A 57,671-nucleotide genomic window follows, 5' to 3' on the forward strand; every position below is an offset into this window, starting at 1 on the left:
GCCCGGAGAGGCGCGGGCGGCGTCCCGTTCGCGCCTCTCCGCATCGCCGACGAGCAGCAGGACGTCGTGGACGACGCACCGCAGCAGCAGCTCCCCGACCTGGTTCGTCCACTTCGTCGCGCGCAGGGCCGAGCCCATCAGCCGCTTGTCGCGCGAGAAGCCGCTCTCCACCTGCCAGCGTTGGTTGTAGATCCGCCGCGGCTTGCGGCGGCGGCCGTCGCGGCCCGGCCCCGGCCGGCGGAACCACCGCTTCATCTCGCGGCGGTAGCGCGCCTTCGGCCACTTGCGGCCGGCGTTGCGGCGGTTGATCGGGATCCGCGTGGTGCGGGCCCCGGCCCGCTCGCGGGCGTAGGCGTGGTTCGCCTCGCTGTCGTAGCCGGCGTCGCCGAGCACCGCCCCCAGCGGGGCGTTCCGCGCCGCCTCGCGGACCGCCGGCTTCCAGCCCGGCGCGTCCTGGGCCGGCCCGCGCGTCGCCCGCGCCGCCAGGAACAGGTGCGTCCGGGCGTCGATCGCCACGGTGAGCTTCGGCCACCGCCGCTGGGTCGAGCGGCGGCCCGCCACCCTCACGTAGTAGGCGCTGACGCGGCGGGCCTCGTAGCCGGTCGAGTCGACCGCGACGAGGGCGCGTCCCGTCGCCAGGCCGCGATCGCGCGCGAGGCGCGCGGCGGCCGCCAGGAGGTCACGCCCCCCTTTTTGGTCAGCAGCCTTCCGGCCGCCTTCTGGAACGTCGAGTGGTCCGGGACGCGGGCCAGGCCGAGGGCCTCGCGGAGCTGGGGCCATTCGCGGAGCATCTGCTCCAGCCCGCGATAGTCCAGGCCGAGGAACTCGCGCACGGCCAGGGCGCCGAAGAGCGAGTGCTGCGTGTAGATCTTCGGCGAGTGTTCGTTCGACCGGGCCGGCATGGCCTCGCGGGCGATCCCGACGGCCTCCCGCGCCAGCCGCAGCACCGACTTGGTCATGGGCCGGGTCGTCTGGCTCTTGGTCTTCATGCCCCTTCTACGAACACCGGCCCGGGATTGTTTTCGACAGAGCACCCTCGTGGGAGAAGGGGCCCCGGGGGGGACGGATGAGGGGGGCGCGACCGGATGCCGCCGGCTTGAAATCCCTCGCCGACCGGGGGACGCGGCACCATTCGCCCCCTCATCCGGCCGTCGGCCACCTTCTCCCACGAGGGGAGAAGGGGGGATGGGCTTCTCCATTCGCGGTGTTTCGGAGCACCCTGATGGGAGAAGCTATCCCGGCAGGGCGGACGAGAGGCGCGCGACCGAAGGCCGGCGGGTCGCCCCCATCCGGCCTTCGGCCGCCTCCTCCCACGAGTGGAGAAGTGAAGTTTGTGGTCGGCGTCCGGATCACCCGAACGTCCTGCTCGTCGAGGCGGGGCCGATCAGAGGGTCCGCATGAAGGCGACGAGGTCGGCCTTCTCCTGGGCGGTGAGCTTCAGCTCCTGGACGAGGTTGAAGAACTCGACGGTGTCTTCCAGGGTGAGGCAGCGGCCGTCGTGGAGGTACGGCGGGGTGTCCTTGATGCCGCGGAGGGTGAAGGTCTTGATCGGGCCGTCGCCCGGCTCGTCCTTCATGAACCGCTCCAGCCGCAGGTCGTGCATCTTGTCGTCCAGGTAGAACGGCGCGGGGTGGCACTGGGCGCACTGGGCCTTGCCGTTGAACAGGGCCTCGCCGCGGAGTTCGGACTCGGTCGCCTTGGCCGGGTCGAGCGTGCCGAGGATCGTCAGCTTGGGCGCCGGCGGGAAGTCCAGCATGTTCTGGAACTGGGCCATGTGCGGGACGATCGTGCGCGGGAGTTCGAAGAACCCCTTCTTCATCGCCCGGATCGGGTCGCCGTTGAAGTAGGCGGTGCGCTGCTCGAACTCGGTGAAGTCCTCGATCGACCGCAGGCTGCGCTTGGAGCCGTGGATCTGCTGGTTGAACACGCCGCGGAGGCTGGGGGTGTCCAGGCGGAACCGGCGCTCCTGGGGCCGGATGTCCGGGCTGAGGTGGAACTGGCCCGTGGTGTGGCCGTTGACGTGGCAGTCGAAGCAGGCGACGCCGAGCTGCGGGTGGACCGTCTTGCGGTCGTCCGTCAGGTTGAATTCCTCCTGGGGCAGGGGAGTCAGCAGCATCCGGAGGCCGTCGAGCTGGACGGGGGTGATGATGTCCTTGAACAGCTCGTGGAAGTTGTGCAGCGAGACCACCTGGCCGCGGGAGACGTCGCCCAGCTCCGGCCGGTTGGAGAGGAAGATGGCCGGCGGGAACTCGGGGAGGAACTCGTTGGGGATGTCGAACTCGACGTCGAACCGCTCCAGCCGCGGGAACATGGCGAGCTGGACCGGCGGGAAGACCTGGCCGCCGTTGGCGTGCAGCGGGTGGATCAGGGAAGCGTAGGGGAAGAGGCCGCGCTCCTTGATCTCATCCGGGGAGAGCTTGCCGAGGGCCTCGAAGTCCATGCCTTCCGGGAGCCTGGCGGTGGGCCCGACGGGCAGGGGCTTGCCGCGCGACATGGTGGCTTCCGGGTCGAGCTTGGGCTGGAGCTTGAAGCGGCCTTCCAGGTACTTGCGCTGGGCGGCCATGACCTCCGGGCGGGCGGCGGATTCCTTCTCCTTGATCTCGGCGAAGGTGGTGAACGGCTTGGGGGCGTTCAGGGGGTCGCGCGCGAAGTCGAAGCCCAGGATGCGGCCCTCGTTGGGCTGGGGCTTGACGTCGGGGTTGAAGTACGCCGGCTTGGTGCGATCGAAGGCCGGCGAGCGGTCGTGGTCGGTGATCTTCTGCTCGGGCCGCTCGATCGGGACCTCGCGGGGCGAGACGGCCTCGGCGGCGGGGTCGGGGAGGGGCTGCCGCTCTGGGGGCGTCTGCTGGGCGACGGCGAGGGTCGCGACGAACAGGGCGGCGGTCAGGGCCGGCAGGGACGCGCGCGCGGGGCGTCGGGCCGATGGGGGTCGGTGTGGCATGGCTCCCTCTCGACGGGCCGATGGCAAGGATTCGCGGCGGGGCCCACGGCGGCCCCGCGACGGAGAGAGAGGCAAGCCATGCGCCGGGGGGGGTCGCGAGGTTCGAAAAAAGGACGGGCGCGGGCGGCCCGCGAGGGGTCGCCGCGCCCGCTCGGGATCTCGTGGCTGTTGGATCAGCGGCCGGGGCCGCGACCGCCGCCGGGGCCGCGACCTTCGAACCGCAGCTCGAACGGGGCACCAATGATCTTCTTGTACTCGGCCTTCTGCTCGTCGGTGAGCTTGGCCTCGACCTGGGCGACGGCCTTCTCGCGGATCTCGCGGAAGCGCTCCATGGCGGCCTGGCGGTCGCCGTCGCGGGGGGCGTCGCGCATGGCGTCCCTGGAGTCGGCGATGGCCTGCTCGACGGCCGACTTCTGCTCGTCGGTCAGCTTGAGGGCCTTCGCCAGGTGCTCGTCCTGGAACGCGGCGGCGCCGAGGGTCTGGTAGCGGATGCCGTGCAGGCGGGTGACCTGCTCGGGCTTCAGGACGTCGGCCAGCGACTTCATGGTCTCGGCGTCGACCTCGCGGGTCAGCTCGCGCATCCTGGCGAAGCGCTCCTGCCCTTCGACGTTCTGGGCGGACTCGCGGGCGGACTCGAACTTCTCGCGGGCCTTGCGGGCGGCCTCGTCGACCTTCTCCTTCTGCGGGGCGTCGAGCTTCAGCTCGTCCTGGACGCCCCGGTTGGAGAGCAGCATGGAGACGCTCCCGCCGGCGCCCATCATGCCGCCGCCGGGGCCGCGGCGCTCCTGGGCCGAGGCCGGGGCGATCATCAGAGCGGCCAGGCCCATCGTCATCAGGGACTTGCTCAGGATGCTCATCTCAAATCTCCATTCTGTCGTGGCGTCGCAAGGATCCCGGCCGGCGGCCCCGCGATCGAGGCCGCGCCGGCCGGGCGTCACTAGAGATAAGGCGACGTTCCTCCCCCGGCCGACCCATCCTTCCCCGCCGGGGCGAGGGATTCCGGGCCCCGGGCGTCCGGGGGCCTCACTCCTCGGGCTTCTCGACGACCTCTTCCTCGATCAGCTTGAGGAAGTCGTCCTCGTCGTCCTTCCTGGGGCGAGGGGGGGCCTTGGGCTTGAAGTGCTTCGGGACGGTGTCGTCGAATTCGGCCTCGTCGACCGAGAGCCGCTCGATGGCCGCCGGGGCGGTCTTGGGGCGGCTGGGGGGGACGGCCTTGTCGTCCGTGTCGAGCCCGGCCAGCTCCATCAGCGAGTGCCGCCGGCGGTCCTCCTGGACCTCCTGGTCCAGCGCCTGGTGGCTGGCGAGGAGGGTCTCCGGGCCGCTGGGGACGTAGTCGATGGTGTAGAGGTGGCCGGCGAAGCCCAGCTCGTCCTCGGGCATGATCGAGTGGGGGCTGCTGAGGCGCGCCCCGTTGAGGGTCGTGCCGTTGGTGCTCCCCATGTCGCGGACGTGCCACAGGCCGTTGACGAGCGACAGGACGGCGTGCTTGCCCGAGACGTTCTCGAACTCCAGCCGCACGTCGCAGACCGGCCGCCGGCCCACCGTCAGCTCCGTCTTGAGCAGGGGGATCGGGTCGCCGCCGCCGACGGGGAGCAGCGTCCCGTGGATCTCGCGCGAGGGTGCCATGTCGCCTCCATCTCGCCCGGAGGGCGGTTCGAATCCAGGCCGAAGCCGCCCGGATCATAACCCGGCGCACGGAGGCTCCACAAGCGGCGCGGCGGAATCGCGGCGGCGGCCGGCTCGCTTGAATCGGGGCCGCGCCGGGGCCTACAATGACGACCTATCACCGGACGCCGCGGGCGGGCGGACGGGCCGAGCGGAGCCGCCCGATCACCCCCCTGGGGACGGACCACCGGATGTCTACCGCGAGCGACCGGATCACGCAGCTCCTCGACGACTTTCGGCACTCTCGGGACGTGATGACCGCCGAGCTGAGCAAGGTCATCATCGGCCAGCACGACGTCGTCGAGCTGATCCTGGCCGCCATCTTCACCCGGGGCCACGTCCTGCTGGTGGGCGTGCCGGGGCTGGCCAAGACCCTGATGGTCAGCTCCATCGCCAGGATCCTCGACGTCGGCTTCAAGCGAATCCAGTTCACCCCAGACCTGATGCCCAGCGACATCACCGGGACCAACGTGCTGGAGGAGCCGGAGTCCGGCCGCCGCGAGTTCCGCTTCGTCGCCGGGCCGCTGTTCTCCAACATCATCCTCGCCGACGAGATCAACCGGACCCCGCCGAAGACCCAGGCGGCGCTCCTGCAGGCGATGCAGGAGCGCGAGGTGACGGTCGGCCAGGAGACGATGAAGCTCCCCGACCCGTTCTTCGTCATTGCCACCCAGAACCCGATCGAGCAGGAGGGGACCTACCCGCTGCCGGAGGCCCAGCTCGACCGCTTCATGTTCGACGTCCGCGTCGGCTACCCGTCGCTCGACGAGGAGAAGAAGATCCTCTCCGGGACGACCAAGGGGGAGAACCCGGAGCTGAAGAAGATCCTCTCCGGCAAGGCGATCGTGAACCTGCAGCGGCTGGTGACGTCGGTGCCGGCGTCGGAGTACACGGTCGACTACGTCGCGCGGCTGGTCCGCGCCACCCGCCCGGCCGACGAGCGCGCGCCGCAGTTCATCAAGGAGCTGGTCGACTACGGCGCCGGCCCCCGCGCCGGGCAGAACCTGATCCTGGCCGGCAAGGCGATGGCGGCGATGGACGGCCGCTACAGCGTCTCGCTGGACGACGTCCGCAAGGTCGCCATCCCGGTCCTCCGCCACCGCATCAGCGTGAACTTCCAGGCCCAGGCCGAGGGCCAGACCGCCGAGTCGATCATCCAGCGCCTCGTGGCCGAGGTGCGCGAGCCCGAGACCCCCAAGTACGAGCGAAAAGGGGCGTAATCCCGCCCCCGGGGCGAGCCTTCCGGAGGCCGTCGGCGTAGGATGAAGGGGCGGGCGCGCCGCGGGCCGGGCCGCCCGCGGCCCCTTCACGTCCCCGCGCGCCTCGTCAACACGTCGCGGAGCGCCGATGAGTACCGCCGAGAAGTTCCTGAAGCCCGAGGTGATCCGCCAGGTCGCGCGGCTGGACCTGCGCGCCAAGTTCATCGTGGAGGGGTTCATCGCGGGGCTGCACGCCAGCCCGTTCCAGGGGTTCTCGGTCGAGTTCTCCGAGCACCGCAAGTACGCCCCCGGCGACAACATCTCCGACATCGACTGGAACGTCTTCGCCAAGACCGACCGCTTCTACACCAAGAAGTTCCAGGCCGAGACCAACCTCACCGGCTACCTCGTGATGGACCTCTCCGCGTCGATGGGCTACACCCACCGCCAGGAGCTGACCAAGTTCGAGTACGGGATCAGCCTCGCCGCGGCGCTCGGCTACCTGATGATCCACCAGCAGGATCCCGTCGGCCTGATCGCGTTCGACTCGAAGGTCAAACGCAGCCTCGCGCCGAAGAGCCGGCGGTCGCAGCTGGCGAACATCCTGTCGGTGCTGTCGCAGCTCAAGCCGGAGGGGGTGGCCGACTTCCAGGCCAGCCTGACGCAGGTCTCCGGGATGCTCCGGCATCGCAGCCTCATCATGATCTTCAGCGATCTGCTGGCCGACCCGGAGCCGATCCGCAGGGGGCTGCACCGGCTGCGGCACTCCGGCCACGACGTCATCCTGTTCCACATCCTCGACGAGGCCGAGGCCGCCTTCCCCTTCGAGGGCATGGTCCGGCTGGAGGACAACGAGACGGGCGAATTGATCGAGGTCGACGCCGACGCCATCAAGGCCGACTACCTGGAGGAGGTCGAGTCGTTCCGCGCGGGGTACAAGGCCGACTGCGTCCGCGCCCGGATCGACTACGTCCCGCTGCACACCGGGATGCCGTTCGACAAGGCCCTGACTTCGTATCTGCTGTCCCGCCAGGCGCGAGGTTGACGCATGGAATTCTCGCTGATGCACGCGGGGCTGGCCGCGGGCGCCGCGCTGGCGGCGATCCCGGTGATCCTCCACCTGTTCATGAGGCCGACGCCCAAGCACGTCGTCTTCCCCGCCCTGCGGCTGCTCCGCGAGCGCCAGAAGCGGTCGCGGAAGAAGATGCGGATCAAGAACTGGCTGCTGCTGGCCGCCCGCATGCTCCTGCTGGCCCTCATGGCGCTGGCGCTGGCGCGGCCGCGGATCCACTCCGAGACGCCGCTGGGCGACGACTCGGTCCCCACGGCGCTCGGCCTGGTCTTCGACACCAGCCTGTCGATGGGCTACCGGCAGAACGACGAGACGTTGCTCGACCAGGCCAAGGAGAAGGCGCTGGAGCTGGTCGACCGGATCCCGGACTCGAGCCTGGTGTTCGTCGCCGACTCGGCCTCGCCGGCCTCGCGGACGGGGCGCTCGCCGGCCTCGGCGCGGCAGTGGATCAAGGAGCTGACGGTCCGCGCCGTGAACCGCCCGCTGAACATCCCGATGGGGGAGGTCTACGAGGCCGTCGTGGAGTGCGACCGCCCCCGGCGGGAGGTCTACGTCCTCTCGGACCTGGCCAAGACGTCGTGGGATCTGGGCCGCCCCGCCGAGGGGCTCGACAGGGTCGCGAAGGCCGCGGAGACGCCCGGGGGGAAGGTGGCCACCGTGGTCCTGCGGCTGGGCCCGCCGGCCGAGGAGCGCGAGAACGTCTCGATCGAGGAGATGGAGATCCCCTCCGGGGTCGCCTCCACGGGGGAGCCCGTCGAGATCCGCGGCCTGGTGCGCTCGCACGGCGCCAAGCCGGCCTCGCGGATCGTCGAGTTCTACCTGGGCGGGGACAAGAGGGGCCAGGCGCCGATCGAGATCGCCCCCGGCGGCCAGCAGGAGGTCCAGTTCACCACCCCCTCCCGCCTCAAGGAGGGGGAGGTCCATCGCGCCGAGCTGCGCGTCACCGGTGCCCCGGACCCGCTCGCCTTCGACGACGTCCGCTACCTCAGCTTCCAGGCCCGGCCCCCCCGGAAGGTGCTGATCGTCTCCGACCTCGACGTCGACGCCGAGTTCGTCGCCCTGGCGCTCGACCCCGACCCGACCCCCGGCGCGGCCCGGTCGTTCCAGGTGACGATCGCCAGGGCCTCCGAGCTGGCGTCGAAGTATCGCGACACGCTGAAGGACCACGCCGCCGTCTTCCTGCTCGACGTCGCGGAGCCGGGGGACGCCGCCTGGAACCTGCTGAACGCCTACGTCCACGAAGGGGGCGGCCTGGTGGTCGGGGCGGGGGTCCGCTGCCGGCCCGAGGACTACAACGGCCCCATCCCCTCGCAGATCCTCCCCGCGCGGCTCGGCGCGCCGGCGGTCCCCGACCCGACCGCGGCGACCTTCGGCAAGGTGGCCGACGCCACGCACCCGCTGTTCGACCGCTACGCCGAGGGGATCGACGCCCAGCTCGCGACCATGCCCGTCCGCCGATACTGGAAGGTCGAGCCCTCCGAGGCCGCCCGCGCCCTGATGACCTTCGCCGACGGCGCGCCGGCGCTGCTGGAGCGGACGTTCCAGGGGCCCCGCACCGGCCGCGTGCTGATGTGGACGACCCCGCTGGCGCGACGGCCCAGGCCCTCCGACCCCGCCGCGTGGAACGAGCTGCCGAGCCTGAGCTACTGGGTCTTCCCCGTCGTGATGAACCTGACCGTCCCGTACCTGTCGGGCTCGACCGGCGAGCGGCTGGTCTACGACGCGGGCGAGGACGTCATCGTGCCGCTGGGCCCCGGCGCGGCGGCGACGGACGTGCGGATCATCGGCCCCGACGGCAAGACGGCCGAGGCCGCCACGCCGCCCCCCCCCGGCGAGCCGCTGCGGATCGCCTCGCCCCAGTTCCCCGGCCACTGGACCGTCGTCGCCAGCGGCCCCGGCGACGCCAAGCAGACCCTGGGGTTCAGCCTCAACCCCCCCGCCGACGAGAGCCGATTCGCCGCGCTGGAGGCCGCGGAGCTGGACGCCCTGTTCGGCAAGGAGGGCTACTTCCTGGCCGACGACGACCGGACGCTCCAGAAGGCGACGGAGCTGATCCGGGTCGGCCAGGAGCTGTTCCCCTGGCTGATGTTCCTGATCCTGATCCTGGTGACGGCCGAGAACTTCCTCGCCAACACCTTCTACAAGGAGCCGACCGGCGGCCCGACGACCGAGCCGGGGCCGTCCCCCGCGCAGGCCGCGGCGTGAGACGCTGGACGCCGCGCGGGCCCCGATGCGACAATCGTCGCGGGGTCGCCACCCTCCACCACGTCCCTTTCGACAGGTCATCCCCGTCGTGATCGACCCCGGATTCAGCATCAGCTTCAACCCGATCGCCCCGTGGCCGTTCCTGCTCGTCGCGTCGGCGGCGGTCGTCGGGCTCACGGTCGCCGCCTACGCGCGCAAGCTGCGCGGGCCGGGCGCGCGGTGGCGTTGGCTGGCGCTGGGGCTGCGGCTCTTCGCGCTGCTCCTCTGCCTGCTGGCGGCGCTGCGGCCCTCGGTGATCGTCCGGGAGAAGAAGCAGCAGGCGGCGACGGTCGTCCTGGCGATCGACTCCAGCGGCAGCATGAAGCTCCAGGACGAGGCCAACAGCCGGTCGCGGTGGGAGGCGGCGAAGGAGGCCCTGGCGGCCGGGGTCGAGGCGGCGAAGGCGCTCGGGGGGGACCTGGAGGTTCGCGAGTTCGCGTTCGACTCCGACCTGCGCGACCTCAAGGCCGGCGAGCCCCTCGCCGAGCCCGAGGGGCGGCAGACGCAGCTCGGCACCGTGATGATGGAGCTGGACAAGCGCCAGGCGCAGGGGGGCCGGCGGCTGGCCCGGCTGGTGCTGCTGTCGGACTTCGCCTCCAACAACGGGATCAACCCGCTGATCGCGGCGCGTCGGTATCGCGACCAGCAGACGCCGGTCTCCACGGTCGTCTTCGGCACGCAGGCGGCCGGCGCGGACTCGCGGGACGTGTCCGTGCGCGACGTCGTCGCCGGCCCCACCGTCTTCGTGAAGAACAAGCTGGAGGTGCGCGGGACGCTCAGCGCCCGGGGATACGCCGGCGAGACGCTGGACGTGGAGCTGTTCGTCGAGGACCAGCCGACCGCCGTGGCGAAGGTCCAGGTGAAGGTCCCCGACGGCCCCGCCGACTCCGTGCCGATCGCCGGGCTGAACTACATCCCGGAGACCCCCGGGGACAAGAAGCTCACGCTGAAGGTCGCCCCCCGCCCCGGCGAGCTGGTGACGACCAACAACGAGGTCGGCACGTTCGTCACCGTGCTGAGCGGCGGGCTGAACGTGCTGTTCCTCCAGGGGCCGAACTTCACCTGGGACTACCGCTTCCTGATGAACGCGATCGCGACCTCGCCCGACATCGAGGTCGTCTCGGGCCTGATCCGCGCCCCGGCCGTCGGCGACCAGGGGGGCGTGAGCGACGACGAGTTCAACCCCGGCCGATACGACGTCTACATCCTCAGCGACATGGCGGCCAACTTCCTGACCGAGAGGCAGCAGGCGATGCTGACCGACGCGGTGCGGAGGGGGACGGCGGGGCTCATCATGCTGGGCGGGGGTGGCAGCTTCGGCCCCGGCGGCTGGGGGCGGACCCCCGTGGCCGACATCCTCCCCGTCGAGGTCCATCCCGGCGACGGCCAGATCGAGCCGCCGGACGGCGCGCGGTTCGTCCCCAATCCGTCGGGGCTGAACAGCTACCTGCTGCAGGTCGGCTCGGACCCCGCCGCGAGCGCCGCGCTCTGGGAGTCGCTCCCCCCGCTGCAGGGGGCGAATCGGTTCACGCCCAAGCGGGGGGCGGAGATCCTGGGGACGGTCAACGGGAACGACGCCGACCCGATGATGGTGATCCAGGAGACGGGCAAGGGCCGGGCGATCGCCTACGGCGGCGACACCTGGGTCTGGGCCCGCACCCCGGAGGGGATCCCGATCCACCGGAAGTTCTGGCGTCAGGTGATCTTCTGGCTGGCCCACAAGGAGGACCAGGGGGCCGACCAGATCAAGCTGGCCATCGACCGCCGTCGCGCCTCGGTGGGCCAGCTCGTGGAGCTGACCGTCACCGGCCGCGACGCCAAGGGTGCCCCGCTGACCGACGTCGCCTACGAGACCACCGTCGAGCGCGAGGGGGCCGCCCCCGGCCCCGACGGCCAGGCCCCCGCCGCCGAGCCCGTCGACGTCTACTCGCGCGGCGACGAATGGCGCGGGACCTACGCCGCGAGGGGGGAGCCGGGCGACTACAAGGTCACGGTGATCGGCCGTCGCGGCGGCCAGGAGGTCGGCCGCGACTCCGTCCGGTTCCTCGTCTACCAGGACGACCGCGAGCTGGAGAACCCCTCGGCCGACCCCGAGCTGGCCCGCCAGATCGCCGAGATCACGGCCGGCGAGGCCGTCCCCTCGGAGCAGCTCGGCAAGCACCTCGGCGGCCTGGACCGTTCCGCCTTCACCGACTATTTCAGCCCCACCGAGCACCGCGTCTGGGACAACTGGCCCTTCTTCCTGCTGTTCACGGCCTGCCTGACGCTCGAATGGTGGCTCCGCAAGCGGAACGGGTGGGTCTGACGACCGACGGCGGGCCCGGTCACGCGAGGCTTCGGCCGAACGACCAGGCTTCCGGGAAAATCAGTCCCGCGCGGGGTCTTGCGTGGGCCTCGAATGGTAAACTATGGTGAATCAATCCCGCCTCCGACAGCAAGGGGAGGGTCAGACATGGGCGCGCCATCGATCGCCCTGACCTCGCTCAAGATTCGCGACTTCCGCGGCATCAACTCGCTAGACCTCGATCTCAAGGGCCCGGACGGCCTCCCCAATCGGCTGGTCGTCCTCGGCGGAGCTAACGGCGGCGGGAAGACGACCGTCCTGGAGGCCGCGTTCCTCGTGCTCGGCGGCCGCGGAGACCTCGTGACCGGGGCCGTCGGTCAGGATGCGGTCCGGCGAGGAGCGGAGGATTTCCTGATCGAAGCCGAGGCCAAGATCGCCGAGGGCTCCGGCCTACTCCCATTCGATCATCCATTGGCGATGAATTCGAGTTCGGGTTCACGCTCCCCCCTCCACCCCGACCTTTTCGAGTACTTCACTTCCTGGCGGGCCCCGTCGCTGGTCGGGTCGGTCGACCCGACGGTGGGGAAGCGCGGAAGGAAGCCGGCCGAAACGGATCATAACAGACTATTAAACGTCAAGCAGCGACTCGTGAACGCCGCTGCGATCGAACGGTTCGAGGCACAGCCCGCCTCGCCGTCCTACACCGAGATCAAGTCGGCCATCGATCAGGCGTGGCGGACCTTCCATCCTGGTCAAGGCCAGTCCTTCGACGTCGAGATCGCCAGGGGGAGCGAGGAGGACGGCGGCTCGTTCGACGTCTTCCTGAAGTCTCCCGGCGAGCCTTCTCCGCTCTCCGTGGACCTTTTAAGCTCTGGCCAACTGGAGCTCTTCCTGTTCCTCGGGTCGCTCGCCTTGGCCGGGAATCGCCCGGGAGTCATCTTCATCGACGAGCCCGAGCTTCACCTGGATCCTCAGTGGCATCGGGCCCTGGTCCGGACGCTGTTGTTCCTTAGGCCGACGGCCCAGTTCATGCTCGCGACCCACTCCCCGGAGGTTTTCGCCGAGGCCAAGTCCTACGAGCGCCATTTCCTGGTGCCCGCAGACGACCCCAGGGCCACGGCGTGGGCGAACGCGGTGCCGGCCCGAAACGGAGCCTGACCGCGCATGGCCAAAGTGGACTACTCGCCGGGGGTCCTCTACCGCGCCCCGCTCGTGCTCTGGGTCGAGGACGAACTCACTCGATCTTATCTGGCGACGCTCTGGGACGACGTACGGATTCAGTACCTCGTCGCGGGTGGGAACGAGGGGGTGAGGGTGATGGTCGACTCCGCGCGGTCCAATCAATACCTGAACGTCTTCGGCGTGGTGGATCGCGACGACGGGAAGTCCAACATCGAGAAGTGGTCCTCGCGGGGCGGCCCGCCGAAAGTCTGCCGCCTGCCCGTCCATGAGATCGAGAACTATCTCCTGGATGGGGAAGCCTTGCGCCATTCGCGATACAACAACCGTGATCCGAGATGCACCGGCGAGGACCTAGAAGGCTTCATGAGGAAGAAGGCCGAGGGTCTTCTCTGGTACACGACTTGTCGCCAGACGCTGAACGAACTCAAGATGCGGTTTCAGGCTGATTTCCCCGCGTTGCCCCCCCAGGACCTCGACGGTCGGGAAGCCGCCCTCCGATACATCTGCGATTCGCCATGGTTTCTGGGCCTGGACGCCAAGGTGAAGAAGTCGTCGCGCGAGGGAGTCGACCAAGCGTTGGAGCGGCTGGGGGAGCGAGCGGCCAATGCCCTGGCGGTCGACGACTGGCGGCGGGACTTTGCCGCGAAGGAAATCTTGGGGGATGTCGTTAGCCGATTCTGCCACCGGCCGGGGCTTCCCGGCCCGAGGGACTCGGCCTCGATCCATGCGAACATCGCGCAGGAGGTCGCCGAGCAACAGAGAATGGAGGGGCGGGTGCCGTCGGACCTTAAGACGCTGAAGGATGCGTTCGAGAATTGGTTGAACAGGACGAGGTGAGCCCGGCCCGCCCGGGATTTGGGCGGTACCGGGCTCGCCAGGCTTGGACGATCACTCGCCGGCGGCGTTCTTCTTCTCGAGAGCCTTCTGGAGCAGCGCCGGGTCGAGCTTGATCGACCGGGAGGGCCGGGCGGCCTTCTCCGGGGCGGGGGCGACGAGTTCGTCGGCCTCGTCCTCATCGTCGTCGACGGGGAGGGGAGGGGCGCCGCCGGCGGCCCTGGCCTCGGCCTCGGCGAGGGCCTGGGCGACCTCGGGGCTGAGCCTGGGGCCGCGCCCGGAGGGGGAGGAGGGGCCGGCGGTCGTCGTGGAAGTCGGCGCGACGGCGGGGTCGGCGGAGCGGGCGGGGGGCCGTCCGACGGAGACGCCCTTGGGCATCTTGCCGGAGACGGCGAACGGCACCGGGGCGTCCTCGCCGCTCCCGTCGTCGTCGATCCAGCCCTGGCCGGGCTGGTACTTCAGGTCGGGGGTCGTGAAATCGCGACGGGTCGGGGGCGGGATCCGCGTCGCCTCGCCCATGATCGGGTCGACGACCGCCGTGGACCGGGCGACGCGGGCGCGGTCGACGGCGAACCCGTCGCCATCCTCCTCCGCCGGGCGGGCCGGCGCGCCGGCCAGGGGGTGCGGGACGGGCTTCGAGCGGAGGCCGGCCACCCAGGCCGCGAGGATCTGGTACGCCCTGTCGTTCGACCCCTGGAAGATCGGCCGCGGGTTCTTGCCGGTGCCGTGGGGCCGGAGAGAGCTGGAGAGCAGCTCGCTCTTGGCCGGGTCCTCGGGGTCGACCAGCCGGAGCACGGCGTCGAGGTTGGCGCGGATGGCCTCCGGGGTGTGGTCGGACTTCCTGTTGAGCGGGACGAGCTGGAACTTGCCGTCGTGCCGCTCGTCGTGGCACCGGGCGCAGTGGAGCTGGAGGACCGGCTGGACGTACCGCTGGAACTCGGCGGCGCGCTTGACGGCCACGTTGGGGGGGAGGTCGAAGACGACCGGCAGGTCGCTGACCCCCATCCCCCGGCGCGCCTTCTGGACGATCGTCGGGTCGAGCGCCCCCGGGGCGGGCTCCATGACGTCGCCGCCGGCCTGGCGGACCTCCTCGTCGACCTGCTCGCGGCGGGCCAGGCGGGCGTCGGCCATGTCGAGCGAGCCCCGCATCGCGATCGCCTGCCGGTGCTTCGGGTCGAGCCCCAGGATCAGCCCCAGGTGCTCGCGGGCCTCATGCTGCATGCCGTTGGCGAGGCACCAGCGGGCGAGCTTCATCTGCTCATCGGGGTCGTCCTCGGGGACGAGCCCGCGCTTGTAGCTCAGGAGTTCCTCCATCGAGGCGCCGACCTTCTCGATCCGGCCGCCGCGGTACGTCATCGCCCCCAGCGGCGTGGTGACCACGATGGCGTCCTCGTCCTCCTTCTCGGTCACGATCCCCTTGAGGACCCGGTCGTCGCGGAGCAGGACGAACGACTCCGCCGGGGGGGCGGGCGCCGAAGCGGCGGCGGCGGGGGAGGAGTCGGCCGTTTCCGGCGGTCCCTGGCCCGCCCGGGCCGCGAATCCCGGCGCGGACAGGGCGACCACCACGAGGACGATTTTCGACTGGATCATGACCGCTTTAGCCCTATGAACGCAGCCCTCGGCCGGCCGGCCACGGGCGTCGCGTCGAGAAATCGAGGGGGGATATGGTGGCGGGAACCTAACCCTGCCCCTACAATTCGTCAAGGCCATCCGAGGCCCCGAGAATTCTTTATAAAGACTTAAGTTCCAAGGCGTTTCACCCGAGGCGATCGTGCCCCAGGACTCCCCGTCGTTGACCGAGCTGATCGGCCAGGTGGTCGTGGTGGACCTCATCTCCACCTACGTCTGCCTCGGCGTCCTGACGGGCGTCGACCCCCTGTTCCTGGAGCTGCGGGACGCCGACCTGCACGACTTCCGCCACGGCGCGGCGACCCGCGAGGTGTACGTCTACGAGTCGGCCACCCTGGGGATCCGCAAGAACCGTTCGCGCGTCCTGCTGCGGCTGGCGGACGTCGTCGCGATCTCGCGGCTCTCCGAGGTCGCCGCGGATTGATCCCGCCCGCCCGGCCCTCGCGGGCGATCCGGGCGAACCGATCGCCGGCACGGTCGTAGCAAGCAAGTCCGTCGAAGAAACCGCCCCGGGACGCGAATGACCTCCCTGGCGACTTAGCCAAGCTCAGACGACGCCCGGCCCGGAGGCCGGGCCGCAAAGGAAGAAAGGCCCATGTTGCGAACCCTCCGACGCCCCGCGGCAACCCTGCTCGCCGCCGCGATCGCCCTCGCCGCGTCCGTCTCCGACGCCGCCGAGGTCCGCGACCGCGCCGGGATGTTCTCCCCCGAGGCCGCCCGGAAGGCCGAGTCCGAACTCACCCGCGTCGAGAAGCGGGCCGGGACGCCGATCTTCATCGAGACGATCGACGCCATCCCCGGCCTGCCCGCCGACGCCGACTCGCGGGCCAAGCTCCGCGCCATCAACGAGTTGGCCCAGAAGCGGGGCCGCGAGGTCGACGCCCAGGGGGTCTACATCCTCCTGTCCGGCAAGGACAAGGTGCTCTCCAACGTCCTGGTCCGCGAGCGTCACGCCGCGGCGCTGCCCGAGGCGGCCCGTCGGAAGATCCGCGACGCCTTCATCGAGCCGTTCAAGGCCGGCGACTATGACGCCGGGCTGGCCTCCGCCGTCGCGGCGATCGACTCCGCGCTGCCGGGCGGCCCGGTCGCGGCCCGTCGCGGCGACGGACGCCGGATGGTCCCGGTCGCCCCGGCGCCCGGCGGGGCCGCCGCGGCGAACCAGCGGGCCGGCGGCGAGCAGCAGTTCGGCCTGGGGACGCTGCTGGTCATCGGCGGCGGCATCCTCGGCGTGCTGTTCATCGTCCGCCTCCTGAGCGGGTCGCTCGGCAACCGCGGCGGATACCCCCAGGGGATGGGCCGGGCCGGCATGGGCGGCCCCGGCATGGGCCCCGGCATGGGCGGCCCTGGGATGGGCCCCGGCATGGGCGGCCCCGGCATGATGGGCGGCCGCGGCGGCGGGTTCTTCTCCGGCATGCTCGGCGGCCTGGGCGGCGCCATGGCCGGCAACTGGCTCTACGACCAGTTCTCCGGCCGTCACTCCTCCCCGGGCCACCACGCCGACGCCGCCAGCCCCCCTCCCACCGACGCCGGCTATACCGGCGGCGACGGCTTCGTCGGCGGCGACGACGCGGGCCACGGCGCCTCCTGGGGCGACTCCGGCGGCGGCGATTGGGGCGACTCCGGCGGCGACTGGGGCGGCGGAGATTGGGGCGGCGGGGACGACGGCGGAAGCTGGTAATCCCGCCTCGCATCCCGTATCAACTTCACGAGGGACGCCCCGGCGTCCCTCGTCTCGTTTCGACCCCGGTCGGGAGCCTATCGCGTGAGCGCCGAGAACCTGGAAGACGCCTCGTGGTCCCGCGTCGACGGCGGCCAGCATGACCGGACGATGGAGGAGAACTGGCTGTTCACGCTCCGCCAGGAGCGGTTCCGGTCGCGCTACTCCGGGCTGACGCACGACTTCTACGTCGTCCACCTGGCCGACGCGGTCCACGCGATCGCGATCACCCCGGAGGACGAGGTCCTGTTCGTCCGCCAGTTCCGGGCGGGCTCGGGCCGCGACAGCCTGGAGATCCCGGGCGGCCTGGTCGACCCGAGGGAAGACCCGGTCGTCGCCGGGGCCCGCGAGCTGCTGGAGGAGACCGGCTACGCCGGCGACCCGCCCCGGCTCATCGGCTCGCTCTGGTCCAACCCCTCGCTGGTGACCTCACGGACCACGACCATCGTGATCCGCAACGCCCGGAAGGTGGCCGAGCCTAAGCTCGACCACACCGAGGAGCTGACCGTCGAGAGGGTGCCGGCTGGCGAGATCCTGAACCTGATCCGTGCGGGGAAGGTCGACCACGCGCTGGTGGTCGCCGGCCTCCTGTGGTGGCTGGCGGAGGAGGGGGGGTAAGTCGTCCCGACGCCCCCCCTCGCGGCCCCGCCCTCAGTTCGACCGGCCAAGCTGGACCGGGACGTCCATCGGCTTGCCCTCGCGGATGACGGTGATCCGGACGGTGTCGCCGGGCTGGTGCTTCTCGGCCTCGGTCAGCAGCTCGTCGACCGTCTTCACCCGCTTGTGCTCGACGGCGACGATCAGGTCGGCCGACTCGGGGTCGAGGGAGCGGCGGACGAAGCCGGGGCCCACGCGCTCGATCCTCACCTGGATCGGCCGGATCCCGGCGCGTTCGGCGGGTCCCCCCTCGGCCACGGCCAGCACCAGGAGCCCGTGCTCGGTGGTGTAGACGCGGGCGATGCCCAGGTCGGCGCGGATGACGCGGCCTTCGTCGATGAGCTGGCGGAGGATGCGGGCGATCGAGTTGATCGGCACCGCGAAGCTCACCCCGGCCGACTGGCCGACGCTGCTGATGATCGCCGTATTCATGCCGATCACCTGGCCCCGGGCGTTCAGCAGCGGCCCCCCGGAGTTGCCGGGGTTGATGGCGGCGTCGGTCTGGATGATCCCCTTGATCATCCGGCCGTTCTTGGCCTTGAGCGAGCGGTCCAGGCTGCTGACGATCCCCGTGGTCAGCGTCCGCTCCAGGCCGAACGGGTTGCCGATCGCCATGATCTTCTGGCCGACCAGCACCCGCGAGGAATCGCCGAGCGTCACCGGGTTGAGCTTGTCCGGCTCGGCGTCCACCTTCAGGACGGCCACGTCGTTGGAGGCGTCCACGCCGACCACCCGCGCCGCGTGGGCCGAGCCGTCGAACAGCGTGGCGCGGACCACGTCGGCCCCCTGGATGACGTGGAAGTTGGTCAGGACGTGTCCCTGCTTGTCGATCACGAAGCCGGAGCCGGTCCCGGTCGAGGTCTCCTCCAGGCCGAAGAAGCCCTGGATCTCCGACTCGGTGGTGATGTTCACCACGCTCTTGTTGACGGAGGCGTAGACCAGGACGTTGTTCCGCTCCTCGGGGTCCAGGTCGGCCATGGCGTCGGCCTCGGGGGCCTCGCCGGGGACGGTGGCGCCGTCGGGCTCGGCGGTCGCGCGGCCGGGGGCCGCCGGCTCGACCCGGGCCGGGGGGACCTGGGCGGCGATCTCGCCGCGGGGGTGGGGCCGCCAGCCCAGGAGCATCACCGCCAGGGCCAGCGTCAGCCCGGCGGTGGCCAGGTGCCCGGCGACCGTCGCCGCCGCCGTCGCCTTGCCGTTCTTCATCGTCCCCTCCGTCCTCGTTCCGCGCGCCACGATACCCGAGACCTCTCGAACGCAATTGTAGAAGGATGCGCCGATCCGGAAACCCGACAAGGCCGATCGGCCGCCCCCTTGCGGGCCCCCGGCGAGGCTGTTAGAGTCGCCGCCGTCACAGATCTTGATGCCGGAAAGGGGACGGGCCCGGTTCGGGTCGCGGCCCCGACATCGTCGAGCGGCCATGCTCAAGCCCCCGCCCATCACGTCGAGGACGTTCGCCGGCGCCCTGGTGGCGCTCCTGGCGTTCGCGGCGGCGTCGTCGGATGCGAGGGCCGTCTGCCACCTCCCCCCCGGGGCGACTCCCCCCGGCGAGGCGCGGCTCGATCACCTGGCCGACCTCGGCGCCCTGGCCGACTTCGACTCGCCGGCCCCGCCGCCTCCCTCGCCGTGCGAGGGCCCGGGCTGCTCCGGCGACCCCGCCCCCACGCCCGCCCCCGGCGTCACGACCGTCGAAGGCGCGGAGCGCTGGGGATGCCTGGCGGCGGGCCTGCTCGATCTCCCCTCGGCCTCCCCCCATCCCGTCCCCCCGCCGGCCTCGCTCCGCCCTTCCCACGGCGGCCCGGCCCCGTTCCACCCCCCGCGCCTGACCGGCCCCGAGTTGGCTTCGTTCGTCATCCGCATCCGCGAGCGTTTTTGACGCAAGCCTTTTCGATTTCGGGAATTGTTTCCGAAACCAGTTGGCTTCGTTCGTCGAAATCGATTGCGTCTTTCGGGGCTGGGCGGGGCCGGATCGGAACCATCGCGACTCGGCGCCATCCGTCCCCCCTCCCCCCGGGAGAGGGCGGCCGCGCCAGCGGCGGGTGAGGGTCGTCGCGTCGCGGAGGGACCGTCGGTCGCGCGAGTCGCGAACCGAGGCTATCTCTACTATCCGCCGACCCTCACCCGGCCCTCCGGGCCACCCTCTCCCGGTGGGAGAGGGGACGAATTCAAGCTAGACCCGACCCGCTGGCGTCGGTTCGCGCGGCGTCCCCTACGCCGGCGAGTCATCCCGCGCCGCCGCGCTCGTCGTCATCAAATTGAGAAAGAGCGTCGCGGTTTGGGACCGCGCCAACTTGTAGTGCTATACAGATCCGGGCTTGCGAGAAAAAAAACCGCGCGATTCGCGCTCGATCTCTCGCAAGTCCATGCCTCGAAACGAGATCCGCATCCCATGATTTCGCTATTTTCCGGCGGAGGTTCATCATGAAGCGGCGGGGTTTCACGCTGATCGAATTGCTCGTGGTCATCGCGATCATCGCGGTTCTCATCGCCTTGTTGCTGCCGGCGGTGCAGGCGGCGCGGGAGGCGGCTAGGCGGATCCAGTGCGTCAACAACCTGAAGCAGTTCGGGATCGCGATGCACAACTACCACGACGTGCAGGGGTGCTTCCCGCACAGTCGGGGGCTGAGCACCCCGGCGCCGAACTTCCCGCCGACGGCCACGTTCTCGGGGTTCGCCCGGCTTCTGGGGTACATGGAGCAGGCCCAGGTCTTCAACACGATCAACTTCCTGCTCCTGCCGAACGCGCCCGACAACACCACGGCGCGGGCGACGTACATCGCCATGTTCTCGTGCCCGTCCGACCCGCGAGCGGACGCGCCGGCGGGGGAGGCCCCGGTCGGCTACCGGTTCAGCGAGGGGAGCGGCATCCTGTTCACCTTCGGCCCCAGCGACACCGGCGGGGCGAACGCGGGGATGCCGCCCCCCAACGGCGTCTTCTTCAGCGTCAGCAACACGACCGTCGCCGCGATCGTCGACGGGACCAGCAACACGGCCGCGATGTCCGAGCGCGTGAAGGGGGACTTCAGCAACGCCGTCTCCACCCCCAGGAGCGACCTGTACCTCCCCCGCACCTTCCCGGCCACGCCCGACGCCGCGATCCTCGACTGCCGCGGCGTGGACGTGACGACCCTGACGACGCAGGGGGTGTCGTCGCAGGGGTCGCCCTGGCTGGACGGCAGCACGTCGTGCGTCTTCGGCCACGGCGACGCCCCCAACGGCCGGTCGTGCATGTTCCCCCCCGGCCGGATCCTCAACCTGGCCTCCAGTTACCACGCCGGCGGCGTCAACGTCCTGTTCTGCGACGGCACCGTCCGATTCGTCAAGGACTCCATCTCCCGCGACGTCTGGCGCGCCCTCGGCACCCGCGCCGGGGGGGAAGTGATCAGCTCGGACAGCTTCTGAGGCACCCGACGGCCCCCGCGAACCGACATGCCTGCGATTCCGAGCGAGCCATCATGACGGCCTTCCCCCCTGGAGGGGGAAGGTGGCCCGGAGGGCCGGATGAGGGGGGGACGAGAGGCACGAGCATCGGCACGCAAACGGGACCTTCCGGGGCCAACGGCCTGGCCCATGGTTTCGAAGTCCGAAGCTCGGCGGGCAAGCTCCCCCTCATCTGACCGCTTCGCGGTCTGTCTCCCCCCTCCTGGGGGGATGGCCGTCGGCGTGAATCGGTCGAATCCAATGCCGCGCGGGTCGAGCCAACGCCCGCCTTGACCCGGACCGTAACGACTTCAAGACATCCGGAGGACCGACGCATCATGAACCCGAACCGCATCATCCTGGGGCTCGGCCTGGCCGCCGCGGCCTTCCTCTCGTCCGCGCGAGCCGATGGAGATCCCGCCGTGAGCATCCCGACCGATCAGGAAGCCTGGAAGAAGCTCCCCGAGGTGGTATCCGGGGGGGGCGGCGTGTTGCCCGTCTGGGCGAAGGCCGTCGTCGAGCGGCTGCCGCGCACGGCCGCGGCGATGCTGGAGCTGGATTACGCCCAGCGCGCGAAGAGCCCGGTCGATCCCAAGCTCCGCGCGGCGATGCGCTGGGTGATCGCCCGGGACAACCGCTGCGACTACTCGGAGGCCTACGCCCTGGCCGACGCCCGCCGCGCCGGGATGGACGAGGAGACCATCGCGGCGGTGACGGGCGACCCCTCGGGCTGGCCGGCGGACTATCGCGACGCCCTGGAGTTCGCGCGACTGCACACCGTCGACGCCCCCTCCATCCCCGACGCCCTGTTCGCGAGGCTGGTCGAGAGATACGGCGAGAAGCCGGCCGCGGCGATGGTCCTCCTGGGCGCCTACGGCAACTTCCAGGATCGCGTGGTGCTGGGGCTGAGCCTGGCGATGGAGCCGACCGGCCCGCTGGAGCCGATCGCCGTGACCTTCGCGCCGGGGACGTTCCAGTCGCGGCCGGTCATGCCGCCGCAGCCCGAATTGAAGCCGCTGCGGGACGGCGGCGAGACGGTCGTCGAGCGCGACCCGGAGTGGTCGGAGCTGTCTTATGAGACGCTCCAGTCGCGGCTGGAGGGCCAGCGGGCGCGCGAGCCCCGGCTGCGGGTCCCGACGTGGGACGAGGTGAAGCCGGGCCTGCCGCCGGAGTTCGCCCAGCGGCCGACGCGGATCGTCTGGAACCTGGTCGGCATGGGCTACGTCCCCGAGCTGGCGGTCCCCTGGAGCCGCGCCACGCGGACGATGTGGGCCGAGACGGAGCCCGACCGGGTCTTCGAGGAGAGCCTGTTCTGGGTCCAGACCCGGGCGATCCGCTGCAACTACTGCATGGGCCACTGCGAGATGCTGCTGGAGGTCGCCGGGCTGGACAAGGACGCGATCGCCGACCGCACGCGGCGCCTCGCCGGCGACGACTGGTCGGCCTTCCCCCCCGAGGAGCAGCGCGCGTACGCCTACGCCCGCAAGCTGACCAAGACCCCCTGGGCCCTGACCCCGGCCGACTACAAGGGCCTGGAGGCGGACCTCGGCCCCGACGCCGCCATGGCCACGTTCTGGTGGCTCTGCCGCGGCCTCTACATGACCCGCGTCTCCGACGGCTTCGCCCTGCCGCTGGAGCGCGACAACGTCTTCATGGACTTCTACGGGCCGAACGGGCCGGGGAAGAAGTGAGGTGGCCACGCCCGGCGGATCCGCCCAGAATCCGCCGGGCCCGACCCCGCGTCGACGGCCCGACACCTTTCGGCGATCGCCCCGCGGGAGACATCGCCCGGCGGGGGCATCCCCCTTCTCCCCTCGTGGGAGAAGGTGCCCCGGAGGGGCGGATGAGGGGGACGTGGCCGGTTCATTTCGCGACGCCCCCCTCATCCGGCCTTCGGCCACCTTCAACCACGAGGGGAGAAGGGATGTCCGTCGTCGGCCCGAGCAGGTTCACATGCTTCATCCCAATAAGCGGAGTGTCGGTTCGTCAGCTCGCCGCGTCGGGGAGGAAGCGGTTCAGGAGCGCGGCCAGTTCCGGGGCGCTGGGGATCTCCTTGAACCATAGGATCGGGCCGGGGAGCTTCTCCAGGGCGGCCTCGTCGACCTTGAGCTTCTCGGAGACGACCATCACGAAGCGGGGGGGGCCGAAGCGCGGGAGCTGGTCGAGGAGGCGGTCGAGCGTGGACCGCTTCCAGAAGCCGACGACCTCGACGAAGGCGTCGACGCCCGTCTCCTTGTGGAGGGCGCGATAGTCCGGAACCCAGACCCCCTCGCGGCCCAGCTCGACGATCTCGGTCGTCTCGGACAGCTCCCAGGCCGGGGCGACCTGACGGAATCGCTCGGCGAAGGCGGGGATCTCGGGGGGGACGTAGGTCCCCGTGTCGGCCGTGTGGGGGACGAGGCCGGTCGACGAGTCGACGTGGAAGCTCCGCGGGTCGCGCCTCGGCCCCCAGCGCAATTCGGCGTCCAGGCGGAAGTCCTGGCAGCGCAGGAGCGACGGCAGGAACATCGCCATCTGGAGGCCATATCGGGTGGTCGCGCTGAACAGGCTCAGCGGGCCGTCGATGTGGAAGGTGTAGCCCTCGCGCATCGACCCGCTCACGCGGTAGAGGAGGCGGTGGAACTTCATCTGGCGGAACAGCTGGCGATATCGCGCCGGGGTCTCGTTGCGGACCTCGACCGCGACGCGCGCCGACCGCAGCAGCACGGCCTGCGCGAGCGCGACGTTGTACCGATCCAGCAGACGTTGCGCCGTCATGTCCTGGAACGAGAGCATGCGGTTCTCGTCGCGGAGGTCGGCGAACATGCCGTCGATCAGCGTCTGGGGCTCGACCTTCAGCTCGGCGGCGACGGCCTCCAGCACGGCGTCGCGGCGGAACGCGGGGCGCTGGGGGCGGCCGCCGGCGGGGATGGAGTCCCCCTCGTGGAGCTGGGGGTGGGCCTGGGCGAGTTCGCGGCGGTGGGCGGCGGCGGCGGTGAAGACCTTCTCGCGGATGACGTCGGGGGGGACGTCGGCGACGACCTCGAACTCGGCGCCGTCCTCCAGCACCTTGGCGAGCCCGCGATGGACGAGCGTCGCCTTGCCGCCGCCGCCGAACAGCTCGTCGATCTCCCCCTCGATCTCCCCTCGCGTCATGCCGACGCCCTCGCGGAAGATCGCCAGCAGGCTCTCCGCCGCCTCCAGCCACTGCGCGCCCTCGCGCGGGAGGTACATCGGGAGCACCCGCTCCTTGCTGATCTTCACGCGGAGTAGGTCGCCAGTCAGCATGCGCGGGGCCTCTTCACTGCTGATTCATCTCCGAGGAATCCAAGGTCCGGATGACGGTCTTCCCCCCTGGTGGGGGAAGACAGACCGCGAAGCGGTCAGATGAGGGGGGGCCCGCCCGCGGGGCTTCGGGATTCGAAACTCCGGCCCAGGGCGACGGCGCTCGGAAGGACCCTCCGAATTCCGGCGGTCGTGCCGCTCGTCCCCCCCTCATCCGGCCCTTCGGGCCACCTTCCCCCACCAGGGGGGAAGGACTTTACGTCTCGTCCGCTTACGGATCGCCGTCATACGCGCTGTGCTGCCTCCGGCGGTTGGACGTGTATTCCTCGACGGTCCCCTTGGTGACGACCTCGTAGAGGGTGGCGCGCTTGTCGCCCGACTTGCGGAGGATGCGGCCCAGGCGCTGGACGTGCTCGCGGACGGAGCCGGATCCGCTCAGGATCACGGCGACGTTCGCCTCGGGGACGTTCACCCCCTCGTTGAGCACCTTGGAGGTCGCCACGATCGGGTACTCGCCCGAGTTGAACTTCAGGAGGATGTCGCGGCGTTCCTTCGTCTTGGTCTGGTGGGTGATGACCGGGACGAGGAAGCGGCGGGCGATGGTGTAGACGGTGGCGTTGTCGTGCGTGAATATCAGCACGCGGTCGTGGTTGTGGCGGTCGAGCAGCCGCTCCAGGAGCTTGAGCTTCGCCGGCGCGGCGAGGGCCAGCTCGCGCTGGGCGCGGTAGGCGTGGAAGGCCTCGCGGCCCTCGGGCGAGCGGAAGGCCAGGAACAGGAACCGGGCCCAGCCGTCGGGCCGGCGCATGTCGATGCCGGAGCCGCTCAGGAACGCCCGGTAGCACTCGCGGGAACTCTCGTAGCGCTCGCGCTCCTCGTCGCTCAGCTCGACGTAGAGCTGGATGGCCTCGTACTCGGCGAGGAACCGGCCCCGGAGCTGGGTGATCTCGCGGCGGTAGACGATCGGACCGATGAGCTGATCCAGGTGGGTATGCGCGTTGTCGGCGCGCTCGGGGGTGGCGGTCAGGCCCAGGCGGAACGGCGCGATGGAGCAGATGGCCGAGAGCCCGTACGTCGCGCCCGGGAGGTGGTGGCACTCGTCGAAGACGATCAGGCCGAAGCGGTCGCCGAGTCGCTCCATGTTGATGTAGGCCGAGTCGTACGTCGTGACGGTGATCGGCTGGACGTCGTTGTAGCCGCCGCCGAGCAGGCCGATATCGACGCCGAAGCTCATGGACAGCTCGTCGTACCACTGGTTCATCAGGTCGATGGTCGGCGTGACGATCAGCGTGGGGCGGCCGGCCCGCTCGATGGCCAGGTTCGCCAGGTGGGTCTTGCCCGTGCCGGTCGGCAGGACGACCACCCCGCGCCCGCCGGCCTTCCACCAGGCGTCCAGCCCCTCGACCTGGTGCGGGAACGCCTCCTTGGCGACCTGGATCCGCCAGGGGGTCTGCGTCGGGCCGTACCCGCGCGCGGCGTCGTCGTAGGCGATCTTCCGCCCGCGGAGGTATTCCACCAGCGGCCGGTACCAGATCGCCTGCGCGCGATAGCTCCCGGTCCTCGGGTCGAACTGGACGCCCGGCAGCGGGGCCTCCTGGCCTTCCGCCAGGCCCTCGACGACCACCGTGCCCCGGTCGAAGACCAGCCGCAACGGCCCGCCGCCCTCCACCGTGATCGCCTCGCCCGAAGCCATGTGACCGCCCGCCCCCTTCAGTTCGTCCCGAGCGCGCGAACGGTCTTCCCCCCGCGCGGCGGCCGGTTCATTTGTATTCTACCCCACCCCGCCGGGGACGACGAGGTCGCGGGGGCGTCACGGCGGCGACACTTCCGGCCCGGCCTGTTCCTCCCAGCGGGGGAGGGTTTCCCGGAGGCGGGCGCGGACGGCGTCGGGGAGCTTCTTGTCGGCGTGGGGGGTCAGGGCGTCCAGGCGAAGGGCCTCGCGGGCCTCGTCGGCGGCGTCCCGGAACATGGAGACCTCGGCGCTGGCCTCGGCGAGCCGCGCGCGGAGCACGGCGTTGGTCGGGTAGAGCCGCGAGGCCGTCCGCGACGCCTCCACCACCCCCGCCCGCAGCGGGATGATCTCGCGCGGAGAGAGCGAGCCCCCCACCCGACGGAGCAGGTCGCGGATCACCGCCGCGCGCTCGTTGTGCAGGCTCCAGACGGCCGGGTTCCGCGGCGGGGACGCCGCCTTCAGCAACAGCACGGGGATGGTCTTCCAGCGCAGGTCGTCGGGCTTCGCCCCGCGCGACTCCCAGATGAGCGATTGCAGATACGCGTGCCCCAGCCACGGCCGCGCGTTGTACGGGTCGGCGGCCTCGGCCGCCTGGTACGCCGCCTCGGCCCGGTCGAGCCGCTGCGACATGAGGGCGGCCTCGGCCCGCTCGATGGCCGCCTCGGACCGCCAGAACGGGAGCGTCGCGCCCAGATACGAGCCGACCAGCGCCGACCATCCGATCGCCAGCGCGACGGCAGGCATCCGGCCCGCGGCCTCCCTCGGCCGGCCGCTCGGCCTCCCTTCGCGGAGGTTCAGCCCCAGCGCGAGCGCCCCCCAGAGCATCATGGCGACCGCCGGGAAGCCCAGCCCCCCCGACGCCAGCAGCGCGACCGTCACCGACGCCCCCGCCGCCCCCAGGCCGAACGCCGGGACCGTCGCCCGTCGCCAGAGCGGCAGGAGCAGCGCCGCGAACAGCACCCAGGAGGCCGCGAGCACCAGCCAGCGGATCAGCAGGTCTTCCATGAACAGGTTCATCCGGCCCAGGACCAGCACCATCGCCAGCCCCAGCCCGGAGGCGACCACCGGCCACGTCGGCATGTCGCGGGCGTCGTCCTCGATGGCGAGGTCGTCGTCGTCCCGCGTCAGGAGCAGGCCCAACCCGGCCGCGAGGGCCGTCGCCAGCGCGAGGAACGCCCAGAAGCCGGCCGTCGCCCAGGCTTCCATCAGGAGGTTGTGCGGGTCCTGGATCTCCTCGCTGGCCTGGGGGAGCTTGTATCGGACGTAGTTGTGGCCGAAGTTCCCCGGGCCGACGCCGTTCCAGAAGGTGTCGGCCCGGAGCGCCTTGCCGAGCGTCGGGGCTTCCTCGGTGATCATCGCCCAAGTCGCCGTCCAGTACTCGATCCGGTAGCGCATCGAGAGGTTCGACTGCGTGAGCACCTGGGGGTCGAGCCGCCCCGCCTTCAGGCCGAGGACCACCAGCACCGCGACCACCAGCGCCGCCCCGACGCCCGCGCCGATCAGCACGCGCCGCGGCACGAGCCGTCGCGCGCGCCAGGCGAGCAGCCCGGCGGCGACCACCAGCCCGATCCAGGCGCTGCGGCCCTTGGTCATCACCAGGCACGTCAGCAGGACCAGCCCCGGGACGGCCGCCGCCAGCAGCGCGGGCCATCGCGAGGCCCCCGGCGTGGGGGGGCGGGAAAGGGCGCGGAGGCCCATCGCCATCAGCAGGACGAGCGGACCGACGAGGTACGCCGCCAGCGAGTTCGCCAGGCCGAACGTCGCGAACGGCTCGTTCGACTGGAGGACGCGATCCTCCAGCGCCGCTCGGCGTGGATCATCGGCCTGCCCCTGGCCGCCGGCCGCCCCCATCTGCTGACGCATCACCTCGGGGTTGCGGCGGTACGCCTCCTGGAGCTGGGGGATCTCCACGACCCCTTGATAGATGCCGTATGCCCCCACCGCCGAGGCCGTGATCACCATCCCCAGCGCCAGCGCGGCCGACTCCCCCCGGCCGCGCGGCAGCCATCGCAACAGGATGTACGCCACGCCCATCGCGGCCCATTCCCAGGCCAGGTTCACGCCGATCCGCCAGTCGGCCCCCTGGCGCGCGCTCACGCCGACCAGGAACATCGTGGCCACCACGGCGACATCGACCCAGGAGAACCGGAACGACAGCCGGCCGGCCAGCAGGGGCGGGATCAGGGCGATCGCGGCGACGACGAAGACGGCCAGGTCCCACCCCAGGCCGGCGGCGGCGCCCTCGCGGTAGGCCGGCTCGCTGGGCCAGTACCCGCGCGCGGCGATCAGCGCGGCGAGCAGCCCCAGCGCCAGGCGGCGGAGGTTCTCGGCCCATCGCTCCGCGTCGGATCGGGCGTCGTCAAAGGTCGGGGTCGGGTCCGGCGTCGTCGCCCCCCGGCGGTCGTCCGGCCCCCGAGGGGAGGGGCGCGGAGGGTTCGTGCCTCGCCTGGCCAAGAGTCCGCTCCGTTCTCGATGCCGATCCCGATCCCGCGCCCGACACTTCCAGGATCGCGACGATCCCCAGCAGGCAGCCGGCCTGCGCCAGCACGACGGCCGCCCCCCAGGCGTCGAGCCGGTGGAGCAGCAGCGCCCCCAGGCCGCACGCCAGGGTGACGAGATCAATGGTCCAGACCGCCCGGGGCGGCGTCAAGCCGCGCTCGACCAGCCGATGCGAGAAATGCCGGCGGTCCGGCCGGAACGGGCTGCGGCCCTCGCTCAGCCGGATCAGGATCACCGACGTCATGTCGTACAGCGGCACCGCCATCACCAGCAGCGGCGTCAGCACCGCGAACGGCGAGGCCAGCCCCTCCTGGAAGAAGTTGCCGGCCACCGTCATCGACCCCAGCAGGAACCCCAGGAAGTTGCTGCCGGCGTCGCCCATGTACAGCCGCGCGGGGGCGTGGTTGTGGACGAGGAAGCCCGCCAGCGCCCCCGCGACGATCGCCAGCATCGCCGGCGCGAACAGCCCCCCCACCGCGGCCTGCGCCGCGCCGAACAGCACGGCCGCGATCAGGCCGACGCTGGCCGACAGGCCGTCCATGTTGTCCAGCATGTTGAAGGCGTTGGTCATCGCCGCGATCCAGAGCGTCGTCACCGCCCCGCCGATCAGCGGGTGCGTGAACGGCCCGAACAGCGTCACGCGCGCGCCGCAAGCCGCCACCAGCGCCGCGCACCCGAGCTGCGCCGCCAGCCGGGGCTTCCACCCCAGGCCGACGCGGTCGTCGACGAACCCCATCGCCATCATGACCGTCGCCAGGCCGACGATGACGCCCAGCTCGCCGGCCTTCGACTCCAGCCCCACGGCGTGCCGCGCGACCCCTTCCGGCAGCCACGCGCCGTCCAGGACGACGACCGCCCCGGAGACGCCCAGCACCAGCACGACCGCCAGCCAGATCGCCACGCCGCCCCCCAGCGGGACCGGCGCCGCGTGCCCCTTGTGCCCGCCGGGACGGTCCAGCAGCCCCCAGCGCGGCGCCATCGCCCGCGCGCCGGCGCAGGCGCCGGCGCAGGCCACGAACGCCGCCCCCGCCAGGGCCGGGCCGATCGTCAGGAGCAGGCGGACGTTCTCGGGCATCGTCGCTCCGATGGGTTCCAGGGACTCATGACGCGAGGGAGGGGCATGCCTCTCCCGCGATGCATTGGCATGGCCACGCCTTTTCGACTTGGGGTTTGGGCGGCATGGGGCCAGCGTCCCCTCTCCCCCGGGAGAGGGTGGCCCGAAGGGCCGGGTGAGGGTCGTCGGACCTTAGAGATAGCGACGGTTCACGATCCGCGCCACCGGCGGCCCCTCCGCGCTCCGACGACCCCCGCCCGCCGCTGGCGCGGCTACCCTCTCCCGGGGGGAGAGGGGACGAATGAGACGCCCGGGTCGTCCATGAGCCGGCCCATTTCCTCCAGACTCCTGGTCGAAAGGACGAGGCCATGCCTAGGCACTCGTGAGCGAAGGGACATCCCTCATGTCGTCTCCGAGGGCTCCGACCGGGCGTCGCTCGCCCGGGGCTTCAGGAGCCACATCCGCACGGTCAGGCAGGCGATGAAGGTGGCCGCGAAGGCGACGAGCAGCGCGGCCGCGCCGGCCCATTCGACGGTCCGGTCCGGCGGCCATCCCCGGCGTTCGCCGCCGGAGAGGAGCCAGGCCAGGGCGAAGGGGCCGGCGAACGTGATCGCCGTCATCGCGCCCAGGAGCGCGTAGGCCGCCTTCAGGGGCGACCCCGATGTCGGCTTCGGCCCGCTCATGACGACTTCGCCGCCTCGCGCCTGGCGCGATTGGCCTGGCAGTGGCCGGCGAGCTTCTCCTCGGCCGCCTTCAGCTCGGCGATGATCGACTCGGCGGCGTTCTCGGCCGGGACGGTGATCGGCTCGGCCTCGGCGCGCCACTTGATCTCGACCTTCCCCTCCTTCAGCCCGCGCTCGCCGACGACGACCCGCAGCGGGAAGCCGATCAGGTCGGCGTCCTTGAACTTGAAGCCGGGGCGCTGGTCGCGGTCGTCAAGGATCACGTCGTAGCCGGCGGCCTCCAGGCCGGCGGCGACGGCCTCGGCCGTCTCCAGCACGGGGCCGGGCTTCACCGTCAGCGGGACCACGACCACCTGGTACGGCGCCAGGTTCAGCGGCCAGATGATGCCGTTCTCGTCGTGCCCCGCCTCGACGGCCGCCGCGACGATCCGGTTCACGCCGATGCCGTAGCATCCCATGATGTGCGGGATCTCGGCGCCCTTGTCGTCCAGGAAGCTCGCCCCCATCGCCTTGGAGTACTTCGTCCCCAGCTTGAAGACGTGGCCGATCTCCAGGCCGGCCTTCACGACCATCGCAGTGCCGCAGCGCGGGCAGGGGTCGCCCTCGTCGGCGTTGCGGAGGTCGGCGACGCGGTCGAGCTTGAAGTCGCGGCCGGGGACCACGCCCGTCAAGTGGACGTCGACCTCGTTGCCGCCGACGACGACCGCGGGCATCGCCGCGACCGCCTTGTCGACGACCAGCGGGATCTTGATGTCGACGGGGCCGAGGAAGCCGACCGGGACGCCGGTGGCCTTCTGGACGGCGTCGGGGTCGGCCGGCTCGAGGGCCGCGGCGCCGAACGCGCGGCGGATCTTGGCCTCGTTCGCCTCGTGGTCCCCGCGCAGCAGCGCGGCGACGGGCTTGCCGTCGGCCATGTAGACCAGCAGCTTGCCGGAGGTCGCCTCGGGGACCTGGAGGTACGCGCAGACGTCCTTGATGGTCTTCTGGTTGGGCGTCAGCTCGGCCTTGAACGGCGGGGCGTCGGCGGCCGGCGCGGCGGGCGCGGCGTCCTTCGTCTCGCCGACCTCGGCCTTCTCCTGGTTGGCGGCGTAGCCGCAGGTGACGCACTGGATCACGTTGTCCTCGCCGGTCTGGCAGGGGACCATGAACTCGTGCGAGGCGTCGCCGCCGATCGGGCCCGACTCGGCCTCGACGACGACGTAGGGGAGGCCGCAGCGGTCGAAGATCCGGCAGTACGCCTCGAACATGGCGTCGTAGCTCGCGTTGAGCTGGTCGACGTCGGCGTCGAAGCTGTAGGCGTCCTTCATCAGGAACTCGCGGGTCCGGAGGATGCCGAACCGCGGCCGGGGCTCGTCGCGGAACTTGGTCTGGATCTGGTACAGCGTGATCGGGAGCTGCTTGTACGAGTTGACGAGGTCGCGGACCAGGTCCGTGACGACCTCCTCGTGGGTCGGCCCCAGGGCCATGTGGTGCCCGCCGCTGATGCGGAGCTTCATCAGCAGGTCGCCGAAGGTCTCGAACCGGCCGGACTCGCGCCACAGCTCGACGGGCTGGAGGGCGGGCATGAGCAGCTCGAGCGCGCCGGCGGCGTCCATCTCCTGGCGGATGACGGCCTCGGCCTTCTTCAGGACGCGGAGCCCCAGCGGCAGGTAGGTGTACGCACCCGCCCCGAGCTGGCGGATCATGCCGGCCCGCAGCAGCAGGACGTGGCTGGGCGCGACGGCGTCGGCCGGGGTTTCCTTGAGCGTCGGGATCAGGGCGCTGGACCACCGCACGGGGCGTTCCTCCGGGACATCGAGACGGACGGCGAGGACGGAAATCGTCCCGAGCAGTCTACCAGATGGATCGGCCCGGAGGAGAGGCGGATCCGGCGGCCGTCGCGCCGGCCTCGCGATCACTTCGCGGCGGCTTCGATCCGGCGAGCCCAGAGTTCGGGGAACTCCTGGACGTCGTCCAGATAACGAGCGGCGATCGTCGGGACGGGGCGCGTCCCCTGCTCCCAGTGCCGGACCGCCTGGACGCTCACGCCGAGGAACCGCGCCAGCAGGACCTGGCTCGCGCCGAGCTTGGCCCGGACGGCCTTCACGTCGTCGGGCCCGTACTCCCGCGGCGTCAGGTCGAGCTTGACCGCGCGGACCGTGAGCCGCTTCTCCAGCGGCTCGCCGGACTGGAGGGCCTCGACGACCGACTCCAGGCCCGCGATCAGCCGATCGCCCAGGGACGGCGTCGCCGACTCGCCGCCACCCTTCCCGGTCTTCCTCATGGCTTTCGCCCCCCGGCGAGTTGCGCCTTGATGACCGCCGCCAGCTTCGCGATCGCGTTCCGCTCGGACTTGGTCAGATTCTCGCGCTCGTTCTTCGACAACGTCACCACGAGGATGATCACGTCATGCTCGGCGATCGGGAGGTAGAAGACCCGGAAGGATCCGCTCTTGCCGCGGCCGGAGCCGGGCGCGGCGAACCGGACCTTCCGGACCCCGTTCGTCCCCGGCACCACCGCCCCCGCCGCCGGCCGCGCGGCGAGCACGGCTTGCAAGACATGCAGGTCGGCGTCGGTGAGGCCGAGGCCCGTCCACTCGGAGATGAACCCGGGGACCTCGACGAACCGGGGAAGCTCGTCGACCGGCGGGTCGTGCGAGGCCAGTTCCTTCCGGTGCTCGTCGCTATACACCGCCCCCCCTTCGTCCCGTGCTCAAAAACTACCCCACCGGAGCACAATCGTCAACGGGCCCCGAGGGAGGTCCATCGTATACCGGGGCACGCTGGCGAGCTTCCAGCGGCGGCGGCCATCCGCCCGCATCTCGCCGTTTCGTGAAATCGCGGCGCCTCGCCGGAGGATCATCCCCCTTGCAGCACGCGCGTCGGGCGCGTCGAGGGGGACACCGGGAGACTTGCCATGAAAACGGATCGCTGGATGCAAACCCGCTGGAATCGCCTCCGCGCGTCGCATCGGGCCGACCTGCCGGCGCTGACGGTCGCGAGGGCCGTGGAGTTGACCGACCGCGACCCCGAGTGCGGGCCGGCGTGGCGGCTGATGGGCTCGGCCCTGGTCGCGATGGGGCGGTATACCGAGGCGTCGGCGGCGATCCACCGGGCCATGGCGCTCTGCCCGGCGCGCCTGCTCTGGATCCCGATGTCGGAGATGGGCCACCTGTACCGGGCCAGCGGGAGCCACGACGCGGCGGCCTGCTGGTACCGCCGGGCCATCGAGGCCGCGCCCGAGCAGGCCGGCGCGCGGATCTACCTGGGGGGCGTGCTCGCCCTGGGCGGGAAGCTCCAGGAGGCCGAGGGGGTCCTCCGCGCCGCCACCCGTTGCGCCGAGGGCTGCCGCGACGAGGCGTACCTGAACCTCGGCCTGGTCCTGCGCTCGCTGGACCGGCTCGACGAGGCGGCCGAGTGCCTGGCGACGGCCCTGGAGCTGGACCCCGGCTACAAGGCCGCCAAGCACGCCCTGCGCGACGTCCGCCAGGCCCTCCGCGGCCGCCGCGTCCCGATCAAGCGCGTCGCGCCCCGGTCCGAGGCCGCCGCGTAACCCGTCGCGGCCGGGCCGGCGGCGGGCGTGATCCGTCGGATCTCCCCCTTCTCCCCTCGTGGCGCCCCGTCGAAAACAACGCCGAGGGGCCGTTTATCCCCCTTCTCCCCTCGTGGGAGAAGGGATGAGAGTCGGTGCCCGTGCCGTCACGTTTTCGACGGAGCACCCTCGCGGGAGGAGGGGGGAGATTTGCGGTCGGAGAGACCGGAACGCCGCGCCCGGTCGTCGTCGGTCGCGACCCCTCGCCTCACATCATCCCGCCCGGTTGGGCCATGCCGGGGGCCGGGCGGATGGCTCCGTCCGGGCCGAGGATGAAGCGGTCGGGATGGGCGGCCGACATCTCGCGCTGGGCCTCCAGCAGTTCCTGCTCGATCCCCTCCAGCGAGCTGATGATGAGGACGCCGTCGCGGACGCAGTAGGCCAGGCCGAGTTGCTTGAGGACGAGCCGGAGCGAGAACTTCATCGGGACGCCCTCCAGGTCGATCGTCGCGGGCGAGTCGAGGGTGACGTCGGCGGCTTCGAGGCCCTTCGGGTCGACGTAGACCGGGATCGGGGAGCCATCCTCGGCCTTCAGGGCGTTCTTCGCCTGCTCGATCACCTCGCGGAGCGTACCGTTCCCCTCCGCCTTCAGGACAGCCGGCCGCTCGAGCGCGTCGCGGGCCTTCCGGTTGTTCGGGTCGTCGTCGACGCTCGCGAGCGTGGCGGAGAGCCCGGCCACCTTTTGCCGCGTCTCCTCGGGCGACGGCCCGCCGCCCCCCCCGAACCCGCCGCCGGGGACGAGGTCGGGGACCGCCGCCGGGCGTGCCGGCTCCGCGGCCGGGGGGGAAGCCGAGACGATCGAGGCCAGGTCGCGGTTGGTCGTCGGCGGCTCCGACGGCGCGGGGAAGACGTGGGCCTCGTCGGCGAGGAGCTTCGTCACATACTCGGCGTGGCGGGTGAGCAGGTCGCGGGCCTCGGGGTCGCGCTCGGCCAGTCGATACGACTCGGCGAGCAGCTTCCCCCGCGCCCCGGCGACCAGGTCGCGCGCCAGTTCACGCTCGAACGGGCCCGGATCGGGGCCCATGCCCTCCTTCGCCCTGTCGAGGAGGCCCGCCAGGCCCGCGCGGGCGACATGGAGCGTGGTGAAGGTGTGCCTCGGCCCGGTCGCCATCTCGGGCTGGCCCGTCGGCGGCTTCGAGGCGACGATCAGGTAGTCGGCCAGGCTCCGGAGCAAGGGATCGGTGCCCGCCCGGTTCCGGACTTCCTTCTCCAGCAGCTTCACCCGGTCGCGATGGCGGGCCAGGGCCTCCTCCGACTCCACCGCCAGGTTTCCCCTCGGAGGGGAGACCTCGGCAACGATCCGGTACGACTTCTGGTACTGGTCGACCACCTTCCATACGTCGTCGAGGACGGCCTTCACGCTCCGCCCCTCGGGCGACGCTTGCGGCGGCGGGGCGGGCTCGGCCGAGACGCGGCGGAATGCGGATTCCTCGGCGAACGGGTCGATGGCCTCCAGGCAGTCGGCGTATGCGGACCGGAGCGGCTTCACCGCCGCGTCGTCCTTGGTGCCGCGGAGGCGCGCCAGGATCGGCGCGATGGTCGACTGGTAACGTTCCGCGGCCGCGAGCCGGGCCGCGGGGCCTCCCCCGGCCTGGTCCCTCGCGTTCCGGACGGATCGCTCGAAAACATCGTAGAGATCGCCGAGCATTCCGACGCCCTCGAGGCACAAGTCGCGCGGCATCCACTCGAAACCGGGAAGCGGAGCCTCCACCGGCGCGAGGAAGTCGGCGAAGGCGTCGAGCAGGGCGCGACCCCTGGGGTCGTCCACCCTGGCCGAACGGAGTGCGTCGATGTGAGGGGCGACATCATCCCGATAGCGGTCGAGGAGCCGGCTCCCTCGCTCCGGGGTCGAGTCGGAAGACAGGTCCACCTCGGCCTCCTTCGCCCTCTGGAGGACGGCCTTGCCGGTCTCGTCGATCAACCTCAGGACGTCCATCGGGCCGAGGATGGCCCGCGGTCGGTCGACCGCGACCTCCGCGGGCGGCTCCTGGGCCGGCGCGGGCGTCGGCGTCGCGGGAGGTGGGGGCTGGGGGGCCGCGACGGCCGCGGGCTCGCCCGGCTCCTGGGCGGCCTGGCGGCCGGCGGTCGCGAGCCCCGCGCCGGCGGCGAGGAGGCCGACGGCCAGCGTCGCGGGGATCGCCATCGCCTTGATTTGGGCGTGGAACATGGCCTGGATGGCTCCTTCGGACAGGGTTCGAACGGAGGTCGACAGCGCGGCGGAAGTCATCCAGGCGGAGGGGGAGGCGACGGCGGCCAGCGCCGCGGCGAGGGCCCGCGAGGCCAGCGCCGGGGGGACCGCGGCGCGGAGGTCGGGCGCGACGAGGGCCGAGGCCAGGAGCGTGGTCGGGGCCGTCACGCCGCGACGCTCCAGCCGCTCCCGCAGCAGGTCGCGGGCGCGGGCGAGCCGGCCCTTGACCGTGCCGACGGGCCAGTCCAGGAGCGCGGCGGCCTCCTCGTGCGTCCGCCCCTCGAAGTAGCAGGCGACCACCGGGGCGCGATAGCGCTCGGGCAGCCGGCCGACCTCCTCGTGGAGCCGCGCCTCATCCTCGCGGCGGGCCGCGACGTCGGCGGGGTCCGCCGGCGCGGGGCGGCGGGCGTCGGCGGCAAAGGCCGACTCGTCGCCGGGCGTCGCGGGCCGGGCGCGTCCGCGGGCCTCCGACGCCACGCGCAGGGCGACGCCGTACAGCCAGTTCGCGACCAGCTCCTTGCGCCTCAGCCCGCCGGCCTTGCGGGCGAGGACCAGGAAGGTCGCCTGGAAGGCGTCGTCGGCGTCGTTCGGGTCGCGGAGCAGCCGGCGGCAGACGCCGAGGACCATCGGCCCGTGGCGGTCGACGAGCGCCTCGAAGGCCGCCTCGTCCCGGCGGTCGGCGAACCGCTCCACCAGCCGGGCCTCCGACAGCCCGACCGCCGAGCCCCCCTCCAGGAGTCGTCGCACGGCCATCGCGGAATCGTCGCGCGTCCTAGGCATCGCCGGTCGCCCCCTCGCCTCCGTCCAGGATGACTGCTCGGTTCTGGCGCGGGGAAGGGGTTCGGATACGGAAATCTCGGAATTCGCGGGGGGCCTCCCGCCCCCGCGCCGGGCTCAAGTCGGCTTGACCGGGGGGCGGGGCGTGCTAAAAGGGTCGCCGTTCGTCCGCACATCGCATCGCGGCGTTCCTCGTCGGGCCGGCACATCGGGCCGCGGCGGGGGCGGAGATCGTCGTCGGAGAGATCAAGGCCGGGACGGCCTTCCGGCCGCGGAGCCGATTCGGCCCGCGCCGGGCGTTCGCACCCAGGGACGGGGGCCCCACGCTCGTGAGCAAGTCCAGGAAGCGCCGGCGATCGTCGGCCGCGAAGTCGCCGCTGTTTCGGCGGGTCGTCTATTTCCTCGTGATGGTGATGACCGGCGGCGGCGCCGGGGTCGGCGGGTGGCTCTGCAAGGACTACCCGCAGCTCCAGCCGATCCTCGCGATGGTGTTCGGCCCCGCGGACGACGAGGAAGCCGACGGCGAGCGTGCTCGGCCCGGGGAGCTGATCGAGACCATCGTCGAGAAGGTCAAGTCGGCGGCGGGGGGGCCGGGCGTCTACCGGGTGAAGCTGGAGGGCGTCCAGCTCGACCCCAAGTCGTTCACGCCGGGCCGGACGGTCGACGTCCAGGCGCGAGTGGTCAAGGTCGACGCCGACGAGATGGAGACGGTCGTCTGGGAGAGCCGGCGCTTCGGCGAGAACCTCGCGATCGTCGGCCGCGACGAACTGTCGGCGTCGTGGTCCAACCGGCCGTTCGAGGTCGAATGGCGGCGCGGCGACCGGTTCATGGTCGAGGTGTACGATGGCCGGGGCGGCCTCTTCTCGTCGCGATCGTTCCGCATGGCCCGGCGCGACACCGACGGCTTCCCGCTGGCCTCCGGCGAGTTCGCCCTGGAGCCCGAGGGGCGCATCCGCCCCGGCACCGACCCTTCCCGCAACCGCGTCGTCCTGGCCTCGTCGCGGACCGGCGACTCCGCCGCCGGCGCCGCCGAGGTCCGTCACCGCGACGCCTCGCCCGCCCCCCCCGCGCGTCGCGGGCCCGACCTGCCGGCCGCCGTCGCCGAGCGTCCCATCCTGATCCGATGACCTCGACGGAGGCCCCGCCATGCCCGTCCAGCTCTCGCTCGACCGCTTCGAAGGCGACCTCGCCGTCCTCGCCGCCGAGGACGGCGCGTCGATCGACGTCCCCCGCGCCTGGCTCCCCGACGACGCCAGGCCGGGCGACGTGCTGACCGTCGCGTTCGCCCGCGACGAGGCCGCCACCCGCAAGCTCGCCGCGGAGACCGTGGCGCTCCAGGCCGAGCTGAAAGCGGCCGACGACGGCGGGTACATCAAGCTGTGATTGCGCGATTCCCGCGGCCACGACCCGCGGCCTCCCCCCTGGAGGGGGAAGGCCGACTCCGAAGGAGTCCGATGAGGGGGAGCCCGCCCGCGGGGCTTCGCATTTCGGGACCCTGGCCAGGCCGTCGGCCGCGGAAAGCCCCCTTCAAGCTCCCAAGGGCGTCCCGCTCGTCCCCCCCTCATCCGGCCCTCCGGGCCACCTTCCCCCTCCAGGGGGGAAGGCCGTTAAAAGGGGGCCGATCGCGGCGCTGGGGCGATGCCTCGCGGCGCTGGTCGTCGCCGTCGCCGCGCTGGCGGCCCCGGCCCCCGCGATGGGCCAGCGCCCGCTCGAAGGCCGGCTGGTCGTGGACGTGCTGGACGTGGGGCAGGGGGACGCGATCCTGATCCGGTCGCCCGAGGGGAAGACGGCGCTGATCGACGCCGGCCCGACCCGCGACGCCGCCGCGCGATGGCTGCGGGCCAAGGGGGTCGACACGGTCGACCTCGCGGTCGTCACCCATCACCACCTGGACCACCACGGCGGGATGGAGAGCGTGGTCCGCGACTGGCGGCCCCGCTACTTCCTCGCGACCGACTCCGACCACGCGACCCAAAGCTGGCTGCGGCTCCTGAAGACCGTGAAGGCCGAGGGGATCACGGTGGTCCTGCCGACCGGCAGGCCGCGAAAGGTGGAGTTGGGCTCGGTGACGCTGACCATCCTGCCGCAGCCCCCCCACGACCCGGAGAGCGAGAACGACAACTCGGTCGGCATCCGCCTGCAATACGGCGGCTTCTCCATGCTGATGACCGGCGACAGCGAGCCCCCCTCGCGGCGATGGTGGCTGGAGAATTGCCCGGAGCTGCTCCGCGACTGCTCGGTCCTGAAGCTGGCCCATCACGGCAGCCGCAACGGCACCGACGCCGCCTGGCTCGACGTCGTCCGGCCCGAGCTGGCCGTCGTCAGCCTGGGGGCGGGGAACAGCTACGGGCACCCCCACTCCGAGGCCGTGGAGCTGCTGAAGGCCCACCGCGTCTCCCTGGTCCGCACCGACCAGTGGGGGACCATCACGATGGTCAGCGACGGCGAGACGTGGAACCTGGTCTCCTCGTCGATCGCCCGGCGGAACCCGCGGGAACGCGCCGGCGCCCCGACGCGACCCGTCGCCGCGGGGGAATGGGGACGCACCCGCCGGCGCTGACGCCCGGGGACGCCGACGTTGCGAAGGGGCCACGTCGGGCCGTCGGGGAGTCACGCTCGCATGTTCTCCTCCTAGATGCTGGCATGGGCCGGAACTTCCGGGTAGACTCCCGGCGAGGATGGATCCGACCCGCATCCAGGATGAGACGCAACCCCATGCCCCGCATCAACGCCGCCCGGCGAGCCTCGCGCGAGGTCCGCCCCGGGGTCGAGACGCTCGACGCCCGACTGGTGCTCAGCCTCGTCGCCCCGGCCCCCAAGGTCGCGACGAGCCTCCCGAGCGACCCCGACCTCGCCCGCCAGTGGGGGCTCAACGACCCGGCCGACGTGGACATCAACGCCCCCGAGGCCTGGCGCGCGACGACCGGATCGGCGTCGACGATCGTGGCGGTCCTGGATTCCGGCGTCGACGCGGCCAACCCCGAGTTCCGCAACCGCCTGTGGGTGAATCCCGCGGCCTCGGGGCGCGGGAAGCCGGCCTACGGCTGGAACTTCGTCGGCAACAACGCCGACGTCCGCGACGACTACGGCCACGGCACGCACGTCGCCGGGATCATCGGCGCGGCGAGGGACGGCAAGGGGATCGTCGGGGTGGATTGGAACGCTCGGCTGATGATCCTGAAGGTGCTGGACTCGCGCGGCGGGGGAGACCCGGCCGTCGCCGCGGCGGCCGTCCGCTTCGCCGCGGACAACGGCGCCCGCGTCATCAGCGTGAGCTGGGCCCTGGACGTCTACAGCCAGGATCTGTACGACGCCATCGCCCACGCCGGGTCGAGGGGGGCGGTCGTGGTGGTCTCCGCCGGGAACCAGGGGGTGAACGGCGACCTCCGCCCGGTCTACCCGGCGAGCTTCGACCTGCCCAACATCCTCGTCGTCGCGGCCGTCGACCGCTCGGGGGCGCTGGCGAGCTTCTCCAATTACGGCGCCGGGACCGTGGACGTCGCCGCTCCGGGGGTGGACGTGTACAGCACGTTCCCGTCGAGGTCGCGGTACGCGACCCTCTCCGGCACGTCGATGGCCGTCCCGCACGTCGCCGGCGTGGTCTCGCTGGTCGTGGCCCGGCACCCGGACTGGTCGGCCGAGCGGATCGTCGAGCACGTCAAGGCGACCGTGAAGCCCGTCGCGGCGCTGGCGGGCGTGACGAGTTCCGGCGGCATCGTCGACGCCGCGAAGGCCGTCGGGGCGCCGACCTCGAACCCCGCCCCCCCGATCTACCCCACGGCCACGCCGCCCCCCCGCCGCGGCATGGTCGTCGCCCGCGAGGTCCGCCCGCGCCCCTTGCGCCCCGCGCCGGCCCCGGCCCTGGCCGCGCGGACGATCCCGGCGTTCCAGCCCAGGGGCGTTCGCATGGCGCGAGCCTGACCGCGACTGGGCTTCGCCGGCAAGGGCCCGGGAATCCTCCCTTCTCCCCTCGTGCCGCTCTGTCGAAAACCCCGGGGGCGGGCGACGGCAATCATCCCTTCTCCCCTCGTGGGAGAAGGTGCCCCGGAGGGGCGGGGGAGGGGGGACCGCGCCCGGGTAGCGTTGGCGAAGGAAGGGCTTTGTGTGGTGCGGCCGTCTCGGCCGCACGGCCCAGGCTCGCGCGTGCAGGCGGGACGCCCGCGCCACAACGGGGAGTACCTTCGCCGGGAGGCCGCGCCGGTCGCCCCCCGGTCCGCCCATCGGCCACCTTCTCCCGCGAGGGGAGAAGGGACGTCGTCGTCGGCTTCAGGATCCGCGATCACCGGATGATTCGCGACGAACGTCCCTGTCGCCCGCGCCCGCTCAATCGTCGTCCGGTTCCGGGGCGTTGCGGGGGGTGCCCTTGAAGAGGCGGCGGCCCATGGACTGCTGGAAGGGGGTCCAGGCGGACTCGCGGGAGGGGTCGTCGCGGATCTCGCGGCCGAAGGCGTGGAGCTTGGCGTCGAGGTTGTCCAGGTAGTGCAGCGCGATGGCTTCCAGGGTCATCGGCAGCTTGGGGCTGCCGTACTCCAGCGCGCCGTGGTGGCTGACGATCATGTGCTTCAGCCGCAGGAGCAGCTCGTTGGGGAAGGGCTCGCCGGTCAGGTCGGCGGTGCGCTCCACCTTGTCGCGGAGCATCTCCACGCCCATGACCAGGTGGCCGACGAGCTGGCCCTCGTCGGTGTAGGCGAAGGCCCGGTCGTAGGACAGCTCGGCGACCTTGCCGACGTCGTGCAGGAAGATGCCCGTCAGGAGCAGGTCGCGGTCGACGTCCGGGTAGAGGCCCAGGATGCGATCGGCCACGTTGAGCATCGAGACGACGTGCTCAAGCAGGCCCCCCTGGTAGGCGTGGTGGTTCTTGATCCCCGCCGGCGCGGCGGTGAACTTCGCCACGAACTCCTCGTCGATGAGGAAGCACTCGACGAGCGCCCGCAGGTGCGGGTCCTGCATCCCCAGCAGGACGTCGCGGAGCCGGTTGTAGAGCCTGCCGATGTTCTGGGTGCTCTGGGGGAGGAAGTCCTCGGGCTCGACGCGGGCGGGGTCGAGGATCTCGATGTGGCTCAGGATGACCTGCAGCGAGCCCTGGAAGATCTGGGTCTTGCCCCGCGCCAGGAGGTAGTCGCCCGGCTCGAAGGAGCGGGCGAGTTCCTCGGTGGCGTTCCAGAGCCGCGCCCCGACGCTGCCGGTCCGGTCGCGCAGCTCCAGGTGGAGGTAGAGGTTCCCCTGGCGGTTGGCCCTAAGCTGCTTGTCCGATACCAGGAAGGCCTCGTCGACCGTGTCCCCGTTCGAAAGCTGATTGACGTAGCGACGGCTCATTGAGGGATCGGCTCGGCTCGGCGTGGGGCGGGGGGGGCGAACGCGGGTCGATTCTAGGGGCCCCGGCGGAGCGGGGTCAAGGGAGCCGCGCCCTCGCCCCGCGCCGCCGGTGGGCTCAGTAGGTCACGCCGATCGGCACGCCGTCGGGCGGGAACTGGAAGGGGAGGGTCGCCGCCCCGCCGACGACGCCGGACGGGGTCTCGCCCGGGATCGCGGAGACGATCTTGATCATCTCCAGGCGGTTCGCCGGCTGGTTGGGGAGGTTCAGCTTGTTGAACGGGTCGACCACGACGCCGAGGTAGTAGGTCGACGGGCTGGTGGGGAGCGTGGCCAGCTCGCCGTTGATCGTCGCCAGGTCGCTCCGGGGGGCGACGATGGCGTGGCGCGGGTCGAGGACGCCGAGGGAGTGGCGGGCGGACCTCGGCATCGGGGTCGAGTTCACGCCGCCGATCCCGCCGGGGATCGTGTACAGCGAGACGATCGAGCTGCCCAGGTTGAAGTCGGGCGTGGTCGACGCCACGACGGCCACCTCGACGTCCGAGGTCAGCGAGGCGTTGCCGATGTTGGCGACCTGGATCCGCGGCGCGATCACGTCGCCGGGGATGAGGCCGCGCTCGGGGAGGTCGAACGAGACGACGCGCAGGGTCGGGGTCGCCGGGGCGGCCGTGATCTGGATGGGGATCGCCGGACTGACGTTGTTCCGGTAGTTCGACTCCAGCACGGTCCGGTCGTCGTTGGCGACCAGCCGAATCGTGTAGGGGCCGCGGCCCGGGAAGCCGGCGGGGCGATCGGGGAGCGCCAGCGTGGCGCGGAACTGCTCGATGTTGTTCTGCCCGAGCGCCGGGGCCTCGATGGTCCCGAGCTTGAAGCCGGAGGCCGGCCCCCGGCCGCGGGGGACGAGGAAGACGCCGATGGTCGCCCCGGCCGCGTCGGCCTGGCTGGGGGTGTAGTACGGCGGGCTGACGGTCCCGTCCGGGCCGACGCCGACCTGCAGCGGCGGGACGAGGGAGGTCGGCTCGACGATCGTGCTGGCCCCGAGGTTCTGGAGCGTCACGTCGACGGTGACGGTCCCGCCCCACTGCGCGACGGGCGAGGCCACGCCCGAGACGGCCAGGTCGGCCAGCGAGAAGCCCAGAGACGTGTACGCCATCAGCGCGCGGCCTTCAAGCCGCTCGGGCGCAACCGGCCCGACCCGGCGGCGGGGCTTGCGGGCCCGACGCGCCCGGAGTGAATCCCATGAGAACACCGTGCACCTCCCTGTCGCGGATCGCGGTAATGACGGACGGACCGGGTCGCGGGGCCCCCGCCGGCGGGCCCGGGGCGCGCGAACCTCTCGATGGTCTGAACATCGTCCGGCCGCCGCCCCGGCATCCTCGCGAATCGCGCCCTTCGAGGTCGCGCGGTTCGCGTCGCGCCCGTCGCGCCGTGCGCCCCGCCCGCGACGCTCGCGCCGACCGCGCCTGTTCCTCCGGGCGTTCCGTCGGCGCGGGCCGCCGCGAGTTGGCTTCGTTCGCGCGCCGCGGTTTCCGCCACCGCGCGGCTAAGTCGCTGGTGGACAAGGCATTTACGCCGGCGACGGCTTGGCTTCGTTCGTCGTTTTCGAAGTGGTTTTTCGCTCGACGAGCGTGAAACCCGCGTCCGACGGGGGGCCGTCGGATGTCGCCGTTCGCGACTGCTCATCTTCGGGCGAGGCCGGCAGCTCCACGCTCAAGGAGCGTAAGAGCGCGCGTCGACTCTCCCGCCGGGCTGACGAGCCGACGCTATTGGGATGGCATCCGGGCCCACCGCTCGCCGTCGCCGAGCGTCCCTTCTCCCCTCGTGGGAGAAGGTGGCCGAAGGCCGGATGAGGGGGAATCCGCAAGCCACCGGTCGCGCGCCCCCTCATCCGCCCCCCCGGGGCACCTTCTCCCACGAGGGGAGAAGGGGGGAACGCGCCCGTGGAGCCGTCGACGAGAAAGCGTCGCGTCGTCAGCCCGGTGGGAGAGGGGACGGCATCAACCGCTCCTCATTTCGCGCGGCGGCGTTGGCTTCGGTGCCCGACTGCTTCCAGGTTGTCAAAGAGCGCCGTCATCAAACACCCTCATGGTCCGCGGCGGGGCCGGCCGGATTTCAGGAATCCGGATTTTCCCCGCGATGTCCGCCGAGGTCGCCAGGAGGTCGGGGGCGTCGGCCGGTGGGAGCCTCGCTATAATGTAGGGTCGCCCCGACGCCGCCCACGCCCCGACCGCACGACGAAGGTCCGCCGCTCATGCCCGAACGCCTCGACAAGCTCGTCTCCGAGCGCTTCCAACTCTCCCGACGTGTCGCGCGCGAGGCCGTCGAGCGCGGCCAGGTCGACGTGGAGGGGGTGCGCCAGCTCGATCCCGGCTTCGAGGTCGAGCCCGACGCCGCGGTGACGTTCGACCCCAACCGGCCGCGGCCCGGCAAGGTCGAGCGCCGGGTGAACGTGCTGTACGAGGACCGCGACGTGATGATCGTGGACAAGCCGGCCGGCCTCCTCGTCCAGCCGACCCCCGCCCGCGAGCGAGACACCCTGCTGGAGCGGGCGGGGCGGTATCAGATCCACAAGCGGGGGGTGAAGAAGCCCTACGTCGGGATCGTCCACCGGATCGACCAGCACACGTCGGGCGTGGTGCTGCTGGTGACGAACCCGAAGGCCATGCGGCCCTTCCAGGATCTCTTCCGCGCCCGCGCCGTGGACCGCGAGTACCTGGCGGTGGTGGAGGGGGTCTTCCTGACGATCGAGGGGCGCATCGACCTGCCGCTGGTGGACCACGCGGGGGACAACCGCCGTGGGGTCTCGCGGGTCCCCGGCCGGGGCCAATCGGCGACGACCCATTTCCGCGTGATCGAGAGCTACGGCACGGTCGCCAGCCTGGTGGGGATCCGGCTGGAGACGGGCCGGACGCACCAGATCCGCATCCACATGGCGGCGCTCGACCACACGGTCGTCGGCGACCCGATCTACGGGCGTCGCAAGCGGCCGAAGTTCCCGATCCGGTTCCCGCGCCAGGCGCTGCACGCCGCGACGCTGGGCTTCGAGCACCCCATCACGGGCGAGACGGTGAGGGTCGACGCGCCGCCGCCGCCGGACTTCGCCGGGCTCGTCGAGCAGTTGACCCGAGACCACGGCGCGACGAAGGCGGCCCCGACGGTCGCCGTCGAACCGGAGCGCCCCTGACCCGAACCGAGGACGGAACGCCATGCCACCGACCCCCTCGCGCGACATGGACGCCGAGCTGAAGGCGCTCGACGACCGGCTCAACGAGTTCCTGCCGCCGCGCTACCAGCATTGCTACGGCGAGGTGCCGCCGACCTCGATGGGCTCGGCCTCGCTGAAGTACGACGAGTACGGGCGGGTGGCGTGGGGCGAGATCTGGACGACCTTCTGCGACCTGGCCCTGGCCGGCGGGCCGCCGCACCGCGGCACGCTGCTGGAGCCGCCGTCGGCCGAGGAGGTGGCGGCCGACCCCGACGGCCAGGCCCGGATCCTGGCGGAGGTCGACCGCGCGCTCGGCCTGGCGACGGGCGTCGGCACCCTGCCGGGCTACGCGCCGGGGTGGATCGGCGTCCCCTGCGCCGCGGAGGATGAGGCGACCTGGCTCCAGTTCGCCGTCACGGCCGAGAACGTCTCGGCCCGGCGCCGCGGACGGACGCTCCAGCTCCCGGTCGGGCCGAATTTCCGGCCGGAGAAGGAGATCAAGAACCTGGTCGTCGCGCTGGCCAAGTCGCTGCACTACTGGGACGGCCACCTGACCGACTCTCAGCAGAGGATGGCCGAGCACGAGGCGTGGGAGCCCGCGACCGCCGCAGAGGCCGCCGCCGACCCCGCCCGGTACGCCGAGGCCGAGGCCGCCATCGAGGCCGCCTTCCGCGCCGTCGGCCTGCCGACCTCGCCCCGACGCCACGCCGGCTGGATCGGCGTCGAGACGGAGGACGAGGAGGCCGCCGTCTGGCTGCTCCGCGCCGTGCTCGTCGAGCGCGTCCCCGCCCGTCGCGAGGAGAACGTCCTGTTCCTCCCCGTCGAGGCCGCCGCCGACGCCGAACGATCCGGGCGCGTCGCCGGGGCCTTCCTCAAGGCCTGGGAACTCTGGCGGGCCCACTCCCGACGCCCCGCCTGGCGGCCGTCGGGGCGTCGGGACTGAGGGCGCGTGGCCGACCCGGGTGCCCACAAGGGGCGCCCCTACCAGTCCCCGTAGGCTGGGTCGAGACCCAGCCTACGGGATCAGGCTGCCGCCCGCCCCGCGAAGCGACGCCGATCGCGCGCCCCTCATCCGGCCTTCGGCCACCTTCTCCCACGAGGGGAGAAGGGATATCGTCTTGTTTTGCGGAACCCTGTAGAGCCCGGCTCGCATCCGGGCCGTGATCTTCCCCACCGATCACCGACGTCGAGGAGCCGCGATGGCCTTCGCCACGATCCAGTACTTCAGCCGCTCGTTGCGGAAGGCGTCCGCCTTCAACGTCATCTTCCCGGACGACCCGGCGAAGGCCCGCCCGTGGTCGACGTTCTACCTGCTGCACGGGCTGTCCGACGACCACACCATCTGGGCGCGTCGCACCAGCATCGAGCGCTACGTCCAGGATCTCCCGCTGGTCGTCGTCATGCCCGACGGCGGCCGGGGCTGGTACACCAACGCCGTCGAGGGCCCCGCGCACGAGGACGACATCATCAAGGACGTCGTCGGGCTGGTCGACCGCACCTTCCCCGTCCGCGCCGAGCGCGAGGGCCGCGCCATCGGCGGGCTCTCGATGGGGGGCTACGGCGCGGTGAAGCTGGGGCTGAAGCATCACGAGATGTTCTGCTCGATCAACTCCCACTCCGGGGCCCTGGGGTTCGCCCGGATCGACCCCGCCAAGGCGAAGGAGCGGAGCCCGGAGTTCGGCCGGATCTTCGGCCCCGAGCCGAAGGGGGGCCCCGAGGATCCGTTCGGGATCGTCGAGCGGATCGACCACGGCCGGATCCCGGCCATGCGGATCGACTGCGGGACCGAGGACTTCCTGCTGGACCAGAACCGCGAGTTCCACGAGTTCCTGGAAGACCGTCACGTCCCGCACGAGTACCAGGAGTTCCCCGGCGGGCACGATTGGGCCTACTGGGACGAGCACGTCCGGGAGGCGATCGACTTCCACGCGCGCAACCTGAAGATCACGAAGCCGTGATCTCCTCGCCGGCCAGGAAGCGGGCCACGTCGGAGAGGTAGCCGGTCCGTTCGAAGATCTCGCGCTGGAGCGTCGCGCCGTCGGGCCGGCGGGCCATCTCGCGGGCCCGGTCGAGCCATCGCGAGCAGCCCAGGGCCTCGGCCGTCGGCGCCAGCTCGTCGGCCATGCGCGCGACGGCGTCGCGGGCGACCTCGTTCATGCCGGTCTCCGGGTCGACCAGAACGGCGTCCAGCCCGTGCCGGGCGGCGCGCCAGCGGTTCTGGCGGATCATCAGCCGGCCGAACTCGGACAGCTCCATCGGCTGGATGTCGACGTCGCGGACCATGCGGTGGATGAGGCACTGGATCAGCGCGGTGAGGCCCAGGACGGAATCGAGGTCGGTGGGCATGTCGCAGATGCGGACCTCCACCGTGCCGTGGCGGTCGCTGGGGCGGACGTCCCACCAGAGTTCCTTGGTCGTCTGGATGGACCCCACGGCCATGAGCCGCTCGGCCAGGCGGACGAACGACGCCCAGTCCTTGAGGAACGGCGGCTGCCCGCCGGTGGGGGAGGTCCCCATCACCTCCAGCCGATACGACCGCAGCCCGGTGTCCCGGCCGCACCAGAACGGGCTGTTCGCGGAGAGGGCCAGGAGGGTCGGCAGGTAGTGGGAGACCCGCGTGGCGACCCGCGCCGCGGCGTCGCCGTCGGGGACGCCGACGTGGACGTGGAGCCCGAACGTCAACTGCCGCCGGATGGTGTCCTGGTTGTCCTCGATCAGCTTCAGGTAGCGCGGGCTGACGGAGATCTCCTGGTCGAGCCACTGCGCGAACGGGTGCGCCCCGCCCCAGGCGACCCGCGCCCCGGACCGCCGGGCCAGCCCGTCGACGAGCTCGAGCTTCGCCTGGAGGTCGCGGCCGACCTCGTCGACGTCGCGGCAGATGCCCGTGTTGATCTCCACGCAGCACTGGTAAAGCTCGGGCTTGACCGACTCCTCCAGCTCCGGCGGGACCGCCGCGAGGATGTCGTCGCCGACCGGGGATAGGTCGAGCGACGTCGCGTCGATGATCTGCATCTCCAGCTCCACGCCGAGGGTCGGGTGGTCGCTGCCTCGGAACGGTTCGACGGGCATCGGTGCGTCCTCGCATCGGGGGGGCCGGCGACGGGCCGGGATCACGAGTTTCGCCTTGGCACTTATCATGCCGCGCCGGGGGACCCCGCCGCGATCGTGACGAGACGCGTCGGATCGGACGGTGATGACGATTTTGCCATCCGACGATTGCAAGCGCGCCTCGTCGCCTGGATGATGGCGGTGATCGCGACCCAATCTCGGATCATCCGTCGACCCGTGGCCGGAATTTCACCGGGAACGCCTGGACAGGAAGGCGACGGATGGCACAATGAAGGGCGGTCGGCTCGGGTGGGTTTCAACCTTTCCCCGCGACGGGAGGGGGGCTCGGAGGCCCGGAACGTGCTTCGTGAACTGTCGGTTCGGAACCTGGCGACGATCGAGGACGTCCAGATCGAGCTCGAGGACGGCTTCTGCGTCTGGAGCGGCGAGACGGGGGCGGGCAAGAGCCTGCTGCTCGCGGCGCTGGGGCTGGTCCTCGGGGGCAAGGCGTCGGCCGACATGGTCCGCGCCGGCAAGCCCGAGGCGCGCGCCGGGGCCGTCTTCGAGATCCAGAGCCCCTCGCTGCGGGCCGAGCTGGAGTCGATCCTGGGGAACGCCCTGGACGACGACGCGCTGATCATCAACCGTCGCGTCTCGGCCCAGGGGCGGAGCGCCGCGCGGGTCAACGGGATGCCGGTGACGATCGCCACGCTCCAGAAGCTGGCCGAGCGGCTCGTCGACGTCCACGGCCAGTACGAGAACCGCGCGCTGATCGACCCCGACCGCCAGCGCTCCTTGCTGGACGCGTTCGGCGGGCTGGAGGAGCCGCACCGGTCGTTCATCGAGGCCCGCGACCGCCACGCCGAGCTGCGTCGCGCCCGGCAGGCGCTCATCGACGGCGCGGAGGCCCGCCGCCGCGAGAAGGCGCTGCTGGAGTTCGAGTTCGGGGAGCTGGCCGAGGCCGACCCCAGGCCGGGCGAGCACGACGAGCTGGTGCGGGAGTCGCACGTCCTGGCCAACGCCGAGGCGCTGCGGACCGCGGCCGTGGACGGCCACCGCCTGCTCTACGAGGCCGATCGCTCCGCCCAGGAGATCCTCTGCCGCGTCGCGCGCACGCTGGAGCCGCTGGCGAGGGACGTCCCCGAGCTGGCCGACGCCGCGGCGACGCTGGAACGGCTCGCCGACGAGACGCGCGAGATCGCCTACACCCTGCGCGACCTCGGCCAGGACTGGGACGACGACCCGGCGCGGCTGGAGGACGTCGAATCCCGCCTGGCCCTCTATCGCAAGCTCTCCACGCGGTTCCATCGCCCCCCCGACGAGCTGGCGGCGTTGAAGGCGGAGACCGGGGCCAGGCTCGCCGCCATCGAGCGCGACGAGACCGACCTGAAGGCGTTCGACGGGCCGCTGTCCGAGGCGTGGGCCGAGGTCAGGCGGGCCGCCGCCGTCCTCACCGACGGCCGGCGCAAGACGGCCAAGGATTTCGGCAAGGCGATCCAGGCGCGGCTGAAGTGCCTGGGGATGGAGCGCGCCCGGCTGACCGTGGAGGTCGAGTCCCGCGACCTGGGGGACGACCCGACCGCCCCCTCGCCGCCGGACTCCGGGGCCGATCGCGTGGAGATGATCTTCCTGGCGAACCCCGGCGAGGTCCCCCAGCCGCTGCGCAAGATCGCCTCCGGCGGCGAATTGTCTCGCGTGACCCTGGCGGCCAAGGCCGTGCTTGCGGCCGTCGACAGCGTGCCGACGCTGGTTTTCGACGAGATCGACACGGGCGTCGGCGGCCGGCTGGGCTCGGCCCTGGGGAAGACGCTGGCCGAGCTGGCGAAGCATCATCAGGTGGTCTGCGTCACCCACCTGCCGCAGATGGCGAGCTACGCCAGCAAGCAGTGGGTGATCCGCAAGCGCGTGGAGCGCGGGCGGACCCGGACGACGATCGCCCCGCTGGCCGAGTCCGAGCGCGTCGCCGAGCTGGCCGCCATGCTCCGCGGCGACTCCGCCGCCGAGTCCACCCGCCGCGAGGCCCGCGAGATGCTCCGCGAGGCCCGCGAGGCGGTGGGGGTGTCGTGAGCGGCGGGCGACGCCCGTCGACGCGGCCCGGCGGGGCGGTCAGCGAGGCCCGGCGGGCGTGGCCGCGATCCCGACGAGCGCCCCGGCGAGGATCAGCCAGGCCGAGTTGATCGGGGACCGGATGAGCATCACCCCGCTCGCCAGGGCGAGGCACGCCGTGATCGGGTCCACGACGGCGGACCGGCCGAGTTCGCAGGCCACGACGAACATGATCGCCAGCGAGGCGGCGTTCACGCCGTCCAGGAACGCCCCGGCGACCCGCGATTTCCGCAGGCGCGGGATGAGCGGGCCGCTCGCCGCGACGAAGACGAACGCGGGGAGGAAGATCCCCAGCGTCGCGAGACTGGCCCCCTCCACCCCGCCGAGCAGGTAGCCGATGAAGGTCGCGGTCGTGAAGACCGGCCCCGGCGTCGCCTGGCCGAGCGCCACCGCGTCGAGGAGCTGCTGGTCGGTCAGCCACCCCCGTTGCTCCACCAGGTCGGAACGGAGGAAGGCGATGAGGACGTAGCCGCTGCCGTACAGGACCGATCCCACCTTCAGGAAGAACAGGAACAGGGGCGTCAGCCCGAACTGCGGCGCCGCCGCGAGGCCGACCGGCGGGATCAAGAGCATCGGCGGGGAAGGGGACATGCCCGAGCCCTTCCGCTCCCGAAGCCACGCCGGGAGGGCCATGACCGCGCCCGCGCCGAGAAGGAGGGCCAGCTCGTTCGCCCCGACGGCGCCCAGGGCGGCCGTCGCGGCGGCGACCGCCGCCATGGCCCGCGTCCTCAGCGCGGATCGTCCCAATCGCCAGACCGCCTGGGCCACGATGGCGATGACGACCGGCTTGACGCCGTACAGCATCCCCGTCGCCGCCGGGAGCGTCCCGTAGCGGACGTACGCCCAGGCGACGGCGAGCGTGATCAGCGCGGCCGGGGCGATGAAGCACGCGCCGGCGACGACGAGCCCCGCCCACCGGGCTCGCGCCCAACCGATGTGGATCGCCATCTCGGTCGAGTTCGGCCCAGGGATGAGGTTCGCCGCGCTCATCATGTCGAGGAACTGCTCGCGGGTCAGCCAGCCGCGCCTCTGGACCACCTCCCGCTCCATCATGCCGACGTGCGCCGCCGGCCCCCCGAAGGACGTGGCGCCCAGCCGGAGGAACAGCCAGGCGATCTCGCGCAACGGCGTGCGCCCCGAGGGCTCGGGGGGAGGAGGTTCCGCCTCGGCGGCCGTGCTCGGGTCCATGGAGCGGCCTCCTCCCGCCGGCCTCACTGGCGCATCGACGGGAGCAATTCCTCGGGGACGGCGAAGAAGTCGGGCGCGGGCGTGTCGGCGGTCTTGCGGAAGGCGTCGCCGAGGAGCGACTCGACGGCGGAGACCAGCACGTCCTCGACGGCCGGGGCGTAGCGCGTGGGGTGGTCGTAATAGATCTGCGAGAAGTCGGCCTCGTAGCCCCCCTCGGCGAGCACCCGCTTGCTGGGGATGTAGCCGGGGACGTCGTTCGACCAGGCGTTGATCCAGAGGCGGGTCCAGTCCATCTCGCTCTTGAGGCGGACGGCGTAGTCGACGGTCACCTCGCCGGGGAGGAAGACGATCGCCAGGGCGTCGCCGAACCGCCAGCCGGCGATCGGGTACGGGACGGATTCCGGCAGCTTGCCGTCGCGGTCGAGCTGGGCGAGCATGCGTCGGGCGTGGCGGCCCTCGAAGCCCTCGCGCTTGGCCTCGTTCTCCCAGTGCTCGCGGCCGGGGGCGGCCTCCAGCGGCAGCTCGATCGAGACCTCGACGACCTCGGGCCCGGCGGCGAGGGGGACGCCGGGCGCCTTGGCGAGCGCCGCGACGGCGTCGGCCAGGGCGCGGCCGTGGCGGCGCGAGAGGCCGATGTTGCCGGTCGGCTGGGGGCCGACGTCGGCGCCGCAGCCGATGGTGATCACGGCCGTCGCGCCCGGCGCGTCGCGCTCGATCTCCTCGGCGGCGAAGCCCGCCCAGTCGCCGCCGACGCGGTTGTCGGCCCCGGCGCTGGTGCAGTGGCAGGCGTAGTTCGCCCACACGCCGACCAGCTCGCCGCCGCGGCGGGCGAAGATGGCGGGCATGGAGTGGTCGACCGGCGCCTTCTCGGCGAAGGCGAAGCCGCGCCAGACGCCGTCGATCATCAGCCGGCGGTTGCCGCCGAACGTCGCCCGGCCCTGGCCCCAGGACAGCTCGGCCGGCTTCCGGTCGCGGACGGCGGCCGTGGCGACCTCCACGATCTTGCCGGTCAGCCATTCCGTGTATCGCGCGATGTGCTCGACCTGCTCGGGCGTGGCGCGGCCGTCCCAGATCAGGGGGGCGTAGCCCGCCAGTTGCGGGGCGCTGTGGGTGTGGGTGGAGGCGACCGCCAGGCGGGCGGGGTCGAACGCCTTCGACTCGGCGACGCGGCGGCGGACCTCCGCGACGACCGGCGCGGGGACGCCGCAGTTGTCGACGGCGACCACCACGGCCGGGTCGTCGCCGATCGCCATCGCCCGCGCCCAGATCGGCGCGTCGATCCCCTCGAACTCGCCGACGCGATGCCCGTAGCCGGTGAGGACCACGGGATGCGTCGGCGTGACGTCGATCCTGGCGACGCCCACCGGGACCTCGGCGGCGAGTCCCGGCGAGGCGAGCAGCAGCGAGGCGAGCAGGGGCAGCGTTCGATTCATCTTCGAATCCTCGACGAGTGACGGGGTCAGGGGGCCTCGGCGGCCTGGGCGCCGGCGCCGGCGGCGGAGCCGGCCAGCAGGGCGCGGATGCGGCCCTCGAACGACTGGTCGGCGGCCAGGGCCCGCATGAAGTCGTCCTTCGCCAGGACGTACAGCTCCATCTCGGTCCGGGCCGTGACGGTCTCCGGGATCGGCGACTTGAAGTAGGACGAGATCATGCCGAAGCCCTCGCCGAAGAGCTTCTCCTCCGAGAACTGGCCGTCCCGGTAGGCGTCGGCCACGCCGGAGCCGACGACGTAGAACCGGTCTCCCTCGTCGCCCTGGCGGACGATCGTCCCGCCGGGGCGGTGGTGCTCCACGGTCATGGAGTTCGCCAGCCGGGAGAGGGTCGCCTCCCCCATGCCGGACAGGGCCTCGACGGCCGAGAGCGCCCGGACGATCCGCACGGCGACCCTCGTCAGCGAGTTGGTCACGATCCGGCCGCCGACCATGTTCACGATGCGGTCGGCCTTGTCGATCACCCGCTGGTCGTGCGTGACCAGCAGGATCGTCGTCCGAGTCGGCCCGTCGGCCAGCTCGCGGAGCAGGTCCAGGACCACCTGGCTGGACGCGGCGTCGAGCGACGCCGTCGGCTCGTCGGCCAGGACCAGCGACGGCGAGTTGACCAGCGCCCGCGCGATCGCCACGCGCTGCTTCTGCCCGCCGGACAGCTCCGACGGCCGGTGGCCGATCCGGTCGGCCAGGCCGAGCCTCGTCAGCATGGCGACGGCGCGCCGGTTCATCTCCTCGACCGACGCCGGCCGCAGCGCCGTGGCCATCCGGACGTTCTCCAGCGCGGAGAGCGAGGTGAACAGGTTGTGCTGCTGGAAGATGAAGCCGATCTCCTTGCGGATCTCCACCCGCGCGGGCTCGTCGGCCCGGGAGAGGTTGCGGCCCAGCACCTCCAGGTATCCCTCCTGCATCGACCGCAGGGCGCCGATGAGCGTCAGCAGCGTCGACTTCCCGGAGCCGGACGGCCCGGTCATGATGACGACCTCGCCCCGGCTGATCTCCAGGTGGTTGTCGAACAGGACCTGCGTCCGCGTGTCCCCCTCGCCGTAGGCGTAGTTGACCGCCACGGCCCGGATGACGACGTCGGTGCTGGCGGGCCGGTTCACCGCCCGGTCCAGCGAGGTCGAGAGCGTCCCACTACTCATGCCGAAACCCCTTGATCCCGGTCGGTCGGTCGGTCGATCATGCGAAGAGCTGCGCCGGGTCGGCCGAGATGAGCCGGCGCGCCGCGTAGGCGCCGGCCCCCAGGCACATCAGCACCGTCAGCAGCAGGATGGCGTAGGGGTTGTTCCGCGCCACGTCCATCGGCAGGCCGGTCATGCGGTGGACCCACTGGAACAGGAAGTGGCTGACGATCAGCCCGGCGGCGTACCCTATCAGCGCCAGGTAGAGCGCCTGCCCGAGCACCACGCGGTACAGGGCGAGGTTGGAGTGGCCCATCGCCTTGAGGGTGGCGAACTGGGGCAATCGGTCGCTGATGTCCGAATACAACACCTGATAGCAGATCACCGAGCCGACGATCATCCCCATCACCACGCCGATGTAGAAGACGGTGCCGATGGGGGCGACCTTGTCCCAGAAGTCGCGCTCGCGGGCGATGAACTCGTCGAGCGTCAGCGCGCGGACGTCCGGCGGCAGCGCCTCGGCCAGCGCGTCGCGGACGCGGCGGGGGTCGGCGCCGGGCTCCGTGCGGATCACGCCCACGTGGGCCTTGCGGTCCATCAGCGAGGGCCCGTCCAGCTCCGGGAACGCGGACATCATGTTCCGGTCGCTGACCACGAGGTTGCCGTTGGTCTGGACGTTGATCCCCAGCGAGAACGTCCCGACGACCTCGAATCGCTTCCCCGCCAGCTCGGAGACCTGCCCCGGCTCGAAGGCGCCGAACCGCTCGACGCGCGAGCGGTCGTCGGCCATGGCGGTGTTCGGTCGGGACCACAGGTGGCGGCCCGCCTTCAGCTCCGGCACGTCCAGCAGGTCGTCCTCGGGGGCGTAGCCGACGACGCAGATCCGCTCCTCGTCCCCCGTCTCCGGGTTCCGCCAGTACGACGACCGCGTGACGGTGTACATCGGGCCGGACCACGCCACCCCCTCCACCCCACGCGCCTGGACCACCCGCTCCATCGGGAACGAGAAGGGCACCGAGAGGGTGTAGAGGGTCCGGCTGACCAGGACCACCTGGCCGTCGATCCGCTCGATGATGTTGACCATGCTGTCGAGGATCGACTTGCGGAAGCCGTTCTCCATGAACATCAGCGTCGTGGCGAACGCGATGCCGGCCACCGACGCCACGAGCCGGAGCTTGTGCTCCGTGAGGTTCTTCCAGGCCAGGGGGATCTTGCCGCCGAGTCTCATGCGAATGGGTCCGTCCGTCGGGGCCGTCGATTCAGAACAGATCCGCCGGGGCGGCCAATCGGAGCCGGTTGACCGTCAGGCCGCCGGTGACCGCGCCGACGACGATGGCCAGCGCGAAGGTCAGGGCCAGGTTGCCCCGCGTCATCACCATCGGGATGCCCGCGAGGGTCTCGGTCGCCTGGTAGACGGCCGCCGAGATCGCCACGGCGACCACGAACGAGATCAGCATGTAGAGCAGCGCCTGGAAAACGAGGATCCCCGCCAGCCGGAGGGTCGAGTAGCCCATCGCGCGGAGCGTCGCGTATTCCGGCAGGTGCTCGCGGACGTCGTTGGAGAGGACCTGGTAGACCACCACCGCCGCCACCATCATCGCCACCAGCACGCCGACCGCGAACAGCTTCCCCGTCGACGTCTGGTTGACCCAGTGGTCGACCTCGCGAGCCAGCACCTCCTCCCGCGAGGAGACCAGCACGTCGTCCGGCAGGGCCGCGCGGAGCGCGGCGACCGTCTCGTCGACCGTGCCGGGGCGCGCCTTCAGGAGCCCCAGGTTGGTCGTCTCGCGCGAGCCGTAGCCACAGATCCGCACGAAGTCGTCCGCCGAGCAGAGGACGGTCGAGTCGGCCGCGAACCCGCGCAACATCTCGAACCCGCCGACGACCTCCACGGCCGTCTCCTCCAGCTCCCAGTCGTGATATCGGTCGCGGACTTGCCAGCCGAAATCGGGGTGGGACTCGGCGTTGAGGAGGATCCGGTTCGGGACGCGCAGCCGCGCCTTGTTCGCCTCGATCGAGTCCAGGATCGGCGGCAGGAAGGGGGGGCGGTCCAGGTCGAACCCCATGACGTAGAGCTGCCGGCGCTGGAGCGGGCGGGGGGCGGCGTCGGCCCCGGCCAACCATCGGGCCAGCGCCCCCGGCCGGGGGCCGTCGTCGTCCGGCGGGTCGTCGAGCGGGTTGGGCGGGCAGCGCCACAGGGCGAACGCCGCGTACAGGGGGGCCGCCGATTCCACCGTCGCCACCCCCTCCGCCTGCCGCAGCCGCTCCAGGGGCATGAACCCCGGCGAGTAGAACTGCTCGAAGCGGGAGGAGGTCAGCAGGACGTCGAAGTCGAGCACCTCGAAGTTGTTCGCCCCGGTGATCCGCACCGCCTGGAGGAACCCAAGCTGGAGCAGGACCATCACCAGCGAGAACGCCGCGCCGGAGATCGCCGCGATCGACCGCCGTCCGCCGTGCGCCACGTTCCGCCAGGCCAGGGGAGGGTTCCGCATCCCCAGCACGTCAGGCCCCCCCGCTCGGGGCGATGACGACCTCGGCTTCCATGTTGACGAGCCTCGCGGCGAATTCCGGGTCGTCCAGGGCCACCCAGACCTTCACCACGCGGACGTCCTTCAGGGCCCGGGGGTCCATGCTCGCCGCCTGGTTGCGCCCGACGACCGAGCCGATCCGCGTCACCTTGCCGGGGACGGACCGGTCGAGGATCCTGACCGTCGCCGCGTCGCCGACCCGGACGCGCGGGACGTCCGACTGGAAGACCTCGGCCACGGCGACCATGCGGGACACGTCGCCCAGCAGCAGCAGTTGGCCGGAGCCGACCTCCCCGGCGTGGGCCATGACGTCGAGGACCTTGCCGGCGCGGGGGGCCTTCACCTCGGTCTGTTCGAGGCCGGCCTTCGCCAGGGCGATCTGGGCGTCCGGCAGCAGGAACTCGGGGTTGCCGGTCGTCCCCTTTTCGGAGCCCTCCGGGGCGGCCTCGTTCGCGTCCGGCCCCGACCCGGCGTCCAGGAGCTTGCGGTTCAGCTCGGCCTCGGCGGTCTTGGCGAGCAGCTCGACGTACTTGCCCTCGTCCTCCAGCCTCGCCTTGTCGACGGTCCCCGGGGCGAGGCTCGCCGCGGCGTCGCCGACCTTGTAGAGCGGCGTGGCGCGGTCGAGCAGCTTCCGCAGCGCGTCGGCGACCGTGGCGGCGGCCTCGGCCTTCGCCTGGCGCTGGAACTCCATCTGGCGCTTCTGGAGTTCGGCGAGGGCGAGCTGGGCCTCCGCCTGGGCGCGGCCCTCGAGGATGGCGAGGACCTGCCCGGCCTCGACGTCGTCGCCGATCGCGACGCGGATCTCGTCGATCCGCTGCCCCGGCCGCGCGCCGATGGTGATCAGCCCGGTCTCGGGCTCCAGGCGGCCGAGGGCGTGGATGCTCGCGGAGGCGGCGGCGGGAGCGGGGGCGGCGGTCTGGGCCCGCGCCTCGCCCCGGGGCGTGATCGCGGCCAGCAGCCCGACCGCGACGATCGCGGCCGGCGTCCATTTCCGAGGGTCTTGGGGCATGTCGGGCGGCTCCGCGTCGGCTCCGGGCTGGGGACTCGATCCCGCGTCGGATTCATCGAGC

The 57,671-nt window shown here is 71.8% G+C and carries 46 protein-coding genes; 21 read left to right on the forward strand and 25 right to left on the reverse strand.

The features are described from left to right. The 5 genes from WG209_RS09585 to WG209_RS09605 form a co-directional block, all read right to left on the reverse strand. Positions 1–567: transposase (locus tag WG209_RS09585; protein ID WP_337174807.1), on the reverse strand; the 567-nt coding region annotated here is incomplete at its 3' end. Beyond that, on the reverse strand, positions 564–989 hold the full coding sequence (locus WG209_RS09590) for a transposase (RefSeq protein WP_337174808.1): 426 nt from the start codon (positions 987–989) through the stop codon (positions 564–566). The genes WG209_RS09585 and WG209_RS09590, both read right to left, overlap by 4 nt. Before the next feature lie 395 nt (positions 990–1,384). Further along, on the reverse strand, positions 1,385–2,941 hold the full coding sequence (locus tag WG209_RS09595; RefSeq protein ID WP_337174809.1) for a cytochrome B6: 1,557 nt from the start codon (positions 2,939–2,941) through the stop codon (positions 1,385–1,387). A gap of 173 nt (positions 2,942–3,114) precedes the next feature. Further along, positions 3,115–3,798: a hypothetical protein gene (locus WG209_RS09600; RefSeq protein WP_337174810.1), complete on the reverse strand. Its 684-nt coding sequence runs from the start codon at positions 3,796–3,798 to the stop codon at positions 3,115–3,117. Positions 3,799–3,964: 166 nt separating this feature from the next. Then, a complete protein-coding gene (locus tag WG209_RS09605; RefSeq protein WP_337174811.1) occupies positions 3,965–4,567 on the reverse strand; it encodes an FHA domain-containing protein in 603 nt (200 codons plus the stop codon). A gap of 230 nt (positions 4,568–4,797) precedes the next feature. Between WG209_RS09605 and WG209_RS09610 the strand changes: the two genes are divergently transcribed. The 6 genes from WG209_RS09610 (at position 4,798) to WG209_RS09635 (ending at position 13,424) form a co-directional block, all read left to right on the forward strand. Further along, entirely contained in the window at positions 4,798–5,826 is a 1,029-nt protein-coding gene (locus WG209_RS09610; RefSeq protein WP_337174812.1) for a MoxR family ATPase, read from the forward strand. Between the two features lie 127 nt (positions 5,827–5,953). Continuing rightward, complete coding sequence (locus WG209_RS09615) at positions 5,954–6,850, forward strand: DUF58 domain-containing protein (protein WP_337174813.1); 897 nt, start codon at positions 5,954–5,956, stop codon at positions 6,848–6,850. A 3-nt stretch (positions 6,851–6,853) separates the two neighbouring features. After that, on the forward strand, positions 6,854–9,082 hold the full coding sequence (locus WG209_RS09620; RefSeq protein WP_337174814.1) for a VWA domain-containing protein: 2,229 nt from the start codon (positions 6,854–6,856) through the stop codon (positions 9,080–9,082). Positions 9,083–9,170: 88 nt separating this feature from the next. Continuing rightward, positions 9,171–11,426: a glutamine amidotransferase gene (locus tag WG209_RS09625; RefSeq protein WP_337174815.1), complete on the forward strand. Its 2,256-nt coding sequence runs from the start codon at positions 9,171–9,173 to the stop codon at positions 11,424–11,426. A 147-nt stretch (positions 11,427–11,573) separates the two neighbouring features. Next, positions 11,574–12,563, forward strand: a complete 990-nt coding sequence (locus tag WG209_RS09630) for an AAA family ATPase (protein ID WP_337174816.1) — start codon at positions 11,574–11,576, stop codon at positions 12,561–12,563. 6 nt (positions 12,564–12,569) lie between these two features. Beyond that, entirely contained in the window at positions 12,570–13,424 is an 855-nt protein-coding gene (locus WG209_RS09635) for a hypothetical protein (protein ID WP_337174817.1), read from the forward strand. A 51-nt stretch (positions 13,425–13,475) separates the two neighbouring features. Here the strand turns inward: WG209_RS09635 and WG209_RS09640 are convergent, their stop codons facing one another. Continuing rightward, a complete protein-coding gene (locus WG209_RS09640) occupies positions 13,476–15,011 on the reverse strand; it encodes a hypothetical protein (RefSeq protein ID WP_337174818.1) in 1,536 nt (511 codons plus the stop codon). A 181-nt stretch (positions 15,012–15,192) separates the two neighbouring features. Here WG209_RS09640 and WG209_RS09645 point away from each other — a divergent pair, with 181 nt between their 5' ends. The 3 genes from WG209_RS09645 to WG209_RS09655 all read left to right on the forward strand — a co-directional run bounded on the left by WG209_RS09645 (position 15,193) and on the right by WG209_RS09655 (position 17,385). Then, on the forward strand, positions 15,193–15,474 hold the full coding sequence (locus tag WG209_RS09645; protein WP_337174819.1) for a hypothetical protein: 282 nt from the start codon (positions 15,193–15,195) through the stop codon (positions 15,472–15,474). A gap of 171 nt (positions 15,475–15,645) precedes the next feature. Next, a complete protein-coding gene (locus tag WG209_RS09650) occupies positions 15,646–16,728 on the forward strand; it encodes a TPM domain-containing protein (RefSeq protein WP_337174820.1) in 1,083 nt (360 codons plus the stop codon). A gap of 84 nt (positions 16,729–16,812) precedes the next feature. Next, positions 16,813–17,385: an NUDIX hydrolase gene (locus WG209_RS09655; protein WP_337174821.1), complete on the forward strand. Its 573-nt coding sequence runs from the start codon at positions 16,813–16,815 to the stop codon at positions 17,383–17,385. A gap of 33 nt (positions 17,386–17,418) precedes the next feature. On the opposite strand, the gene WG209_RS09660 is transcribed toward WG209_RS09655, so the two are convergent. Further along, positions 17,419–18,627 carry a trypsin-like peptidase domain-containing protein gene (locus tag WG209_RS09660; protein ID WP_337174822.1) on the reverse strand — a complete coding sequence of 403 codons (1,209 nt, stop codon included), beginning with the start codon at positions 18,625–18,627 and terminating at the stop codon, positions 17,419–17,421. A gap of 214 nt (positions 18,628–18,841) precedes the next feature. Between WG209_RS09660 and WG209_RS09665 the strand changes: the two genes are divergently transcribed. The 3 genes from WG209_RS09665 (at position 18,842) to WG209_RS09675 (ending at position 22,532) form a co-directional block, all read left to right on the forward strand. Next, a complete protein-coding gene (locus WG209_RS09665) occupies positions 18,842–19,297 on the forward strand; it encodes a hypothetical protein (protein WP_337174823.1) in 456 nt (151 codons plus the stop codon). Between the two features lie 545 nt (positions 19,298–19,842). Further along, a complete protein-coding gene (locus WG209_RS09670) occupies positions 19,843–20,823 on the forward strand; it encodes a DUF1559 domain-containing protein (protein WP_337174824.1) in 981 nt (326 codons plus the stop codon). 356 nt (positions 20,824–21,179) lie between these two features. Next, the gene (locus WG209_RS09675) at positions 21,180–22,532 is read left to right on the forward strand and encodes a carboxymuconolactone decarboxylase family protein (RefSeq protein WP_337174825.1); all 1,353 of its coding nucleotides are present in this window, start codon (positions 21,180–21,182) and stop codon (positions 22,530–22,532) included. Positions 22,533–22,827: 295 nt separating this feature from the next. On the opposite strand, the gene WG209_RS09680 is transcribed toward WG209_RS09675, so the two are convergent. The 8 genes from WG209_RS09680 to WG209_RS09715 all read right to left on the reverse strand — a co-directional run bounded on the left by WG209_RS09680 (position 22,828) and on the right by WG209_RS09715 (position 32,740). Further along, positions 22,828–24,108, reverse strand: a complete 1,281-nt coding sequence (locus WG209_RS09680; protein WP_337174826.1) for a DUF790 family protein — start codon at positions 24,106–24,108, stop codon at positions 22,828–22,830. 268 nt (positions 24,109–24,376) lie between these two features. Next, positions 24,377–25,795, reverse strand: coding sequence for a DEAD/DEAH box helicase family protein (locus WG209_RS09685; RefSeq protein WP_337174827.1), 1,419 nt, complete (start codon positions 25,793–25,795; stop codon positions 24,377–24,379). Positions 25,796–25,912: 117 nt separating this feature from the next. Next, the gene (locus WG209_RS09690; RefSeq protein WP_337174828.1) at positions 25,913–28,288 is read right to left on the reverse strand and encodes an O-antigen ligase family protein; all 2,376 of its coding nucleotides are present in this window, start codon (positions 28,286–28,288) and stop codon (positions 25,913–25,915) included. Then, complete coding sequence (locus WG209_RS09695) at positions 28,194–29,408, reverse strand: MraY family glycosyltransferase (protein WP_337174829.1); 1,215 nt, start codon at positions 29,406–29,408, stop codon at positions 28,194–28,196. Before WG209_RS09695 ends, WG209_RS09690 begins: the two co-directional genes overlap by 95 nt. 380 nt (positions 29,409–29,788) lie before the next feature. Further along, positions 29,789–30,070 carry a hypothetical protein gene (locus tag WG209_RS09700; protein WP_337174830.1) on the reverse strand — a complete coding sequence of 94 codons (282 nt, stop codon included), beginning with the start codon at positions 30,068–30,070 and terminating at the stop codon, positions 29,789–29,791. Then, positions 30,067–31,845 carry a proline--tRNA ligase gene (locus tag WG209_RS09705; RefSeq protein ID WP_337174831.1) on the reverse strand — a complete coding sequence of 593 codons (1,779 nt, stop codon included), beginning with the start codon at positions 31,843–31,845 and terminating at the stop codon, positions 30,067–30,069. Before WG209_RS09705 ends, WG209_RS09700 begins: the two co-directional genes overlap by 4 nt. Positions 31,846–31,964: 119 nt before the next feature. After that, positions 31,965–32,333, reverse strand: a complete 369-nt coding sequence (locus tag WG209_RS09710) for a helix-turn-helix domain-containing protein (protein ID WP_337174832.1) — start codon at positions 32,331–32,333, stop codon at positions 31,965–31,967. Next, complete coding sequence (locus WG209_RS09715; protein WP_337174833.1) at positions 32,330–32,740, reverse strand: hypothetical protein; 411 nt, start codon at positions 32,738–32,740, stop codon at positions 32,330–32,332. The genes WG209_RS09710 and WG209_RS09715 overlap by 4 nt, the downstream gene beginning before the upstream one ends. Positions 32,741–32,965: 225 nt before the next feature. Between WG209_RS09715 and WG209_RS09720 the strand changes: the two genes are divergently transcribed. Further along, on the forward strand, positions 32,966–33,601 hold the full coding sequence (locus WG209_RS09720; RefSeq protein WP_337174834.1) for a tetratricopeptide repeat protein: 636 nt from the start codon (positions 32,966–32,968) through the stop codon (positions 33,599–33,601). 247 nt (positions 33,602–33,848) lie between these two features. Here WG209_RS09720 and WG209_RS09725 read toward each other — a convergent pair whose 3' ends face one another. Continuing rightward, positions 33,849–36,581: an RNA polymerase sigma factor gene (locus WG209_RS09725; RefSeq protein WP_337174835.1), complete on the reverse strand. Its 2,733-nt coding sequence runs from the start codon at positions 36,579–36,581 to the stop codon at positions 33,849–33,851. Between the two features lie 353 nt (positions 36,582–36,934). On the opposite strand from WG209_RS09725, the gene WG209_RS09730 reads away from it, so the two are divergent. The 4 genes from WG209_RS09730 (at position 36,935) to WG209_RS09745 (ending at position 40,526) form a co-directional block, all read left to right on the forward strand. Next, positions 36,935–37,732 carry a hypothetical protein gene (locus WG209_RS09730; protein WP_337174836.1) on the forward strand — a complete coding sequence of 266 codons (798 nt, stop codon included), beginning with the start codon at positions 36,935–36,937 and terminating at the stop codon, positions 37,730–37,732. Positions 37,733–37,751: 19 nt separating this feature from the next. After that, entirely contained in the window at positions 37,752–37,988 is a 237-nt protein-coding gene (locus tag WG209_RS09735) for a DUF3006 domain-containing protein (RefSeq protein WP_337174837.1), read from the forward strand. Between the two features lie 310 nt (positions 37,989–38,298). Beyond that, complete coding sequence (locus tag WG209_RS09740; protein WP_337174838.1) at positions 38,299–39,165, forward strand: MBL fold metallo-hydrolase; 867 nt, start codon at positions 38,299–38,301, stop codon at positions 39,163–39,165. Between the two features lie 155 nt (positions 39,166–39,320). Further along, on the forward strand, positions 39,321–40,526 hold the full coding sequence (locus tag WG209_RS09745) for a S8 family peptidase (protein WP_337174839.1): 1,206 nt from the start codon (positions 39,321–39,323) through the stop codon (positions 40,524–40,526). A gap of 402 nt (positions 40,527–40,928) precedes the next feature. On the opposite strand, the gene WG209_RS09750 is transcribed toward WG209_RS09745, so the two are convergent. Together WG209_RS09750 and WG209_RS09755 are read right to left on the reverse strand one after the other, a co-directional pair. Beyond that, a complete protein-coding gene (locus WG209_RS09750; RefSeq protein WP_337174840.1) occupies positions 40,929–41,921 on the reverse strand; it encodes an HD domain-containing protein in 993 nt (330 codons plus the stop codon). A gap of 115 nt (positions 41,922–42,036) precedes the next feature. Beyond that, positions 42,037–43,071, reverse strand: a complete 1,035-nt coding sequence (locus WG209_RS09755) for a hypothetical protein (RefSeq protein ID WP_337174841.1) — start codon at positions 43,069–43,071, stop codon at positions 42,037–42,039. 1,098 nt (positions 43,072–44,169) lie between these two features. Here WG209_RS09755 and WG209_RS09760 point away from each other — a divergent pair. From WG209_RS09760 to WG209_RS09770, 3 genes are all read left to right on the forward strand, one after another. After that, positions 44,170–45,102, forward strand: coding sequence for an RluA family pseudouridine synthase (locus tag WG209_RS09760; protein ID WP_337174842.1), 933 nt, complete (start codon positions 44,170–44,172; stop codon positions 45,100–45,102). Positions 45,103–45,124: 22 nt separating this feature from the next. Then, on the forward strand, positions 45,125–46,066 hold the full coding sequence (locus WG209_RS09765; protein ID WP_337174843.1) for a hypothetical protein: 942 nt from the start codon (positions 45,125–45,127) through the stop codon (positions 46,064–46,066). Between the two features lie 256 nt (positions 46,067–46,322). After that, complete coding sequence (locus tag WG209_RS09770; protein ID WP_337174844.1) at positions 46,323–47,081, forward strand: alpha/beta hydrolase family protein; 759 nt, start codon at positions 46,323–46,325, stop codon at positions 47,079–47,081. Here WG209_RS09770 and WG209_RS09775 read toward each other — a convergent pair. After that, complete coding sequence (locus WG209_RS09775; RefSeq protein ID WP_337174845.1) at positions 47,068–48,192, reverse strand: YbdK family carboxylate-amine ligase; 1,125 nt, start codon at positions 48,190–48,192, stop codon at positions 47,068–47,070. The genes WG209_RS09770 and WG209_RS09775 overlap by 14 nt on opposite strands. A gap of 339 nt (positions 48,193–48,531) precedes the next feature. Here WG209_RS09775 and recN point away from each other — a divergent pair, with 339 nt between their 5' ends. Further along, positions 48,532–50,238: a DNA repair protein RecN gene (gene recN / locus WG209_RS09780; protein ID WP_337174846.1), complete on the forward strand. Its 1,707-nt coding sequence runs from the start codon at positions 48,532–48,534 to the stop codon at positions 50,236–50,238. 39 nt (positions 50,239–50,277) lie between these two features. Here the strand turns inward: recN and chrA are convergent, their stop codons facing one another. The 6 genes from chrA to WG209_RS09810 are packed head-to-tail and all read right to left on the reverse strand — an operon-like array spanning position 50,278 to position 57,610. Beyond that, the gene (gene chrA / locus WG209_RS09785) at positions 50,278–51,465 is read right to left on the reverse strand and encodes a chromate efflux transporter (RefSeq protein WP_337174847.1); all 1,188 of its coding nucleotides are present in this window, start codon (positions 51,463–51,465) and stop codon (positions 50,278–50,280) included. A 23-nt stretch (positions 51,466–51,488) separates the two neighbouring features. Further along, a complete protein-coding gene (locus tag WG209_RS09790) occupies positions 51,489–52,898 on the reverse strand; it encodes a neutral/alkaline non-lysosomal ceramidase N-terminal domain-containing protein (protein WP_337174848.1) in 1,410 nt (469 codons plus the stop codon). Between the two features lie 26 nt (positions 52,899–52,924). Beyond that, positions 52,925–54,094, reverse strand: coding sequence for an ATP-binding cassette domain-containing protein (locus WG209_RS09795; protein WP_337174849.1), 1,170 nt, complete (start codon positions 54,092–54,094; stop codon positions 52,925–52,927). A 37-nt stretch (positions 54,095–54,131) separates the two neighbouring features. Then, positions 54,132–55,301, reverse strand: a complete 1,170-nt coding sequence (locus WG209_RS09800; protein WP_337174850.1) for an FtsX-like permease family protein — start codon at positions 55,299–55,301, stop codon at positions 54,132–54,134. Positions 55,302–55,332: 31 nt separating this feature from the next. Next, on the reverse strand, positions 55,333–56,565 hold the full coding sequence (locus WG209_RS09805; protein ID WP_337174851.1) for an FtsX-like permease family protein: 1,233 nt from the start codon (positions 56,563–56,565) through the stop codon (positions 55,333–55,335). 10 nt (positions 56,566–56,575) lie between these two features. After that, positions 56,576–57,610: an HlyD family efflux transporter periplasmic adaptor subunit gene (locus WG209_RS09810; RefSeq protein ID WP_337174852.1), complete on the reverse strand. Its 1,035-nt coding sequence runs from the start codon at positions 57,608–57,610 to the stop codon at positions 56,576–56,578. Positions 57,611–57,671: the final 61 nt, after the last annotated feature.

Origin of the sequence: Paludisphaera sp., from assembly GCF_037189885.1 — a bacterium.
GTDB lineage: Bacteria > Planctomycetota > Planctomycetia > Isosphaerales > Isosphaeraceae > Paludisphaera.

Coding starts and splice junctions, on each gene's coding strand:
- WG209_RS09590 (WP_337174808.1), bottom strand. CDS start 989: ATGAAGACCAAGAGCCAGACGACCCGGCCCATGACCAAGTCGGTGCTG.
- WG209_RS09595 (WP_337174809.1), bottom strand. CDS start 2,941: ATGCCACACCGACCCCCATCGGCCCGACGCCCCGCGCGCGCGTCCCTG.
- WG209_RS09600 (WP_337174810.1), bottom strand. CDS start 3,798: ATGAGCATCCTGAGCAAGTCCCTGATGACGATGGGCCTGGCCGCTCTG.
- WG209_RS09605 (WP_337174811.1), bottom strand. CDS start 4,567: ATGGCACCCTCGCGCGAGATCCACGGGACGCTGCTCCCCGTCGGCGGC.
- WG209_RS09610 (WP_337174812.1), top strand. CDS start 4,798: ATGTCTACCGCGAGCGACCGGATCACGCAGCTCCTCGACGACTTTCGG.
- WG209_RS09615 (WP_337174813.1), top strand. CDS start 5,954: ATGAGTACCGCCGAGAAGTTCCTGAAGCCCGAGGTGATCCGCCAGGTC.
- WG209_RS09620 (WP_337174814.1), top strand. CDS start 6,854: ATGGAATTCTCGCTGATGCACGCGGGGCTGGCCGCGGGCGCCGCGCTG.
- WG209_RS09630 (WP_337174816.1), top strand. CDS start 11,574: ATGGGCGCGCCATCGATCGCCCTGACCTCGCTCAAGATTCGCGACTTC.
- WG209_RS09635 (WP_337174817.1), top strand. CDS start 12,570: ATGGCCAAAGTGGACTACTCGCCGGGGGTCCTCTACCGCGCCCCGCTC.
- WG209_RS09640 (WP_337174818.1), bottom strand. CDS start 15,011: ATGATCCAGTCGAAAATCGTCCTCGTGGTGGTCGCCCTGTCCGCGCCG.
- WG209_RS09650 (WP_337174820.1), top strand. CDS start 15,646: ATGTTGCGAACCCTCCGACGCCCCGCGGCAACCCTGCTCGCCGCCGCG.
- WG209_RS09660 (WP_337174822.1), bottom strand. CDS start 18,627: ATGAAGAACGGCAAGGCGACGGCGGCGGCGACGGTCGCCGGGCACCTG.
- WG209_RS09665 (WP_337174823.1), top strand. CDS start 18,842: ATGCTCAAGCCCCCGCCCATCACGTCGAGGACGTTCGCCGGCGCCCTG.
- WG209_RS09670 (WP_337174824.1), top strand. CDS start 19,843: ATGAAGCGGCGGGGTTTCACGCTGATCGAATTGCTCGTGGTCATCGCG.
- WG209_RS09675 (WP_337174825.1), top strand. CDS start 21,180: ATGAACCCGAACCGCATCATCCTGGGGCTCGGCCTGGCCGCCGCGGCC.
- WG209_RS09680 (WP_337174826.1), bottom strand. CDS start 24,108: ATGCTGACTGGCGACCTACTCCGCGTGAAGATCAGCAAGGAGCGGGTG.
- WG209_RS09685 (WP_337174827.1), bottom strand. CDS start 25,795: ATGGCTTCGGGCGAGGCGATCACGGTGGAGGGCGGCGGGCCGTTGCGG.
- WG209_RS09695 (WP_337174829.1), bottom strand. CDS start 29,408: ATGCCCGAGAACGTCCGCCTGCTCCTGACGATCGGCCCGGCCCTGGCG.
- WG209_RS09700 (WP_337174830.1), bottom strand. CDS start 30,070: ATGAGCGGGCCGAAGCCGACATCGGGGTCGCCCCTGAAGGCGGCCTAC.
- WG209_RS09710 (WP_337174832.1), bottom strand. CDS start 32,333: ATGAGGAAGACCGGGAAGGGTGGCGGCGAGTCGGCGACGCCGTCCCTG.
- WG209_RS09720 (WP_337174834.1), top strand. CDS start 32,966: ATGAAAACGGATCGCTGGATGCAAACCCGCTGGAATCGCCTCCGCGCG.
- WG209_RS09725 (WP_337174835.1), bottom strand. CDS start 36,581: ATGGCCGTGCGACGACTCCTGGAGGGGGGCTCGGCGGTCGGGCTGTCG.
- WG209_RS09735 (WP_337174837.1), top strand. CDS start 37,752: ATGCCCGTCCAGCTCTCGCTCGACCGCTTCGAAGGCGACCTCGCCGTC.
- WG209_RS09740 (WP_337174838.1), top strand. CDS start 38,299: ATGGGCCAGCGCCCGCTCGAAGGCCGGCTGGTCGTGGACGTGCTGGAC.
- WG209_RS09745 (WP_337174839.1), top strand. CDS start 39,321: ATGCCCCGCATCAACGCCGCCCGGCGAGCCTCGCGCGAGGTCCGCCCC.
- WG209_RS09750 (WP_337174840.1), bottom strand. CDS start 41,921: ATGAGCCGTCGCTACGTCAATCAGCTTTCGAACGGGGACACGGTCGAC.
- WG209_RS09755 (WP_337174841.1), bottom strand. CDS start 43,071: ATGGCGTACACGTCTCTGGGCTTCTCGCTGGCCGACCTGGCCGTCTCG.
- WG209_RS09760 (WP_337174842.1), top strand. CDS start 44,170: ATGCCCGAACGCCTCGACAAGCTCGTCTCCGAGCGCTTCCAACTCTCC.
- WG209_RS09765 (WP_337174843.1), top strand. CDS start 45,125: ATGCCACCGACCCCCTCGCGCGACATGGACGCCGAGCTGAAGGCGCTC.
- WG209_RS09770 (WP_337174844.1), top strand. CDS start 46,323: ATGGCCTTCGCCACGATCCAGTACTTCAGCCGCTCGTTGCGGAAGGCG.
- WG209_RS09775 (WP_337174845.1), bottom strand. CDS start 48,192: ATGCCCGTCGAACCGTTCCGAGGCAGCGACCACCCGACCCTCGGCGTG.
- chrA (WP_337174847.1), bottom strand. CDS start 51,465: ATGGACCCGAGCACGGCCGCCGAGGCGGAACCTCCTCCCCCCGAGCCC.
- WG209_RS09790 (WP_337174848.1), bottom strand. CDS start 52,898: ATGAATCGAACGCTGCCCCTGCTCGCCTCGCTGCTGCTCGCCTCGCCG.
- WG209_RS09795 (WP_337174849.1), bottom strand. CDS start 54,094: ATGAGTAGTGGGACGCTCTCGACCTCGCTGGACCGGGCGGTGAACCGG.
- WG209_RS09800 (WP_337174850.1), bottom strand. CDS start 55,301: ATGAGACTCGGCGGCAAGATCCCCCTGGCCTGGAAGAACCTCACGGAG.
- WG209_RS09805 (WP_337174851.1), bottom strand. CDS start 56,565: ATGCGGAACCCTCCCCTGGCCTGGCGGAACGTGGCGCACGGCGGACGG.
- WG209_RS09810 (WP_337174852.1), bottom strand. CDS start 57,610: ATGCCCCAAGACCCTCGGAAATGGACGCCGGCCGCGATCGTCGCGGTC.